At 57.4% G+C, this 47,796-nt stretch carries 47 protein-coding genes and 1 tRNA gene; 28 read left to right on the top strand and 20 right to left on the bottom strand.

Annotation, left to right across the window (positions count from 1 at the left end; all coding sequences use genetic code 11):
- Nucleotides 1-27: 27 nt before the first annotated feature.
- Together spbR and tig are read right to left on the bottom strand one after the other, a co-directional pair.
- Complete coding sequence (gene spbR / locus HOC_RS16495) at nt 28-1,188, bottom strand: SpbR family protein (RefSeq protein ID WP_035540615.1); 1,161 nt, start codon at nt 1,186-1,188, stop codon at nt 28-30.
- A gap of 153 nt (nt 1,189-1,341) precedes the next feature.
- On the bottom strand, nt 1,342-2,679 hold the full coding sequence (tig, locus tag HOC_RS16490; protein WP_035540612.1) for a trigger factor: 1,338 nt from the start codon (nt 2,677-2,679) through the stop codon (nt 1,342-1,344).
- Nucleotides 2,680-3,012: 333 nt separating this feature from the next.
- Between tig and HOC_RS16485 the strand changes: the two genes are divergently transcribed.
- Nucleotides 3,013-3,753 (top strand): DJ-1/PfpI family protein, encoded by a 741-nt coding sequence (locus tag HOC_RS16485; RefSeq protein WP_084146409.1) that lies wholly within the window; start codon nt 3,013-3,015, stop codon nt 3,751-3,753.
- 74 nt (nt 3,754-3,827) lie between these two features.
- Here the strand turns inward: HOC_RS16485 and HOC_RS16480 are convergent.
- The 4 genes from HOC_RS16480 to HOC_RS16465 all read right to left on the bottom strand — a co-directional run bounded on the left by HOC_RS16480 (nt 3,828) and on the right by HOC_RS16465 (nt 6,686).
- Nucleotides 3,828-3,912: transfer RNA gene (locus HOC_RS16480), tRNA-Leu, on the bottom strand.
- Nucleotides 3,913-3,975: 63 nt separating this feature from the next.
- Nucleotides 3,976-5,418: a bifunctional ADP-dependent NAD(P)H-hydrate dehydratase/NAD(P)H-hydrate epimerase gene (locus HOC_RS16475; RefSeq protein ID WP_035540610.1), complete on the bottom strand. Its 1,443-nt coding sequence runs from the start codon at nt 5,416-5,418 to the stop codon at nt 3,976-3,978.
- 9 nt (nt 5,419-5,427) lie between these two features.
- Nucleotides 5,428-5,967, bottom strand: a complete 540-nt coding sequence (locus tag HOC_RS16470; RefSeq protein WP_035540608.1) for a histidine phosphatase family protein — start codon at nt 5,965-5,967, stop codon at nt 5,428-5,430.
- Nucleotides 5,964-6,686: a Coq4 family protein gene (locus HOC_RS16465; protein ID WP_241767065.1), complete on the bottom strand. Its 723-nt coding sequence runs from the start codon at nt 6,684-6,686 to the stop codon at nt 5,964-5,966. Before HOC_RS16465 ends, HOC_RS16470 begins: the two co-directional genes overlap by 4 nt.
- Before the next feature lie 314 nt (nt 6,687-7,000).
- Between HOC_RS16465 and HOC_RS16460 the strand changes: the two genes are divergently transcribed.
- Together HOC_RS16460 and glnA are read left to right on the top strand one after the other, a co-directional pair.
- Nucleotides 7,001-7,339 (top strand): P-II family nitrogen regulator, encoded by a 339-nt coding sequence (locus HOC_RS16460; protein WP_034743224.1) that lies wholly within the window; start codon nt 7,001-7,003, stop codon nt 7,337-7,339.
- 56 nt (nt 7,340-7,395) lie between these two features.
- Nucleotides 7,396-8,799 (top strand): type I glutamate--ammonia ligase, encoded by a 1,404-nt coding sequence (gene glnA / locus HOC_RS16455; RefSeq protein WP_035540604.1) that lies wholly within the window; start codon nt 7,396-7,398, stop codon nt 8,797-8,799.
- Nucleotides 8,800-8,936: 137 nt separating this feature from the next.
- On the opposite strand, the gene clpX is transcribed toward glnA, so the two are convergent.
- From clpX to HOC_RS16435, 4 genes are all read right to left on the bottom strand, one after another.
- A complete protein-coding gene (clpX, locus tag HOC_RS16450) occupies nt 8,937-10,199 on the bottom strand; it encodes an ATP-dependent Clp protease ATP-binding subunit ClpX (protein WP_035540602.1) in 1,263 nt (420 codons plus the stop codon).
- Nucleotides 10,200-10,327: 128 nt separating this feature from the next.
- On the bottom strand, nt 10,328-10,951 hold the full coding sequence (locus HOC_RS16445; protein WP_035540601.1) for an ATP-dependent Clp protease proteolytic subunit: 624 nt from the start codon (nt 10,949-10,951) through the stop codon (nt 10,328-10,330).
- 118 nt (nt 10,952-11,069) lie between these two features.
- Nucleotides 11,070-11,981: an alpha/beta fold hydrolase gene (locus tag HOC_RS16440; protein ID WP_241767064.1), complete on the bottom strand. Its 912-nt coding sequence runs from the start codon at nt 11,979-11,981 to the stop codon at nt 11,070-11,072.
- A gap of 71 nt (nt 11,982-12,052) precedes the next feature.
- Nucleotides 12,053-12,640, bottom strand: coding sequence for a uracil-DNA glycosylase family protein (locus HOC_RS16435; RefSeq protein ID WP_035540597.1), 588 nt, complete (start codon nt 12,638-12,640; stop codon nt 12,053-12,055).
- Between the two features lie 47 nt (nt 12,641-12,687).
- Between HOC_RS16435 and HOC_RS16430 the strand changes: the two genes are divergently transcribed.
- From HOC_RS16430 to HOC_RS16410, 5 genes are all read left to right on the top strand, one after another.
- Nucleotides 12,688-13,584, top strand: coding sequence for a pirin family protein (locus HOC_RS16430; protein WP_035540595.1), 897 nt, complete (start codon nt 12,688-12,690; stop codon nt 13,582-13,584).
- Between the two features lie 95 nt (nt 13,585-13,679).
- Entirely contained in the window at nt 13,680-14,084 is a 405-nt protein-coding gene (locus HOC_RS16425) for a hypothetical protein (protein ID WP_035540593.1), read from the top strand.
- Nucleotides 14,085-14,238: 154 nt separating this feature from the next.
- The gene (locus HOC_RS16420; protein WP_035540592.1) at nt 14,239-15,984 is read left to right on the top strand and encodes a M28 family metallopeptidase; all 1,746 of its coding nucleotides are present in this window, start codon (nt 14,239-14,241) and stop codon (nt 15,982-15,984) included.
- A gap of 85 nt (nt 15,985-16,069) precedes the next feature.
- A complete protein-coding gene (gene rlmJ, locus HOC_RS16415; protein ID WP_051625015.1) occupies nt 16,070-16,867 on the top strand; it encodes a 23S rRNA (adenine(2030)-N(6))-methyltransferase RlmJ in 798 nt (265 codons plus the stop codon).
- Nucleotides 16,867-17,967, top strand: coding sequence for an FAD-dependent oxidoreductase (locus HOC_RS16410; protein WP_051625014.1), 1,101 nt, complete (start codon nt 16,867-16,869; stop codon nt 17,965-17,967). The genes rlmJ and HOC_RS16410 overlap by 1 nt, the downstream gene beginning before the upstream one ends.
- 56 nt (nt 17,968-18,023) lie before the next feature.
- Here HOC_RS16410 and HOC_RS21900 read toward each other — a convergent pair whose 3' ends face one another.
- Nucleotides 18,024-18,176, bottom strand: coding sequence for an entericidin A/B family lipoprotein (locus HOC_RS21900; RefSeq protein ID WP_084146405.1), 153 nt, complete (start codon nt 18,174-18,176; stop codon nt 18,024-18,026).
- Between the two features lie 154 nt (nt 18,177-18,330).
- On the opposite strand from HOC_RS21900, the gene purQ reads away from it, so the two are divergent.
- From purQ to purL, 3 genes are all read left to right on the top strand, one after another.
- Nucleotides 18,331-18,999, top strand: a complete 669-nt coding sequence (gene purQ, locus HOC_RS16405) for a phosphoribosylformylglycinamidine synthase subunit PurQ (RefSeq protein ID WP_035540590.1) — start codon at nt 18,331-18,333, stop codon at nt 18,997-18,999.
- Between the two features lie 75 nt (nt 19,000-19,074).
- Nucleotides 19,075-20,085, top strand: coding sequence for an adenosine deaminase (locus HOC_RS16400; RefSeq protein ID WP_199285888.1), 1,011 nt, complete (start codon nt 19,075-19,077; stop codon nt 20,083-20,085).
- A gap of 47 nt (nt 20,086-20,132) precedes the next feature.
- On the top strand, nt 20,133-22,436 hold the full coding sequence (gene purL / locus HOC_RS16395; RefSeq protein WP_035540589.1) for a phosphoribosylformylglycinamidine synthase subunit PurL: 2,304 nt from the start codon (nt 20,133-20,135) through the stop codon (nt 22,434-22,436).
- Here purL and HOC_RS16390 read toward each other — a convergent pair.
- Nucleotides 22,433-23,428, bottom strand: a complete 996-nt coding sequence (locus HOC_RS16390; RefSeq protein ID WP_051625013.1) for a M28 family peptidase — start codon at nt 23,426-23,428, stop codon at nt 22,433-22,435. The two genes, purL and HOC_RS16390, sit on opposite strands and share 4 nt — an antisense overlap.
- A gap of 80 nt (nt 23,429-23,508) precedes the next feature.
- Here HOC_RS16390 and HOC_RS16385 point away from each other — a divergent pair, with 80 nt between their 5' ends.
- Nucleotides 23,509-23,739, top strand: a complete 231-nt coding sequence (locus HOC_RS16385) for a BolA/IbaG family iron-sulfur metabolism protein (protein WP_035540588.1) — start codon at nt 23,509-23,511, stop codon at nt 23,737-23,739.
- A gap of 2 nt (nt 23,740-23,741) precedes the next feature.
- Here the strand turns inward: HOC_RS16385 and HOC_RS16380 are convergent, their stop codons facing one another.
- Entirely contained in the window at nt 23,742-24,248 is a 507-nt protein-coding gene (locus tag HOC_RS16380; protein WP_051625012.1) for a DUF1993 domain-containing protein, read from the bottom strand.
- A gap of 141 nt (nt 24,249-24,389) precedes the next feature.
- Here HOC_RS16380 and HOC_RS16375 point away from each other — a divergent pair, with 141 nt between their 5' ends.
- Both HOC_RS16375 and grxD read left to right on the top strand, forming a co-directional pair.
- Nucleotides 24,390-26,255, top strand: coding sequence for a M2 family metallopeptidase (locus HOC_RS16375; RefSeq protein ID WP_035540587.1), 1,866 nt, complete (start codon nt 24,390-24,392; stop codon nt 26,253-26,255).
- Between the two features lie 86 nt (nt 26,256-26,341).
- Nucleotides 26,342-26,683 carry a Grx4 family monothiol glutaredoxin gene (gene grxD, locus HOC_RS16370; protein WP_035540586.1) on the top strand — a complete coding sequence of 114 codons (342 nt, stop codon included), beginning with the start codon at nt 26,342-26,344 and terminating at the stop codon, nt 26,681-26,683.
- 29 nt (nt 26,684-26,712) lie between these two features.
- On the opposite strand, the gene HOC_RS22215 is transcribed toward grxD, so the two are convergent.
- Nucleotides 26,713-26,973, bottom strand: coding sequence for a hypothetical protein (locus HOC_RS22215; protein WP_156950517.1), 261 nt, complete (start codon nt 26,971-26,973; stop codon nt 26,713-26,715).
- 164 nt (nt 26,974-27,137) lie between these two features.
- Between HOC_RS22215 and rimO the strand changes: the two genes are divergently transcribed.
- The gene (gene rimO / locus HOC_RS16365; protein ID WP_035540585.1) at nt 27,138-28,475 is read left to right on the top strand and encodes a 30S ribosomal protein S12 methylthiotransferase RimO; all 1,338 of its coding nucleotides are present in this window, start codon (nt 27,138-27,140) and stop codon (nt 28,473-28,475) included.
- Here rimO and HOC_RS16360 read toward each other — a convergent pair.
- A complete protein-coding gene (locus HOC_RS16360; protein ID WP_035540583.1) occupies nt 28,457-29,161 on the bottom strand; it encodes a DJ-1/PfpI family protein in 705 nt (234 codons plus the stop codon). The genes rimO and HOC_RS16360 overlap by 19 nt on opposite strands.
- Nucleotides 29,162-29,227: 66 nt before the next feature.
- Here HOC_RS16360 and HOC_RS16355 point away from each other — a divergent pair, with 66 nt between their 5' ends.
- The 3 genes from HOC_RS16355 (at nt 29,228) to HOC_RS16345 (ending at nt 31,878) form a co-directional block, all read left to right on the top strand.
- On the top strand, nt 29,228-30,193 hold the full coding sequence (locus HOC_RS16355) for a GlxA family transcriptional regulator (protein ID WP_035540626.1): 966 nt from the start codon (nt 29,228-29,230) through the stop codon (nt 30,191-30,193).
- A 100-nt stretch (nt 30,194-30,293) separates the two neighbouring features.
- Nucleotides 30,294-31,223, top strand: coding sequence for a GIN domain-containing protein (locus tag HOC_RS21485; RefSeq protein WP_051625011.1), 930 nt, complete (start codon nt 30,294-30,296; stop codon nt 31,221-31,223).
- A gap of 19 nt (nt 31,224-31,242) precedes the next feature.
- Nucleotides 31,243-31,878: a GIN domain-containing protein gene (locus HOC_RS16345; protein ID WP_035540582.1), complete on the top strand. Its 636-nt coding sequence runs from the start codon at nt 31,243-31,245 to the stop codon at nt 31,876-31,878.
- On the opposite strand, the gene HOC_RS16340 is transcribed toward HOC_RS16345, so the two are convergent.
- Complete coding sequence (locus HOC_RS16340) at nt 31,875-32,702, bottom strand: polyphosphate kinase 2 family protein (protein ID WP_035540579.1); 828 nt, start codon at nt 32,700-32,702, stop codon at nt 31,875-31,877. The genes HOC_RS16345 and HOC_RS16340 overlap by 4 nt on opposite strands.
- A 75-nt stretch (nt 32,703-32,777) precedes the next feature.
- Nucleotides 32,778-33,395 (bottom strand): 30S ribosomal protein S4, encoded by a 618-nt coding sequence (gene rpsD / locus HOC_RS16335; RefSeq protein WP_034739547.1) that lies wholly within the window; start codon nt 33,393-33,395, stop codon nt 32,778-32,780.
- Nucleotides 33,396-33,578: 183 nt separating this feature from the next.
- Between rpsD and HOC_RS16330 the strand changes: the two genes are divergently transcribed.
- Together HOC_RS16330 and HOC_RS16325 are read left to right on the top strand one after the other, a co-directional pair.
- The gene (locus HOC_RS16330) at nt 33,579-34,400 is read left to right on the top strand and encodes an SDR family NAD(P)-dependent oxidoreductase (protein WP_035540577.1); all 822 of its coding nucleotides are present in this window, start codon (nt 33,579-33,581) and stop codon (nt 34,398-34,400) included.
- A gap of 84 nt (nt 34,401-34,484) precedes the next feature.
- Nucleotides 34,485-35,483 (top strand): glycosyltransferase family 2 protein, encoded by a 999-nt coding sequence (locus tag HOC_RS16325; RefSeq protein WP_051625010.1) that lies wholly within the window; start codon nt 34,485-34,487, stop codon nt 35,481-35,483.
- A 15-nt stretch (nt 35,484-35,498) separates the two neighbouring features.
- On the opposite strand, the gene HOC_RS16320 is transcribed toward HOC_RS16325, so the two are convergent.
- Both HOC_RS16320 and HOC_RS16315 read right to left on the bottom strand, forming a co-directional pair.
- Nucleotides 35,499-36,908 (bottom strand): lipopolysaccharide biosynthesis protein, encoded by a 1,410-nt coding sequence (locus HOC_RS16320; RefSeq protein WP_241767066.1) that lies wholly within the window; start codon nt 36,906-36,908, stop codon nt 35,499-35,501.
- A 77-nt stretch (nt 36,909-36,985) separates the two neighbouring features.
- Entirely contained in the window at nt 36,986-38,197 is a 1,212-nt protein-coding gene (locus tag HOC_RS16315; protein ID WP_051625009.1) for a glycosyltransferase, read from the bottom strand.
- 163 nt (nt 38,198-38,360) lie between these two features.
- Between HOC_RS16315 and HOC_RS16310 the strand changes: the two genes are divergently transcribed.
- From HOC_RS16310 to HOC_RS16275, 8 genes are all read left to right on the top strand, one after another.
- Nucleotides 38,361-39,593 (top strand): glycosyltransferase, encoded by a 1,233-nt coding sequence (locus tag HOC_RS16310; protein ID WP_035540573.1) that lies wholly within the window; start codon nt 38,361-38,363, stop codon nt 39,591-39,593.
- Nucleotides 39,594-39,644: 51 nt separating this feature from the next.
- Nucleotides 39,645-40,703 (top strand): glycosyltransferase family 2 protein, encoded by a 1,059-nt coding sequence (locus HOC_RS16305; protein ID WP_051625008.1) that lies wholly within the window; start codon nt 39,645-39,647, stop codon nt 40,701-40,703.
- A gap of 159 nt (nt 40,704-40,862) precedes the next feature.
- Nucleotides 40,863-41,339, top strand: a complete 477-nt coding sequence (locus HOC_RS16300) for an acyltransferase (RefSeq protein WP_035540571.1) — start codon at nt 40,863-40,865, stop codon at nt 41,337-41,339.
- 58 nt (nt 41,340-41,397) lie between these two features.
- Nucleotides 41,398-42,453, top strand: coding sequence for a Gfo/Idh/MocA family protein (locus tag HOC_RS16295; RefSeq protein WP_035540569.1), 1,056 nt, complete (start codon nt 41,398-41,400; stop codon nt 42,451-42,453).
- Entirely contained in the window at nt 42,450-43,541 is a 1,092-nt protein-coding gene (locus tag HOC_RS16290) for a DegT/DnrJ/EryC1/StrS family aminotransferase (protein ID WP_035540568.1), read from the top strand. The genes HOC_RS16295 and HOC_RS16290 overlap by 4 nt, the downstream gene beginning before the upstream one ends.
- Before the next feature lie 78 nt (nt 43,542-43,619).
- Nucleotides 43,620-44,597 carry an NAD-dependent epimerase/dehydratase family protein gene (locus tag HOC_RS16285; protein ID WP_035540567.1) on the top strand — a complete coding sequence of 326 codons (978 nt, stop codon included), beginning with the start codon at nt 43,620-43,622 and terminating at the stop codon, nt 44,595-44,597.
- Entirely contained in the window at nt 44,594-45,733 is a 1,140-nt protein-coding gene (locus HOC_RS16280) for a DegT/DnrJ/EryC1/StrS family aminotransferase (RefSeq protein WP_035540565.1), read from the top strand. The genes HOC_RS16285 and HOC_RS16280 overlap by 4 nt, the downstream gene beginning before the upstream one ends.
- A 29-nt stretch (nt 45,734-45,762) precedes the next feature.
- Complete coding sequence (locus HOC_RS16275) at nt 45,763-46,818, top strand: glycosyltransferase family 2 protein (RefSeq protein WP_051625007.1); 1,056 nt, start codon at nt 45,763-45,765, stop codon at nt 46,816-46,818.
- 58 nt (nt 46,819-46,876) lie between these two features.
- Here HOC_RS16275 and HOC_RS16270 read toward each other — a convergent pair.
- Nucleotides 46,877-47,796: polysaccharide pyruvyl transferase family protein (locus tag HOC_RS16270; RefSeq protein WP_035540563.1), on the bottom strand; the 920-nt coding region annotated here is incomplete at its 5' end.

The raw sequence follows: 47,796 nt of genomic DNA, 5'->3' as shown, positions 1-47,796 counted from the left end.
CGTGGACAACCTGTTGAGACTCCACACCTAGGCCGCGTCGAACTCGCTCTCTTCTTTCTCGCTCTCGGCCATGGCTGAATAATAGTCGAGCTTGTCGAGAAGATATTCCAGATCGTCTTTCGGAATGGCCTGAAACTGGGTCAGCACCCGCTCGATCATCCGCGCCCTGAAGCGTGCCCGATCATTCGGGCCACCATCATGGGACGTCTCATGAAACACGTTCACGGCAGCCCGGAAAGCTGGCAGCATCTTTCGGGGCAGACCCGCCCGGTCAAACACAGCCTGCAGCCCCAGCGGACCGGCATCATGGATCATCAGCCAGACGCGTTGGTGGCCGACACCTGACAGCTCGGCAAGTGCATGCTCGACGAACGGCATCTGGCCACAGCAGAGCGCGCGCATGATCAGCGAGTGCCCCAGGCGACCATTCAGATTCAGCTGAGAGACAAAGCGCCCGAGGTCCTGCGTCCGGCCCGCCTGCTCGACCAGATCGATCGTGGCGCGTTCGCGCGCACTGCCGGCAAGGTCGATGGCCATCTGGGCGGGTAACTCATGCTTGTTGACCAGCATGTCAAACATCTGGCCGGATACCAGCGACACCATTTTCTCGGCGATATGGGTCGGGATGAAATCCCGCTTGATGAGTCCGGCCTGTACAACTTCGTCCTGCCCAAAGCGGCGAAGCGTATCGTCATAGGCCTTGTCGCTATATTCCGCGCCTTCATTGCGCGACATGACCCGAACGGCTTCGACAGCGCCATGCTCCGAAATGACTTCCGTCAGCGTGATGGACAGGGAATCGCGATTGGCGATTGCCGCCTGCTTTGCGGCCGTCACGGCTAGAACCAGTTCAATCAGGTCCTCATCCGTGAAGACGGGCGAATCCTGAAGCACAGGAATGGCGACGGCCTCGATATCGCGCGCCAGCTTCAGCGCGATCTCGCGCGGCAGGATGGGTGAATTGCGCAATGTAACGGCGAGCGTGCGGCGCACGAGATCGGCAGCGTCATCCGCAAGGATGGCCATGATCTCTTCTGCGAAGGCTTTTTCGCGGTCGCTCAGGACATCAAGCGCAATCCGGCGGCAAACCCGGTGCGCCACCGAGGCGCGCTGCTCGGGCGTTTCGCCCCGCATCAGGCGCTCGATATCCTGCTCGGTCAGTTGCGGTCGGATGCTCTGAACGCTCATGGGCCCCTATTCCTTCAGAATCGATGTCGTTGAACTTCGCTGAAGGCGGTTAACACAGCGTTTACTATCGTGTCAGGGGCTGCGCTGAACGCAAAACGCCGGACTTCTGAAATGAAGCCCGGCGCCTTTGAATTCTGAAGGAATTTGGGAAGACTAGTCTTCGTCTTCCTTGAACAGATCTTCGCGGGAGACGGTTTCATCGTTCACCGTGGCCGTGGCCAGGATGTGGTCAACAACCTTGTCCTCATAGATCGGTGCGCGCAGCTGAGCCATCGCGTTCGGGTTCTTCTGGAAGAACTCGACCACCTGACGCTCCTGGCCCGGATACTGGCGAGCTTCGGCGATCAGGGCCTGCTGGACTTCCTGCTCGGTGATGCGGACATCAGCCACACGGCCGATTTCAGCCAGCACGAGACCAAGGCGCACGCGGCGCTCGGAAATCTTGCGGTACTCGTCTTTCAGATCGTCTTCCGACTTGGCCTTGTCCTCATCGGACACGCGGCCGGCGTCCATTTCGGTTTGCAGCTGCTGCCAGATCTGGTTGAACTCCTGCTCAACCATGTTTGGCGGCAGGTCGAAGTCGTGGGCTTCGTCGAGCTTGTCGAGCAGGTCACGCTTCGCCTTGGCGCGCGAGGCACCGTCATGCTCGGCCTTGATCTGGTCTTTCACGAGGCCCTTCAGCTGGGCGAGGTCTTCAAGGCCGAGGCCTTTTGCGAAGTCGTCGTCGAGTTCCGGCGTCTTGGGAGCGCGCACTTCGTGAACGGTCACTTCGAACACGGCTTCCTTGCCGGCGAGATCAGCGGAAGGGTAGTCTTCCGGGAAAGTGACGTTCAGTTCTTTTTCTTCGCCCGTCTTCACGCCGAGAAGCTGTTCTTCAAAGCCCGGTATGAAGCGGTTCGCGCCCAGAACGACGGATTGCTGCTCTGCCGCGCCGCCTTCAAAGGCAACGCCGTCGACCTTGCCGACGAAGTCGATGACGACAGCATCGCCATCCTTGGCTTTCGCCGTCTTGGCACGGGGTTCGAACTGGGTGTTTTGCTCGGCGATACGGCCAAGGGCCTCATCGATCTGCTCGTCGGACACTTCAGCAACAGGGCGCGTGATCGTCAGGCTGGTAATGTCGGCTGGCGTGAACTCGGGCATCACGTCGATATGCATGTGGTAGGCAAGGTCAGCCTCGCCCTTCACAATGGCTTCCATGTCGCCATCGAGATGAACGTCAGGCTGGCCGGCAGGGCGCAGTTCGTTCTCTTCGAGCGCCTTCTGGTTGGTGTCTTCGACCAGTTTGTTGATCAGTTCGCCCATAAGGTCGCGACCGAACATCTTGCGCACATGGGCCGCAGGCACCTTGCCTGGACGGAAGCCCTTGAGGCGCATGCTTGGGCGGATTTCTTCAATCCGCTCATCAAGCTTTGTCTTGAGTTCGCTCGCCGGAACCTTCACTTCGAATGTGCGGCTAAGACCTTCTGCCTTGGTCTGGGTAACTTGCATGGGTTTATTCATCCGTTTTTATTGGCGTCGCGAGGCAAAAAGCACGCTGGAAGCTGTGAGAAACCTGTCTGAAGGCGCGGCTTATGTCATACGCGAAAGCGCCTGTCCACGCAGACTCTGCTGGATCGCCTGCATGGGCTGGGGAACGGGGCGAATGATATGTCACTCTCGTGTTATCTATGTGAACCAATTCCGAAAATGACGGGGGCGTGCAGGTGTTGCCGATTGTGCCACAATTGCGGTCAAACCGGCGCCTTGGCGCTATTGCTGGCTGCTTGTCCTTGGGTTTGGAATTCCTCAGGCGCAGGGTCTTTTGGCAAGTGGAGATCCCAGATGAGACGAGTTACCCTATTCGCCGCCGTTCAGGTCGCTGCGACACTTCTATTTGTCGGCGCGCCTCAGGCTCTTGCGCAGTCGGTTGAGACGCCGGCCAGCGCTGTACCCGCACCCGCAAAAGCCCAGAAGACCAAGAAACTCGCTATTGTGCTTTTCCCCCGCTACGAAACGCTCGATGTATTCGGGCCTGTGGAAATGTGGGGGCGGCTGGACGACTATGAAGTCGTTACGGTCTCCGAGCATGGTGGCTCCGTCACTTCGGCGCAGGGCATCGAGACCGTGACCAATTATTCGTTCGAGGACGCACCCCAGTTCGAGATCATCATGATACCCGGCGGCATGGGCACGCGCACGGAAGTGAATAACCCCGCCATGCTCGAATTCCTGCGCAATCAGGACAAAGGCACCGAGTACACCACATCGGTATGCACGGGATCTGCTGTTCTGGCCAAAGCCGGACTGCTGGACGGCCACAAGGCGACCTCGAACAAGATGGCGTGGAAATTCGCCACCAGCCAGGATGACGACGTGCTCTGGCAGAGCCGCGCGCGCTGGGTTGAGGACGGCAAGTACATCACATCGTCCGGCATTTCGGCCGGGACCGACATGGCTCTAGGGCTTGTCTCCAAGATTGATGGTCGCGAGAAGGCCGACTACGTCGCCAAGACGGCAGAGTATATCTGGAATGACGACCCATCGAACGATCCATTCGCTGTGGACGAGGCCAGTGCGAATTAAGCCCGGAGGCCATCGTTCAAACCGGCGTCTCACTGACGACCGGAATGGACGATGCCATCAATTTTTGAAGGTAGTGGTGCGGATAAGAGGACTCGAACCTCCACGCCTTGCGGCGCTGGAACCTAAATCCAGTGCGTCTACCAATTCCGCCATATCCGCGTAGCGCGCTTCCTACGCGAGGCAGGCCGCTCTATCAACCGTAAAGACCATTCAGGTGTATTTTCAGGCGATCTCGCCGTGGAGCGCACTCAGGATGTCCGGCACATGACGCTCCAGGTCTTCTGAGATCAGGCCGGCGCCGACGCGCCTGCCCGCTTCGCCGTGCACCCAGGCGCCCATCGCGGCCGCTTCAAGCGTCGGCATGCCCTGCGCCATGAAGCCCGCAATCAGGCCCGCGAGCACATCGCCTGCGCCTGCTGTCGCAAGCCAGGGCGTTGCGTGCGTATTCACGATGGCACGCCCGTCTGGCGCGGCAATGACCGTGTCGGCTCCCTTGAGCAAAACGACACAGCCGGCATCACGCGCCGCCTTGCGGGCGACCTCGATCTTGTTGACGCCAGTTTCGGCGAGATCGCCGAACAGCCGTTTGAACTCGCCCATATGCGGGGTCATGATATCGTGCGGGCGCAGGCGCTTGAAGAGCGAGGCTGGCGCGCTGTCGAACACGGTGAGCGCGTCCGCATCCAGCAAGACACGCGACTGCGATTTGAGGAGTGCCTCGACATTGGCGCGTGTGGCTGGGGTGATCCCCGCCGCAGGCCCGATAACCATGACCTGCGCCTGCTTTGCAGCCGCCTCAAGGTCGCTTGCACCATCAAAGACCTGCAACATGACGGCCGTAAGGTGGCTGGCATTCACCGTCATCGCTCCCGGAGGCGACATGACGGTCACAAGTCCGGCGCCGGCGCGAAGGCCGGCCGTGGCGGAGAGCCGCGCAGCCCCCGTCGCTGAGGCGGGACCGCTCACCACTTTGAGGTGGCCACGCTGGTGCTTGTATCCGTCCTGCCCTGGCCGCGGCATGACGCCCGCCCACAGCATGGGGCTGTTCTCAAAAGCCTGGCTCTGAACGGGAATACCGATGTCAGCCGCTGCTACGAGCCCGCAATAGGCTGCGCCTGGCTGGAGCAAATGGGCCGGACGCAAGCCGGCAAACGTGATCGTGCCTTCTGCCCGGAAGCAAGGGCCAAGCGGTTTGGCTGTCAGGCCGTCGATGCCCGAAGGCACGTCAACCGACACGACCCGGCCGCCTCGCTCGGCAAGCGCAGCTGCTGCGCCCTCCAGCGGCCGTGACAGGCCACCGCCAAACAGAGCATCCAGAACAATGTCATGAGGCGCTTCAAGCGCCTGCTCCAATGGCCGGACATCGCCCTCCCACAGCGCCGCAGCTTTTGCGGCATCTCCCGTTAGCGCGTTCTTTTCGACGAGACAGAAGACTTCGACATCGCGCCACAGTTTTGCGAGACGCGCGGCCGCAATAAAGCCGTCGCCCCCGTTGCCGCCGGGGCCGCAGAGGACCTGCACTTTTCCCTCTGGCCAGCGCGCATGAAGGAATTCCGCAACTGCCGTCCCGGCGCGCATCATTACGTCAAAGCTGCTGGTGCCTGCCTTGAATACCGCCTGTTCGGCGGCAACCATTTCCTGCGGAGTAATAATCGGTCTGCCCATGGGGCGACCTCATAACACGCGTGTTGCGGATTCGCTTCCATATTCAGCAACTGAAAGCACGCCATTTTGACGCTTTAGTCGCGTCACCGAGCAATGCCCCGGACGGAAAACAACAACGCGCGAATCCTGATCAATCAAGCCAACCAAGGCGTTGATCGCAACGAAATGCGAAAAGACGACTGTCTCGTCAGGAAGACCTGACACGAAGGCGAGCATGGCTTTCCGCCACGCGGTGAAGTCGTGCGACCCAGCATCCCAATCGCCCGACATGAGCGTTCGCAGCCACGTCACGCGATCGCCGACATCGTCAGGCGTATCGATCTCAGAGACTTCCGGCGCGACCTGCGCAACAAGGCCCATCCGGCGCTCGAACGGCAAGGCCGTTTCACGACACCTTAACATGGGGCTGCAGACCGCCGTGCTGGCACCTGCTTCAATCAGGATGTCGGCGACAGCCTCAGCCTGTTTCTGCCCAAGCTCGCTCAGGCCGGGATCGGGATGATCGCCCCAAGTGGCGGCGGCCTCTCCGTGACGCACAAGGTAAATCACGCGGCAGCCTGAAATTCATTTGGCGCAAGGCCGATCTGGTCAATCACCAATCCCTCGGCCTGGCATACGTCCAGCGCGCGAAGGTAGGCAGTCGGTTTAGCAATATTGAGGCGCTTACGCGCAGCGTTCAGCGGTTCGTGCATGAGAGCGAATATGTCCTCGCGTATAATTTTTGATGCGGCAGCGCCGTTGCGCTTGCCTTCCCGGAAGCAATCCATGACCCGCGCCTCTTTTGGCACGGATTTCATGATCTGGCGCGTTCCGACGAACGAAATGAAGATCACACCCAATCCGGGAGTCTGACTGTAAGTGAAAGCCAGCAGGCTGGCCTCGCCCAGCGCATCCCGGCCATAACCGGACAGTACGTGAAACAGGTCGTGGGTATCGCGCAGGCGATTGCCATACCAGAGCATATCGTCATCGAAATCGCGTACGGCGCCGCGGAATTTCTCGCTCTCCTCGACAAGCCCCTTGGCCGAGAGGCCTTCGCGCTCCATGAAGTCCATATAGGCGCGCCCGACTGTGCCTTCAGGCAATTCACGAATCCACACGTGATCATCAAGCAGCGGCGGAAGGAATTCGCGCTTGTCCAGCAGCGCCTTCCCCTCAGGACTTTCCACGAATTTATAGAAGTTCTTTTCGAACGAGCGCCCGTTGAGCGCCTCGATGATGTGGAATACCTGTTCGGTATCCTCCTTGTCGGCTATCAGCCGCTGCATGTGTTTCCATGCTTTCAAAGGCCGAAACTTCGCGGGTCGACGATCAGGATGAACAAAAATCTGGGTCATTTATTTCAGTGCTCGCTCAACGTAGGCCTGCAAATAGCATGATCGCCCGAATATTAAAAGTGACGCCCGCGTCACGTTTATGGCGGAGATCACGCCATTCGGTGACCAATTCGCAGGCAGCGACGTCCATTTTTTGACCACCCGCTTTGATCCCCCCCACCTTTCCGTATGTTGTACTCGCCTAGAAGCGCGAGTGAGCCTACCCAAAAATGAATACCAATTCAGCGGCTGGGAGAACATGGGCCATGAAAAAAATCGAAGCAATTATCAAGCCGTTCAAACTGGACGACGTGAAAGAAGCGCTACAGGAGATCGGTCTGCAGGGGATGACCGTGATCGAGGCCAAGGGTTTTGGTCGTCAGCGCGGCCATACTGAGCTTTACCGCGGTGCCGAATATGTCGTCGACTTCCTGCCCAAGTTGAAAATCGAAATCGTTCTTGCAGACAGCGCCGTCGAAGGCGCGGTGGAAGCAATCAAGAAGGCCGCCCACACTGACAAGATTGGTGATGGCAAGATCTTCGTTTCCGCCGTACTGGAAGCTGTTCGCATCCGGACCGGCGAAACGGGCGACGCCGCGCTCTAATCCTGCAATAACCGTTCGAAGACACATTCAGACCACTAACCTGGAGGGCAAATCCAATGGCTGACAAACTAATCAAGATGATGAAGGACGAAGACGTTCAGTACGTCGACCTTCGTTTCACCGATCCGCGCGGCAAAATGCAGCACGTGACGTTTCACAAAAACATGGTCGAGGATGATTTCTTCTCCGAGGGCCAGATGTTTGACGGTTCGTCGGTTGCTGGCTGGAAGGCCATCAACGAGTCTGACATGCTTCTCATGCCTGATCAGGACAGCGCCATCATCGACCCATTCTTCCAGCAAACGACGCTGGCAGTGATGTGCGACGTGCTCGACCCTGTCTCCGGCCAGCCGTACAACCGCGACCCGCGCACGACGGCCAAGAAGGCAGAAGCCTATGTCAAAGCCGCTGGCGTTGGCGACACTGTGTTCTTCGGCCCTGAAGCCGAATTCTTCGTGTTCGACGATGTCCGCTGGTCGGTCGAGCCCCATAACACGGGCTACAGCTTCGATTCGACGGAACTGCCGATCAATACCGGCAAGGAATACCCGATGGGCAACATGGGCCACCGCCCTGGACCCAAGGGCGGTTACTTCCCTGTTCCTCCAATCGACTCCGAGCAGGACATGCGTGGCGAGATGCTCTCCGTCATGTTCGACATCGGCCTGGACCCTGAAAAGCATCACCACGAAGTGGCACCTGCCCAACACGAACTGGGCCTGAAATTCTCGACCCTCACCGTGATGGCGGACCGCCTGCAGCTCTATAAGTACGTCATCCACAACGTGGCTGCGTCCTATGGCAAGACGGCGACCTTCATGCCCAAGCCAATGTTCAAGGACAATGGCTCCGGCATGCACGTGCACCAGTCCATCTGGGGTGGCGGCAAGCCACTCTTCGCTGGCGACGGCTATGCTGGTCTTTCCGAAATGTGCCTCTACTACATTGGCGGGATCATCAAGCACGCCAAGGCTCTCAACGCGATCACCAACCCGTCGACAAACAGCTACAAGCGCCTTGTCCCGGGCTATGAAGCACCCGTCATGCTGGCCTATTCGGCCCGTAACCGTTCGGCTTCGATCCGTATTCCTTTCGGCTCCAACCCGAAAGCGAAGCGTATCGAAACGCGCTTCCCGGATCCTGCGGCCAACCCGTATCTCGCCTTCGCAGCTCTGCTCATGGCTGGCCTCGACGGCATCGAGAACAAGATCCACCCGGGCGATGCCATGGACAAGGATCTCTACGATCTGCCACCAGCTGAAGCCAATGCGATCCCACAGGTTTGCGGCTCACTTCGCGAAGCCCTTGCGGCCCTCGATGCTGACCGCAAGTTCCTGACCAAGGGCGGCGTGTTCGACGACGATCAGATCGATGCCTATATCGAACTGAAGATGGAAGAGAACATGCGCTACGAACTTCACCCTCACCCGGTGGAATTCGAAATGTACTACAAAGTTTAAGAGCTTGATCCCTCTTAACGACCCGGGCCGGCATCTCAGGATGCCGGCCTTTCTTTATGTCCTGACGGGAATTTCGGTGAATAAAAAGCCCGGACCATCGGTCCGGGCTTTTCTTAATCTCGTATATGTCTCAAGGATCAGCCAGCTTCAGGCTGGCTCTTCTTGGCGTGGACGTAAAGCGGCTCGGCATTGCCTTCGACCACTTCGCCATTGATGACCACTTCTTCGACGCCGCGCAGGTTTGGCAGTTCGAACATCGTGTCCAGCAGGATCGATTCCATGATCGAGCGAAGGCCACGCGCGCCTGTCTTCCGGCCGATGGCCCGGCGCGCAACGCTCGTCAGGGCTTCCGGCGTGAAGGTCAGCGCCACATTCTCCATATCGAACAGTTTCTGATATTGCTTCAGAAGGGCGTTCTTCGGTTGTGTGAGGATCTCGATCAGGGCTTTCTCATCAAGATCTTCCAGGGTCGCAATGACCGGAAGGCGCCCGATGAATTCCGGGATCAGACCGAAGCGCTGAAGGTCTTCAGGCTCGGTGCTGCGCAGGATTTCACCCACACCCCGTGCTTCTGGATCCTTCAGCGATGCGCCAAAGCCGATCGAGGCATTGTCGCCGCGCGACGAGATGATCTTGTCGAGGCCAGCAAATGCGCCGCCAACGATGAACAGGATGTTTGTCGTGTCGACCTGCAGGAACTCCTGCTGCGGATGCTTGCGACCGCCCTGTGGCGGCACAGCGGCAACCGTGCCTTCCATGATCTTCAGAAGCGCTTGCTGCACGCCCTCACCCGACACATCACGCGTGATGGACGGATTATCGGACTTGCGCGAAATCTTGTCGATTTCATCGATGTAAACGATGCCGCGCTGGGCGCGTTCAACATTGTAATCAGCCGACTGCAGCAGCTTCAGCACAATGTTCTCGACATCCTCGCCGACATAGCCAGCTTCTGTCAGCGTCGTCGCATCAGCCATCGTGAATGGCACATCCAGGATGCGCGCCAGCGTCTGAGCCAGCAGCGTCTTGCCGCAACCCGTAGGGCCTACGAGCAGGATGTTCGATTTCGACAGTTCGACACCATCGGCTTTGCCAGCGTGGGACAACCGCTTGTAGTGGTTGTGCACGGCAACCGACAGGATGCGCTTGGCGTGGCGCTGCCCGATGACATAGTCATCAAGCACGTCACAGATTTCCTGTGGCGTCGGCACACCCTCGCGGGAGCGCACCATCGCCGTCTTATTTTCCTCGCGGATGATGTCCATGCACAGTTCGACGCACTCGTCGCAGATGAACACCGTAGGGCCAGCAATAAGTTTCTTAACTTCATGCTGGCTCTTTCCACAGAAAGAACAGTAGAGCGTATTCTTTGAATCGCCTGAGCCGTTTTGCTTGGTCATGCCGTCCTCAATGCCGGGTAAGGTTTAACGGGGCCTTTAAGCGCCCTCACCCGGTTTCTTAATATGACAATAAGGGTCATGGCCCACCCTGCAAGAGGCGGGCCGTAATTGGTGGGGGGCGTCTACGCCTATTTTTCGTCCTCGCGGTCGCGCGGTTCGAACACCTTGTCCACAATACCGAATTCAACGGCCTCTTCTGCCGTAAGGAACGTATCCCGATCGAGCTTGCGCTCGATCACATCGTATTCCTGGCCGGTATGCTTCACGTAGATATTGTTGAGACGCTTCTTGAGGTCGATAATATCCTGTGCGTGGCGCTCGATATCTGTAGCAACGCCTGAGTATCCGCCCGATGGCTGGTGCAGCATAACACGTGCGTTCGGCAAGCATGTACGCATGCCGTGTTCGCCGGCTGCAAGGAGCAGCGAACCCATGCTGGCCGCCTGGCCGAAGCAAACAGTCGAGATCGGGCAGCGGATGTATTGCATCGTGTCATAGATCGCGAGGCCCGACGTAACGTATCCGCCCGGGCTGTTAATATACATCGCGACGTCTTTTTTCGGGTTTTCCGACTCAAGAAACAGCAGCTGCGAGGTGATCAGCGCCGCCATTCCGTCATCAATGCCGCCAGTTACGAAGATGATTCGCTCTTTCAGCAGGCGAGAGAAGATATCAAATGCCCGCTCCCCGCGGCTGGTCTGCTCCACCACCATGGGAACAAGGTTGAGGGCAGTCTGGTAAGAACTCGTCATGAAATATCGCCTCGGGGCTGGCTATCTGGAATCTGTATTCTGCCAGAACTGGCAGAACACCTTATATTTGTCCACGCGTGACTGACCGCAAGGGGCTTTGGGCTGTGGAATGCCCGCTTCAACGCCATGGCCAATCCGGCGACCCACTGGGCAGGGCTGCCCCAGGATCCTTCATGAAGGCAAGGTAATCGGCATGGACCGTTTCCGCCTGCAGGTCGCGCATAAGCATATGGTACCCTTTCGGATAATATACAGTCTGAATACTGGCCGGCAGCTTTTTCGCCGTGCGTTTCACGCCAGGCGGCGTGATCACGAGGTCATTGGCGCCGTAGGACATCAAAATGGGTACCTTATCGCTTAAATTCGCAACGCGCTGATACGCCGTCTCCATAAGGCTGACGACACCGTAGACCTGATCAATCCGGTTTTCGGGCATCATCAGCGGATCAGCCCATGTCCGGCGGAGCATCTCGATATTGTCTGAGGGCTCGATCTTGACGAGGCCGCGCGGCGGTCGAACGATCCAGCCAGGCCGTATACGCGCCGAAGACCAGAGGCTCGCCTTGTACAGCGGGTTGATAGCGCCCCAGCCTCGCAGGCCCGGGCCTGAAGCGATCAGACGGTCGGCCTCGGGCGGCCTTTCCGATCCGAATGCGCTAAGAGCGACCGAGCCGCCCATGGAGATGCCGACGACCGTGATGGTAGCCCCAGGGTGCCGGCTGCGCGCCACAGCGACCGCCGTGCGCAGGTCCTCACGCATCAACTCCTCATCCGGCCATATGCCCCGGCCCGGCGACCGGCCAAAGCCCCGCTGGTCATAAGCATAAGTCGTCACGCCGTGTGCGGCCCAATAAGGCGCCGCCATGTGGAAAGCGTTGGCATAGTCGTTCATGCCGTGAACACCCACGACAACATATTTCGGCTCGCCCACATCATCAGCTGCCCAAACCGTAAGCCCCAGATGCGCCCCGTCTGCCGCCACGAACACCTGATCTTCTATTTCGAAATGAGGTTCGACCACCTCAGACATCGATAGCGCTCCCTGTGTGACCGGATGGGCACAGCTGGTGATTATCAAGCTCGCGAAAATCATTGTTGCACTTACAAGGCCGCCCGCACGGCGAGGCGAAGTTCGGGTAGCACGTCCGCCTCGAACCATGGATTGCGTTTCAGCCATGCTGTGTTTCTCCAACTGGGGTGAGGAACAGTGAACGTTCGATCACTTGCATAGTCTTGCCACTTGCTGACGGTCTCCGTCAATGTCTTCCCTGCACGCGGCCCAAGGTGCCATTTCTGCGCAATCGCGCCGACCAGGATCGTTACGCTTATTGCCGGTAGTCGATCCAGCAGGCCCGCGCGCCAAGTCTCTGCGCACCGCACCATTGGCGGCCTGTCTGCCCCTCTTGAATCATATCCGGGAAAGCAAAAACCCATCGGCACAATGGCGACGCGAGATCGGTCGTAGAATTCTTCATCCGTCACCCCCATCCAATCGCGCAGGCGGGTGCCCGAAGGATCATTGAACGGAATACCGGTAACATCAGCCAGGTTTCCCGGCGCCTGCCCCGCCACAAGAATGCGGGCGCTTGCACTGGCTTGCAGCACCGGATGCGGCGGCCGGCTCATCTCACCAGCGCACAATCGGCAAGTGCGAATTTGATCTAGATATGGCTGGAGATCGTCACTCATGATGTCATATGTGAAGTCTATGATTTCGCAGGAAAGGCCAAAAGCACATGACGAATGCAATTGTCAGAACAATCGAGCCACGCGCCAAGGACCTTGGCGGGGGGTTCCGTGTACGCCGCGTGCTGCCCTTCCATGCGCAGAAAATGGTCGGCCCTTTCATCTTCTTCGACCATTTTGGGCCCGTGGACTATGCCCCCGGCGAAAGCTTTGACGTGCGGCCACATCCTCATATCGGCCTCTCCACAGTTACATACCTTTTCGAGGGCGCCATTCGCCATCAGGACAGCCTCGGCACAGACCTCGTGATCCGCCCCGGCGCGGTCAACTGGATGACCGCCGGGCACGGCATCGTCCACTCCGAGCGCACCCCGGCGCCTGAACGCGAAGCGGGCCAGCGTATGCACGGGCTGCAAACATGGGTGGCGTTGCCGATCACGGAGGAAGACTGTGCCCCCGCCTTCACCCACCACTCGGCCGACTCGCTGCCATCTTTCCAGAAAAATGGCGCAAGCATTCGGGTGCTAGCAGGGGAGGCCTGGGGATATAGCTCGCCGGTGGAGTTCCCATGGGACATTCTCTACATCGCAATCGAAGCCCCTGACGGCGCAAGCATGATCCTGCCAGCCAGCCTCGCCGAGGAACGCGCCCTCTACATCGTCTCGGGAAGCGCGCGCATTGACGACGAAACGGCTGAGGAAGGCCACATGCTTGTCATCGCACCGGGCGAGGACATTGCGGTCGAATTCCTGCCCGGCACCAAGGCCGTCGTGTGCGGTGGCGCCACGATGGACGGTCCCAGGAAGATTGAATGGAACTTCGTCGCGTCCGACACGGACAAGATCGAAAAAGCCAAGCAGGACTGGGAAGAATCCACGAAATTGCATGGAACGGACCGCTTCCCCCTTGTGCCGGGTGACGAAGCGGAATGGATACCCCTGCCCTGAAATCGCCACATTTGGTTGAGACGCCCGCAACAGGCGAATTTCGGGAAACGGGGTCGCCGTAAACAAAACAATAAAGTCAAAGTGAGGGTGAATATATGAACTTCAAACTAATTGCTGGTGCTGCCGCATCAATGGCCATGCTAGCCGCTTGCGCCACACCTACAACGGCCGAATCGTCGGCTGCAGCCAGCCTCGACGCCGCTTCGGCCGAAGTGTCTGCCGAAGCCGCAGCAGACGCCGTTGACGTATCCGAAGAAGCCGCGCCCGCCTCAGAAGCCGCGCAGGGCGCCGCTGTCGAAGCCGCCGTCGCCGCTGAAACCGCCGATGCAACAAACGACCCTGAAGTCGCTGCCGCTGCTGCCGACATGGCGGAAGATGCCGCTGAGGATGCGGCCGATGCTGCTGCTGTCGCAACAGCTGTCGCTGCCGAGGATGCTGCAGAAGCAGCTGAAGAAGCTGCGGATGAAGCAGAAGTCGCAGCCGAAGCGGCCAAGGAATAGTTCAAGGTCGAATTGACCTTTTTAAGGCGGGTTCCAGCAATGGAACCCGCCTTTTTGCTATGCGCCCTGCACAGCCGTGCCTTGAAGCCTGACGCGGCCCATGCCAGACCCTGTCCCAAGCAAGCCGAAATGCCCATTGGAGGGGCACTCAAATATGAAACATTATGTACTCGCTGCGTCTCTGATGGCGCTCGCTGCATGTGGCAGCCCGAAGCCGGAGTCCACTCCCGCCGCGGCGCCCGTTGCGGAGACGCCGCCCGCCCCGACTTTGCTGATGCCACTCCCGACAGACACGACAGCCGCTATCACGGCGAGTGACCTCGCCGAGCGCGTCAAGACGCTGGCAGACGATACATTCGAAGGACGCGGTCCCGGCACGCCGATCGGCGAAGAAGCTGCCGCATGGATTGGCGCTGAAATGGCCCGTATCGGCCTTCAGCCTGGCGGCGATGACGGCACGTATTTCCAGAAAGTCGCAATGGTCAATCAGACCATTGAACCGGACCAATCCTTCCTGACCTTCACCGCTCCCGACGGCACCGAAATGCCAACCGTCCTGAAACAGGACTCCGTCATCTGGACCAAGCATCAGGACTCCACGACTATCTCGTTCGAGCCGTCCGATGTTGTCTTCGTCGGTTACGGCGTCGACGCGCCGGAGTATGGCTGGGACGACTATGGTGATCAGGATTACGCCGGCAAAACGGTCGTGATCCTCGTCAACGATCCCGGTTTTGCGACTGGCGATCCGGAGCTCTTCAAGGGTAAGTCCATGACCTATTACGGTCGCTGGACCTACAAGTATGAAGAAGCGGCCCGTAAAGGCGCCACCGCAGCCATCATCGTCCACGAAACAGAACCAGCCTCCTACGGCTGGGATGTCGTGAAGAACTCATGGTCCGGCGCGCAGTCCGATCTTGTTCGCGAAGATGGCGGCGCTGACCGTGCCGAACTGGAAGGCTGGGTCACCCGCGCAATGGCCGAGAAGCTTTTTGCGTCTGCCGGCCTCGACTTCGAAGCCATGAAGACAGCCGCGAAAAGCCGCGGCTTCAAGCCGGTCTCCCTGACCGGGCTGAAGGCGACTGGTGAAATCGTCCAGACCATCGACAAGCTGGATAGCCGCAACGTGATCGGCGTCCTGCCAGGAACCACCACGCCGGACGAATACATGCTCTACACGGCGCACTGGGATCACCTCGGCAAGAAAACCGGGAAGAAGACCGGTGCCCCAGGCGAGGATTTCTATGAAGACCAGATCTATAATGGCGCCGTAGACAATGCGACCGGCGTGGCAGCCCTCCTGGAACTCGCTGAAGCCTTCGCGGCAGAGCCCCACGAACGGTCCCTTCTTTTCGTCTCGGTCACACTGGAAGAATCCGGTCTGCTTGGCTCGGAATACTTCGCTGAGCATCCAACTGTGCCCCTCAACGAGATCGTCGCCGGCATCAACATGGATGGTGCCCTGCCCGTAGGCCGCACGCATGACATGGTCATAATCGGCTATGGCGCTTCGGAACTGGAAGACCGCCTAACGGACATCCTGAAAGCTGATGACCGCGTCATCAAGCCAGACGGCAAACCGGAAGCCGGCTACTTCTACCGGTCTGACCACATCTCGCTCGCCAAGCGCGGCGTGCCAATGCTCTACGCTGACGGCGGCGAAGACAAGCTTGAAGGCGGCATCGCGGCCGGCAAGGCAGCGGCAGCGGCCTATACAGCAGAACGCTACCACAAGCCGATGGACGAGTACTCTGACGATTGGGACCTCTCCGGTTTCGCCGAAGATATTCAGGCCCTGTACGAAGTGGGTGAAGGCATTGTCGATTCTACCGACTGGCCGACATGGTATCCCGGCAATGAGTTCGAAGCGGCCCGTAAGGAATCGCTCGGCGCCCAATAGACGCCCGCACCTAAACGTCATAGTCCCGGATGGCCCCGAAGGTCGTTCGGGACTATTTCATTCTGAAACCTCGAAAGACCACGCAATGCTCTCCTACCAACATGGCTATCACGCAGGAAACCGGGCCGACGTGCTCAAGCATGCGGTGCTGCACGCCCTGTTGAAGGAAATCGCGGCCGTAGGGAAACCGGTTCTATATGTCGAAACCCATTCCGGACGTGGCCGATATGACCTGACGGGCGAGCAGGCCCGCAAGGGCGGCGAATGCGATACTGGCATCCTCGCCCTGCACAATGGCAAGCCTCCCCGCCCTCTGAAGCCCTGGGTGTCAGATGTCGAGGCACGCGGCATGAAGGACTATCCGGGCTCGCCCGCGCTCGCGCAATCATTGCTGCCGCCGTCCGCCCGCATGATCTTCTTCGAGAAACATCCCGCTGAGCATGCCGCGCTTGTCAAATCCGTCGGCGAAGATGAGCGCGTACAGGTGAAGCACTCGGACGGCTATTCAGGCGCACTGAAGCTGGCGCCACGCGGGGCCGAGCAAATGGTCTGCTTCGTGGATCCGAGTTACGAGACGAGCCGCGACATTGATGCCCTCGCCCTGTGGACACCCCGCGCCCTCAAGCGTTGGCCAAATGGCATCCTCATCCTCTGGCTGCCCCTCTTCCGCGATGGTCGCGAGACAGAGTTCGGTGAATACTTGGCCAGCCTTGATGACTGTATCATTGCGGGTGCGCGCTGGCCTGTGGATGTGGATGACGAAAGCGCACTCGAAGGCTCGGCCATTGTCGCCTTCCGGGCGCCGCCATCGGCCAGCGCGCCTAGCCACGCCATCGCCTCATCCCTCCAGTCCTGGTGGTCGGCCGAAGCGGCGCGGACCTAGTGCGCATCCTCCTGATCGGTGGAGGACATACGCACGTCGTTGCGCTGAGGCATCTCGCTCGCAAACCACAAGCGGGGCTTGACCTCCATCTGGTAAGCCCGGACTCTACGACATCCTATAGCGGCCTGCTGCCGGGGCATGTTGCCGGGCATTGGCCACGGAACGCCCTCGAAATACCCCTTGAACCCCTGTGCAAGGCCGCCGGCGCGACCTTCCATATCGCCAAAGCAACCCATCTGGACCCGAGCAAACGCGAGGCGATCTTCTCTGATGGCCGTCAATTCGGGTTTGACCATGCCTCGCTCGATATCGGCGCCATCGCGGCCATCGACGCGCCCGAAAGCCTTAAAGCCCGGGGCGTACCTGTGAAGCCTCTGGGCATCTTCGCAGATCGATGGATGGAGTTCGTGGCTGATGTCCGATCACAAACCCGCCCGCCACACGTCGCGATCGTCGGCGCAGGAACAGCGGGTATAGAACTTGCCCTCTCCATGAAATATCACCTCGATAATATCGCGGCAGTACAATCGGTTTGCGTCTCTCTGCTCGAGCGTTCCGATTGCATCTTGCCCGGAGCTTCAGACAGCCTCCGACGGCAGCTTGCGCGGGCCCTTGCTAAAGCCGGAATCGTTATAAAGACGAGCGCTTCCGTAACAGATGCGACAGATGACACCCTGCTTCTGAACTCAGGAGAGACAGTACCCTCGCGCTTCACGGTGCTCGCATCGGGTGCGCGCCCCTACCCCTGGCTGGCAGAGACAGGGCTGGAAACACATGTGGGATTCATTGTTGTAGATGAGACCCTGAGATCGGTCAGTCATCCCGCTATATTCGCATGCGGCGACACCGCTCATCTCGGCTTTGCGCCAAAGCCCAAGGCCGGGGTCTACGCGGTGAGGCAGGGCCCGGTGCTCGCAGAGCAAATCATACGGCTTATCAAAGGCGAGGCGCTCACGACGTATCGACCGCAATTGGATTACTTGAAACTTGTCAGTCTCGGGCATCGCCGCGCCTTGGCTGAAAAATGGGGACTGACCCTCAACCTGCCAGGTCTCTGGTCTCTCAAGCGACATATCGACTTGAAATTCATGGAGAATTAGCAGGGGCAGTCCAGCAAGATGCCCCCCTCCCTCGTGAGGAAGGGGAGCCTTGGAGACTATTCCGTGATCTCTTCTTTGACATCTTTAGCGGCGTCCTGGACGACTTCTCCACCCGCTTCAACGTCTTTGCCGACGCCTTCAACCGTGTTGCAGGCCGTGACGAATGGCATGTAGGAAACGGCCATAAGGGCAATGAGGAACTTTTTCATTAGGTGCTCTCCTTCTTGACTGAGCAAGTCATGATGGGCCTGTATTTTTGAACCGGCAAGCGGTCATTTCGGTCGCCGGAAAGAGTCCGCATTGACCGCATAAACCGCTGAAATTCTATTCCCATTTCCTGCGACTCCCTGCTAAAGGGGCCGCATGAAAACCGCCGTCATTGTATTTCCCGCCTCCAACTGCGACCGTGACGCGCAAGACGCGCTTGCCCAAGTCACCGGCAAAGCTCCGGCGATGGTCTGGCACAAAGACGGCATCATCCCCGAAGATACGGATCTCGTGGTGATTCCGGGCGGCTTCTCATACGGCGACTATTTGCGCTGCGGCGCCATGGCGGCCAACTCGCCAGTCGTCAAGCAACTCAAGGCGCATGCCGAACGCGGCGGTTATGTGTTGGGCATCTGCAATGGCTTCCAGATCCTTTGCGAAACGCGCCTGCTGCCGGGCGTTCTCATTCGGAATGCGTCCCTGCACTTTGTGTGTCGTCCGCAGCGCCTGTCGGTGGAAAGCGCAAATACCGCCTTTACGAGTGCCTATTCCGGCAGCTCGACCGTCACGATCCCCATCGCACACCATGACGGCAACTATTTCGCGGACGATGCGACGCTCGACCGGCTCGAAGGCGAAGGCCGCGTTGTGTTCCGCTATGCCGCGGGTGAAAACCCCAACGGCGCATCGCGGGATATTGCCGGCATCCTCAGCGACAACGGCCGCGTCATGGGCATGATGCCCCACCCGGAACGCGCAATGGGTGGCAATGAAGGCGGCGCAGACGGACTAGGCGTTTTCCTGAGCCTCCTGAACGCCGCTTAAGCTGCCACGACCTTGGAGCGCACACCGGCTCGTGTATAAGCGGGTTCTAACGCCTGTGTCTGCTGGAGGCCCTGAATGATTGACCGCGCCGCACTCATCGCCAAATTACCAAAAGCCGAACTGCACCTCCACATCGAAGGCAGCTTCGAGCCTGAGCTGATGATGCAGATCGCCGAGCGCAACGGTATTCAGACGGCCTTTAAGACGCTCGAAGAGGCCAAGGCGGCCTACGCCTTCTCGAACCTGCAGGAATTCCTCGATATCTATTACCAGGGCATGGCCGTGCTGCTGCACAAGCAGGACTTTTACGATCTGACATGGGCCTACCTGGAGCGCGCGGCGGCAGACAATGTCCGCCATGTGGAAATCTTCTTTGACCCGCAGGCGCATACCGAGCGCGGGGTCGCATTCGCGACGGTCGCAGATGGTATTCTCGAAGCGCTGGCCGATGGCGAGACAAAGCTGGGCATCACGTCTCATGTCATCATGAGCTTCCTGCGCCACCTGAGTGAAGAAGACGGGTTCGCCCTGCTCGAAGAGTCCAAGTCTTATCACGCACGATTTATCGGCGTCGGGCTCGACAGCTCCGAGATCGGCCACCCGCCGTCCAAGTTCGCACGCCTCTTTGCTAAATGCCGGGAGCTGGGTTTCAAGCTGTGCCTGCACGCTGGCGAGGAAGGCCCGCCGCAATATGTACAGGAAGCCCTTATCGACATCGGCGCTGACCGGATCGACCATGGGAACCGATCCATGGAAGACGAGGGCCTGATTCAGGTTCTGCGAGACACCCAGACCCCGCTGACGAACTGCCCGCTTTCCAACCTGTCACTCTGCGTGATCGACGATCTGAAGCAGAGCCCGCTAAAAGCGCAGCTGGAAGCCGGCCTTCTTGTAACCGTGAATTCCGACGACCCGGCCTATTTCGGCGGTTACGTAAACCAGAACTATCAGGCGATCGCTGATGCGCTCGATCTTAGCAATGACCAGCTCATCCAGCTGGCACGAAACAGCTTTACCGCAGCCTTCATGAGCGAGGCGGACAAAGCCAAACACCTCTCCGAAATCGAACGCGCTATGGCCGCATAGGCACAAACGCTCTGGCGACTCGCGCACTTTGCGGTTAAAGCGCCCAAATGCCTGATACATCCGCGATCCTCGCCCATCTCACCGCCACCCAGGAAGAGGCCCAGGGCCTCGAGCACGGCATCAAAGCCGATGAATGGGAACGACTTGTCACCCGTCTTGAACGCAAGCCGAACCTTGTCGAACTCGGCATCTATTCGGTGATGTGGTCCGAGCACTGCTCATACAAATCCTCGCGGCGCCACCTGTCGAAATTCCCGACCAAGAATGCCCGCGTCATTCAGGGCCCGGGCGAGAATGCCGGCGTTATCGATATCGGCGACGGCCAGGCCGCCATCTTCAAAATGGAGAGCCACAATCACCCGTCCTATATCGAGCCTTACCAAGGTGCGGCAACGGGTGTTGGCGGCATCCTGCGCGACGTCTTCACGATGGGCGCGCGCCCCATCGCGCTGGTCAACGCCCTCCGCTTTGGTGACCCGAGCCACCCCAAGACCCGCAGCCTCGTGGCGGGCGTCGTCGCGGGCATCGGCGGCTATGGCAACTGTGTCGGTGTGCCGACCGTGGCTGGCGAAACCCAATTCGACGCGGGCTACAATGGCAATATCCTCGTAAATGCGATGGCCGTTGGCCTCGCGGATCAGGACAAGATTTTCTATGCGCGCGGAGCGACACCGGGCAATCCGATCTTCTATGTCGGCTCCAAGACCGGCCGCGACGGCATTCACGGCGCGACCATGGCATCCGCTGAATTCTCCGAAGGCGACGAAGAAAAGCGCCCAACCGTTCAGGTTGGCGACCCGTTTACCGAAAAGCTGCTCATCGAGGCCTGCCTTGAGCTGATGGCCACGGACGCCATCCAGGCAATCCAGGACATGGGCGCAGCTGGCCTGACATCTTCCTCTGTCGAGATGGCTGCCAGCGGCGGCGCCAATGGCGAAGGCATTGGTGTTGTCATGGATCTCGACAAGGTGCCCCAGCGCGAAGAGGGCATGACGGCTTACGAGATCATGCTGTCGGAAAGCCAGGAGCGTATGCTCATTGTGCTCTATCCGGACAAGATCGATATGGCGAAGGCCATCTTCGACAAATACGACCTGTCGGCAGAAGTCATTGGCGAAACGACTGATACTGGCCACCTCGTGCTGACGCAGTTTGGCGAAGTCGTGTGCGATATCCCGGTTGCACCACTCGCCGAAGATGCACCGAACTATGACCGGCCTTGGAACGAACCACCGAAGCGTACGCCGCTCGACTCGGCCGCTTTCGATGTACCCGCTGACCTTGCCGGCACGCTCCTCAAACTCATGGGCACACCAGACATGGCGTCCAAGCGCTGGGTCTGGGAACAGTATGATCGCCATGTCATGGGCGACACAATTGACTCCTCTCAGTCCGGCGGTGATGCGGCCATCGTACGCATCCACAAGACCAACAAAGCCTTGGCGATCTGCTCGGACTGCAACCCGCATTATGTCTCGGCCGACCCCTATGAGGGCGGCAAGCAGGCGGTTGCAGAAGCCTATCGCAACCTGTCGGCCGTAGGCGCCACGCCTATCGCGATCACCGACAACCTGAATTTCGGCAATCCTGAAAAACCGAACACGATGGGCTATATCGTTAAGGCCATTGAAGGCATGGCTGAGGCCTGTCGCGAACTCGACTTCCCCGTCGTGTCGGGCAACGTGTCCCTTTATAACGAGACGGACGGCACCGCCATTCCGCCGACGCCCGTAGTTGGTGGTGTTGGCTTGCTTGAGGACATTTCCAAATCCGCCACCCTCAAGGGCGCCAAGCCCGGCGACCTTCTGGTGATGGTTGGCGGTATCGGCACCCATCTTGGCGCCACCCAATATGCCCGCAGCGTGCTTGGGCTTAAGGGCGAAGCCCTCGGCACACCGCCAGCTGTCGATCTTGCGGTCGAGAAGCGCAATGCCAGCTTTATCCGCGATCTCATTGGCGCAGGGCTCGCGACCGCCGTGCATGATATTAGCGATGGCGGTCTTGCCTGCAGCGTGGCGGAAGTGGCGCTCGCATCCAATTGCGGCGCAATTATCAATGTCAGCCCGGAGCTGCAAGGCTTCCCCGCCTCACACCTTCATGCGGCCCTCTTTGGTGAAGACCAGGCGCGTTACATCTTCACCGTCGCTGGCGACGCTGAGAACGCGCTGGCTCAGTTTGCTGAAGCGCGCCCGGACGTACCGATGTTGATGCTGGGCTCGATCACGGATGCATCCGACGGCCTCACCTTCGCTGTAGATGTCCGCAAGGACCAGACATTCTCGGTTGGCCTGGATGCCCTTCGCAGCGCGAATGAAGACTGGCTGCCCGGCTACATGAACACGGTCGACTAATCGGCTGCTTTCTCGCCGCCGATTATGTCCAGCTCTTCATCTGCCGCCATTGCCGCCATCACCAGCGTGTCCCCTGCGCGCGCGAAGAAGTCAGGCGTAATGTTGGCATAGTCATCTGATGGCGTGTGATAGCCGGGATGGTCTTCGACCCCGAAATAGAGGAACGCAATTCCCGCATCGTGGAAGACCGAATGATCGGACTGGCTGGTCCAGTCGTCCGCCGCACCCAAAGCCGGATCATCGTGACCAGCAATCAGCTTCACCGGCGCCTCGGATGCGACGCGCTCCACGAGCGGCAGCAGGTCCGGATTGTGGAACGTGCCCGCCACATAAAGCTCTCCGATCTCTGAGCGGCTGACCATGTCATAATTCATGTTCAGCACCACACGTTGCATCGGCACGGACGCATCTTCCATCAGCGCATGCGCCCCCAGAAGACCGATCTCTTCGCCATCAAGCGCAGCGAAAACAATGTCGTGGACCGGCTTGTGCCGTGTGAAATACTGCGCGACGTCGATCAATGCAGCGGTGCCTGACGCATTGTCGTCGGCGCCGTTGTATATCTCGCCATCAATGACACCGAGATGATCATAATGCGCCGTGATCAGCAGTACGGGCCCGTCTGTCGTGCCCTTAATCATGCCCACAACATTGGCGCCGTTGACCGAAGAATCGCCCTCCGTGTCAGGTGTCGCTGTAAACGGATGGACAAAAGCACCGCCGAGCATCTGTATGCCCAAAGTCTCGAAACGCTTCTGGATGAAATCACGCGCCGCTTGATTGCCCCGCGTGCCTGTTGCCCGGCCCTCCAGCGCGTCACTGGAGAGCGTCTCGGTAAATCTCAACATGGCGCCGGCATCGATGTATTTCGGCTGGTATTGAACGAGACTGGGTGCTTCTTCCTCATTACCGAGCGACAGGAGAACACCGCAAATCACCAGTGCGATCACACCTAATAGACCTGCTGTGATCCACGTTTTACGATTGCCCATGGCTGCGTTCTCTCCGTGCCTGACCTTGACCCGTGGCGGGCCCACGTCCATGTGCCTATCGCAATTGAGGACACGCTGCCATGGCCATGAACCGCGACACACTGCTCGGCTACCTGACCGACGCCTTCCCGGATGCCGAGATCACGCTCACAGATCTCGCCGGTGACGACAATCACTGGCAAGCCGAGATCATCAGCGCGCAATTCGCTGGGCTATCCCGTGTGAAACAGCACCAGCTTGTCTATTCTGCCCTCAAGGGAACGATGGGCGGCGAACTGCACGCCCTCGCCCTCAAGACCAAAGCGCCCTGAGCCTATTGGCCGGTCAGGAAATCGCGCTTGCCAAGCGCCACACCCTGATGGCGCAGCAAGGCGTACGTCATCGTTACATGGAAAATCATGTTCGTCAGGACGAACGTGGTGAGATACTGACGCCCCTGCATCGGCACGGTCTGCGGCCCCAAAGGAATTTGCAGCGTCTCATGCTCGCTCGCGTCCACTTTCGTGTCATCGACGGAATTGACAAAGGCGAGCGCCGTATCGCACCGCGTCATCAATTCGGCAAAGGTCGTTTCCACGTCCGGAAAGCTCGGGATCTCGGTGCCAGAGAGGCGCGCAGCACCGCGAGCGGCATTGTCGCAAGCGATCTGAACCTGGCGGCTTAGTGGCAGCATATCCGGATAGAGCCGCGCCGACAGAAACACGGAATCTTCAACGTCAGTCGCCCGCGCCTGTGCCTCTCCCTTCCTAAGGGACGCGCGCATCGACGCCAGCATTTGATTGGCGGATGTTTTGAGAACGTAGGACATTGTGTCGGACATGAGGGGCGCTCCATTTGTGCTTCTGCTAGATAAGGTGAGCCCTGAAAGTAACAATCAATATTTTATCCGCGCTGAGATTGACCCCGGCGCCTCAATCTTGTCACCTCTGGGTAAATTTCACTCAGGGAGTTGTCTTTCACCATGCGTTTATCACTCGCTACCAGCGCTATTGCGCTAACTGTTGCCCTCGCCAGCTGTACAGCGCCAAAAGAAACCCTTCGGGAAACAACGCCTGTTGCGGCTGAGACCACGACTGAGTCACCGACCGTTACCGAAGCGCGCGCATTCATGGCTCGCGCAGAGTCGGAACTGTCAGACATGTCGGATGAAGCCAGCCTCGTTTTCTGGGCCCAGGCAACGAACATCACGGACGAGACCAACGCCGCCGCGGCCGAAATCGGCGCCCGCGCGACCAAGCTTTCCGTTTCGCTCGCCAATGAGTCCAAGAAATTCAACATTGACGACCTGCCGCCGGATCTCGCCCGCAAGATGACCAAGCTGCGCGGCGGCATCACCATCCCTGCCCCGTCAACAGAAGGCGCGGCCGAAGAACTCTCCAAGATCACCACAGATCTGGATGCGAAATACGGCACCGGCACCTTCAATTACAAAGGCAAGGACATGACGCTCGACGAGTTGTCGACAATCATTGAAACCTCGCGCGACCCGGAAGAGCTGAAAGCTGTTTGGGAAGGCTGGCGCACCGTTTCGCCTGCCATGAAGGACGAGTATGCACGCATGGTCGAAATCGCCAATGAAGGCGCTCAGGAACTCGGCTACCCGAGCCTCGACCAGATGTGGCTGTCCAATTACGACATGGCGCCGGAAGAGATGGAAGCCGAAGTCGACCGCCTCTGGACCCAGGTTGAGCCGCTCTACAAGGAGCTTCATTGCTACGCGCGTACGCGCCTCAACGCCCAATATGGCGATGATGTTCAGCCAAAGACCGGCCCGATCCGCGCTGACCTGCTCGGCAACATGTGGGCGCAGGACTGGTCGGGCATCTATGACGTGGTCAAGACCGACACGCCGGGACCAAGCTACAACGTCACGCAGCGTCTTCTGGAGAAGGGCTATGATCCGATCAAGATGGTGAAGACAGGCGAAGCGTTCTTTACCTCGCTCGGTTTCGAGCCTCTGCCCGAAACCTTTTGGGAGCGCTCCATGATCACGCGCCCTGAAGGCAAGGAAGTCATTTGCCATGCTTCGGCGTGGGATCTCGACAACAAGGAAGATGTGCGCATCAAGATGTGTACAGAGGTCAACGAGGAAGACTTCGATACGGTCCACCACGAGCTTGGGCACAATTTCTACCAGCGCGCCTACAAGGACCAGGACCTCCTTTACAAAGACGGCGCCAATGACGGCTTCCATGAAGCCATTGGTGACTTCATCGGGCTGTCCATCACGCCGGAATACCTGAAGCAGATCGGCCTGATCGATGAGAGTGAAATGCCGCCAGCGGATGCTGATACGGCCTTGCTACTGAATATTGCCCTGAAGAAGATTGCCTTCCTGCCCTTTGCCCTCACAGTGGACAGCTGGCGCTGGGACGTCCTCTCCGGCAAGACAGCGCCTGCAGACTACAACGACGCTTGGTGGTCCCAGCGCCTCGAAATGCAGGGTATCGTGCCACCGGGGCCACGCCCGGCAGATGCATTTGACCCAGGCGCGAAGTACCACATCCCGGGCAACACGCCCTACCTGCGTTACTTCCTGTCCTACATCCTGCAGTTTCAGTTCCACAAAGCAGCCTGTGAGCAGGCTGGTTGGGAAGGCCCGCTTCACCGCTGCTCGATCTATGACAACAAGGAAGTTGGTGAGCGCTTCAACGCGATGCTGGAAATGGGGGCCTCCAAGCCCTGGCCGGACGCGCTCGAAGCCTTCACTGGGACTCGCGACATCGACGGCAGCGCCATTGTCGAGTATTTCGATCCGCTGATGGTCTATCTGAAGGAACAGAATGAAGGCCAGAGCTGCGGCTGGGACGAGCCCGCAAGCGAATAGGCAAACCACTTGTGCGCGGTGGCCCGCTTGACGTAAGCCGCCGCGCACCACACATCAGGGCTGAACACGTACTGCAGGAACATGCCATGACCGACCAGACCACGCTCGATGCCATCGAAAAGGCCGTAAAGGCCAATGACGTTGTCCTTTTCATGAAGGGCACGCCAACCTTCCCGCAATGCGGGTTCTCATCTGTTGTGGTTCAGGTGCTCGACTATCTCGGCGTTGAATATGTCTCGACCAACGTGCTCGAAGACGCAGCCGTCCGGGAAGGCATCAAGGCCTATTCGCAATGGCCAACCATCCCGCAACTCTATGTAAAAGGCGAATTCGTCGGCGGATGCGACATCGTCAAGGAAATGTTCGAAAGCGGCGAATTGCGCGACTTCTTTCAGGACAAGGGCGTCGAAGTCGAGGCTGCAGCCTAAGCTCAGGCTTGTCTGATAATACAGCGTGGCTAGTTGCTGACCATGTCAGCGACCATACCTGTGGCTGTAACCACCATGCAGCCAGCACAATTATCCGGGCGCAGGATGAGCGGAAGCAATGTTACGGTGAAGGCAAATAGCAATCCGAAAAGATACCCTTTACGCCGACGGAACGGCATCGGATAGCACGCGCGTGCCGACTTTCGCCAACGTATCAGCACATATCCAATCAGGAATAGGCCGACACCGGACGCTAGCCAGTAAAGGGTGCCTACAGCAAAAGCTGCCATTAAAATCTCCGTTTCACTACGAAGACCAAACTAGCCTCAACACATTTGCATCCAAGAAAATGTAGCATCCAAATTCGCGAAACATCCTTAACGCGGGATTTACGCTGTTTCGTCGCTGAGACATTCGGCTCGCAAACGCCCGGCGATGTGCTAAAGCGCGCGCCATGACAGTAACGACCATCACACCGAGCGCCCCGAAAGTGGGTATCGTTTCCCTTGGCTGCCCAAAGGCGCTGGTGGATTCAGAGCGCATCATCACCCGCCTGCGGGCCGAGGGATATCAGATCGCGCCGGACTATGCCGGAGCAGATCTCGTGCTCGTGAACACATGCGGATTCCTCGACAGCGCGCGCGACGAAAGCCTTGAGGCCATTGGTGAAGCAATTGAAGCCAATGGCAAAGTCATCGTGACCGGCTGTCTCGGCGCCGAGCCCGACGTGATCGAAAGGGCCCACCCGAAGGTGCTCGCGATCACAGGCCCGCATCAGTATGAAGACGTCATGGCGGCGGTGCATACCCACCTGACGCCTCCTCACAACCCGCATCTGGATCTGGTGCCCGAGGCAGGTCTGCGCCTCACACCACGCCATTACGCCTACTTGAAGATCTCCGAGGGCTGTAACAACCGCTGCAGCTTCTGCATCATCCCGAAATTGCGCGGCGATCTCGCGTCCCGGCCGATCCACCACGTCCTGACCGAAGCCGAACAGCTGGTCCGCGCGGGCGTCAAAGAACTCCTCGTCATCAGCCAGGACACGTCAGCTTATGGGCTTGATGTGGGCTACAAGCCTGAGACGTGGCGTGGGACGGAATACCAGACGCGCTTCCTGGATCTCGCCAAGGGGCTTGGCAGCCTCGGCGTGTGGACGCGGATGCACTATGTCTATCCCTACCCCCATGTCGATCAGGTCATCCCGCTAATGGCCGAAGGGCTGATCACGCCTTATCTCGACATTCCCTTCCAGCACGCCTCCGCAAATGTTCTGAAGGCGATGAAGCGGCCCGCCAAGCAGGACCGCGTCCTTGAGCGCATCCAGCAATGGCGCCGCGATGTGCCCGAACTGGCCATCCGCTCGACCTTCATTGTCGGCTTTCCAGGCGAGACGGAAGAAGATTTCGAAATCCTTCTAGACTTCGTTCGCGAAGCCAAGATTGATCGTGCCGGCTGCTTCAAATACGAAAACGTCGCTCATGCCGACAGCCGCACCCTTCCCGGCCACGTCGATGAAGCGGTGAAGGAAGAGCGTTGGCACCGCTTCATGCAGGTTCAGGCTGAGGTCTCCGCCGCGCGCGCCGAAGCGCAGATTGGCTCAGTGCAGGATGTCATCATCGACGGCGCCGGCGATGAGGCAGGGATCATGATTGGTCGCACGAAAGCTGATGCACCGGAAGTCGACGCCGTTGTGTATCTCGAAAACGCAATGCACCTGAAACCGGGTGATATTGTGCCAGTGGAGATCGACGGCGCCGACGATTACGACCTCTACGGACGCCCAGCCTGAGCAAGCATTCGCTGGCCAGCTTCATGGGCTTCGGCGCGTCGCTGATCCATCAACTTGCCCATATGCGCTGAATAGGCCGAGAGCGTTTCAGCCTCAGCGAGTTCCGGCCGACCACCCGGGAATGGCGGCGAGGGCGCGTATTCGTATCCCAATGTCAGCGCTTTGGCGTAGGCTTCACCGGTGATCTCCGCCACCATGGTCAGCGCGAAGTCGATCCCTGCGGTGACGCCGCCACCCGTTATGGTGTTTCCGTCGCGAACCACCCGAGCTTCATCCACGATCGCGCCAAACTCGGGCAGCAATTCCCGCCAGGCCCAGTGACAGGCCGCGCGCTTGCCCTGCAGCAAGCCGGCCGCCCCAAGGATCAGCGACCCGGTGCATACGGAGGTGACATATCGCGCGCCGAGACCGAGACGCCGGACCTCCGAAACGAAAGCCTCATCCAGCGCCACCTGCGTCGCAGTCATGCCGCCTGGAACACAGAGTAGATCGCAATGCTCGATATCTGAGAGTTTCTTCGTTCGACCGATTACGAGATTGCCCTCTGCCGTCACCTCACCGCCATCCCGGCTGGCGATCATTGTGGAAGCATTCGGCAAGCGGCAAAGCACTTGGTGGGGTCCGGTAAAGTCGAGATGGGTCATGTTGTCGTAGATTGCGAAGACGGTGGTGAAGGGCTGGCTCATGTGGATCTCCTTGCTGACATCCTGAATTTGGCCTAGATGCCGTTTGGCAGAAAGGACGTTGTTCCCATGAATTCCGCCATTCTCACCACGCGCGACATAGGCGTCCTCATCTTTGAGGGCTTCCAGCTGCTTGACGCGGCTGGGCCGATCACAGTTTTCGAGATGCCGGTGCGAGGCATGAACCCGAGCCCCTATCGGCTGACCATCTACTCGCTCAAGGGTGGTCCGGTGAGATCGTCCAGCGGCGTATCGATGTACTCCGAATCTTTACCAACCGGCTTGACGCTGGACACACTTGTCGTATCCGGCGGTGAAGGCACGCGCAGCGCGATGCACGACGATTCCATGCTAAGCGCGATCCGGGACATGTCTTTGCGGACAAGGCGCACAACGTCCGTTTGTTCGGGCGCGTTCCTTCTCGCGGCGGCAGGCCTGCTGGATGGCCGCAAAGCAACCACGCACTGGCGCCGGTGCCCTGATATGACCCGCAACTTTCCGGCCGTTAAGGTCGAACAAGACCGCATCTTCGTGCGCGACGGAAAATTCTGGACATCTGCCGGCATTTCCGCCGGGATCGATCTGGCGTTGGCCCTTGTCGAGGAAGATCTTGGAGAAGATGTTGCCCGGGAATCTGCCCGGGAGTTGGTCGTCCATCAACGGCGGCATGGTGGCCAATCCCAATTTTCGGTGATGCAGGACGTGAAGCTAGCGTCCGGACGCTTCGACACACTGATCGACTGGCTCCGCGCGAACTTGGGAAGCGAACTGAAAGTCGAACAAATGGCTGAACATGCGGGGATGAGTCCCCGGAACTTTGCGCGCGTCTTTCGTACCGAAACGGGTACGACCCCTGCCCGCCTTGTCGAAAAGCTCAGGCTCGAAGCGGCGCGGGAACGTGTGGAGATGACTAGCATCTCGCTCCAGGAAATCGCGCAGCAGACCGGATTTGGCGAAGCCGAGCGTATGCGGGTGACCTTTATGCGGGCTTACGGGCAGCCCCCGATGGTTCTGCGCCGTCACCGCAGGGGATGAGAGGAAAAAGCTGCGATTGCCGAAAATTATCGAAAAACAACGATTGACTTATCGTATTTCGATATACAATAGTCTGACGAAATCAATATGGAGACGCCTCATGACACGCATCGCCCTGCCCCTTATCGTCCTGGCTGCCGCATTGGCGCCGATTGCCAGCGCAGAATCGAAATCCTTCCCGGCCGGCGACTTCACCGCGATTGATACGCGTGGCGCCGTGGACGTGATTTTCGAAACAGGCCCGGATGCCTCGATTTCAGTCGAACAGGATGACGGTGACTTCAGCGACATCTTCATCGAACAGAATGGCCAGACACTTCTGGTCAGTCGCAACAGCCTCCGCAACAAAGCCGGTTGGGCCCGCAATGTCTCTCTGTCCACCAAGAACGGACACAAAGTGGTCAAGGTAAACGGCAAGCGCGTACCTTCCTACACCATACGCGTCACCGCCCCGGCCCTTGAAGAGGTCTCCGTTGCAAACTCGTCGAGCCTCTCGGCATCAGGCCTCAACGTGTCCACATTCTCAGGGTCTGTGTCATCGAGTGCTGACCTGACGCTTTCGGGCACAGTGGAGCAGGCTAAGCTTCGCGCATCCTCAAGCGGTGATCTCAATGCAAAGCAGCTGGCGGCCACAAACCTCGACCTGGATGTTTCATCCAGTGCAGATGCCACAGCAAAAGTGCTCGGCGGCAAGCTCACCCTGGAAGCCTCCTCCAGTGCTGACGCTTCCATTGAGGCAACGGGTACTGAACTTGTTGGAATCGACGCCTCTTCCAGCGCCGACGTGGAAATCTCCGGAACCTGCCAGATGCTCAATGCCGCTGCATCTTCCAGCGCGAACGTATCTGCTGACGATATGCAGTGCGTAAACGGCGATATCCAGGCCAGCAGTGGCGCGGATGTGGATGCTTATATCAGCGGAAAGCTTGAGGCGCGCGCCTCCAGCGGAAGCGACGTTACCGTACGCGGCAATCCGGCAACCCGTGACGTGCGCGAATCCAGCGGCGGTGATATCGAGATCAAAGGCTAAGACCAGAGGAGCACGACATATGCGCAAGATGTTACTGGCAACGATTTGCCTCACCCTATCCACCTTTTCAGCAGCCCACGCCGACACGTCGCAATCCTATGACTTCACCGGATTCGACGAACTCGACATATCGGCGGGTGTGGACGTCTCTTTTGAAACCTCCTCGGAATACTCAGTCATAATCGACTTCGAGAAAGGCGGACCTGACGACATGAAACTGCGTCAGGATGGCTCGCGCCTCTACATCGCGCGGAAGGTCATATCGAACTGGGGAGATGACAAGGTGCGCGCAAAGGTACGCGTAACCAGCCCGGCCATGTCGGAAATCGAAGCGAGTTCAGGTTCCAGCATCCGCGCCAGCGGGCTGAGCGCTGATGTCCTCGTTCTCGACGCATCCAGCGGCGCGTCCATCAAGGCGGACGGGAAATGTGGCTCGCTGAAGATTGTTGCCAATTCAGGCGGCAATGCAAATGGCCGTAATGTATCGTGCGAGAAAGTTGCCGCGAATGCGTCCAGTGGCGGCTCCGTCTCTGCCACCGCTTCGCTCGAAGCCCATAGCCACACCTCAAGCGGCGGCAGCGTCGATATTTACGGCGACCCGCAGAAACGCGAACAGAACAAATCGATGTCTGGCGGCTCAACCAGCTTCCACTAACCGATATCGAAGTCGCCCGGCTTGTATTCAGAAACGGGCCATTCGAGCTTCATGTCTTCTAGAGCGCCGCGTACGAGCCGCGCTATCATGGCATTGCGGCGGGTTCGGCTATCCGACGGAATGACGTACCATGGCGCATGACGCGTGGAACAGCGCGTGACGGCTGTTTGATAGGCATCCATATATTGCGGCCAGAGCTTACGATCCTCGAGGTCGCCAGGATTGAACTTCCAGAGCTTGTGAGGCTCCTCAAGTCGCTCCGCGAGGCGAACACCCTGCTCTTCATAGCCGACATTCAGCATGCATTTAACGATGGTCACCCCATTTTCGGTGAGGTGTTTTTCAAATGCATTGATCTGTGCATAGCGCTGCTCGATCTCTTCCGCAGGCGCGAAACCGCGAACTTTTACGACAAGCACATCTTCATAATGAGATCGGTCAAAAATGCCTATATTGCCCTTCTTGGGAACAGCATTGTGAATGCGCCAGAGATAATCCCGCGCCAGTTCGTTTGAGCTTGGTGCCTTGAAGGCCTTCACTTCCATGCCGAGCGGGGTCGTATCCGAGAAGACGCCTTTGATTGTGCCAGACTTGCCTGATGTATCCATGCCCTGAAGTATGACGAGCAATGAGCGCTTGCCTTCAGCATACATCATGTCTTTCAGCTCGTTGATGGTAGCTGCGTCCTTCTTCAAGCTGGTTTCGGCATTCTCCTTATCCTCAAACAGCGACTTGTCGCCCGTGTCGCGCGATGACAGGTCGAATGTCTTGCCGGGCGCCGCGATAAGCGCCTGACGGGTAGCAGCGATACTTGGCGTGGACATTGATGTAGCTCCAAAACGACAAAGGCCGCACCAGTCTGGCGCGGCCTTTGCAAAAATTCAAGAAATTCAATCCTCTTACGAGGAGTAGAATTCCACGACCTGAGCAGGTTCCATCTGAACCGGATATGGCACGTCAGCCAGGCCCGGCACGCGAACATAGGTTGCCGACATGGCTTTAGGGTCGACATCGACATATTCCGGGATGTCGCGCTCAGGGCTACCCAGAGCTTCGAGGACGAGTGCGATATTACGTGATTTCTCACGGATCTGCACCACATCACCTGGCTTCAGACGAGCCGAACCGATGTTGCAGCGGCGACCATTGATCATGACATGACCGTGGTTGACGAACTGACGAGCGGCAAAGATCGTTGGAACGAACTTAGCGCGGTAAACGAAAGCTTCGAGGCGTGACTCAAGCAGGCCGATCAGGTTTTCTGCGGCGTTGCCCTTCATGCGGCTCGCTTCTTCATAGACGCGTGCGAACTGCTTTTCGGTGATGTCGCCGTAGTAGCCTTTGAGCTTTTGCTTGGCCATAAGCTGCATACCAAAGTCAGAGACCTTGCCGCGGCGGTTTTGGCCGTGCTGTCCTGGCTTGTAGTTACGCTTGTTGACGGGGGACTTTGCGCGGCCCCAGATATTTTCGCCGACCCGACGGTCGATCTTGTACTTCGCGCTGTGGCGACGTGACATGGTAGTACCTCATTTCGACGCGGGCCGGTGGGCGGCGCTCATTCGCACCCACGATTTCAACGGCGGCTCCGCACCAGCCCGTAGATAAGGAACGGCTAGAACACCAAAATCGCTGGCGCGTCAAGCCGCGCTCCTGCTACTGAAACAGCACAAAAAGCAGAATAATCATCTGGGAGGAATAAGATGAAGCGCATGGATGGACGAGTGGCAATCGTGACCGGCGGAGGCAGCGGCATTGGCAGAGCTTCCTGCCAAGCGCTTGCGCGTGAAGGTGCAGCCGTACTGGTTACCGATATCGACGAGGCCGGAGCTGCTGAAACCACGTCACTTATCACTCAGGACGGCGGCCAAGCGCTGGCTGCTAAGCATGATGTAGTGGATGAGGCCCGCTGGTACGAGATCATGACGCTCTGCGAGGAAAAGCTCGGTCAACCTTCAGTCATGGTCAATAATGCAGGCGTGGCCATTGGCGGCGCCATTCTAGAGTACAGCCTCGCTGACTGGCAAAAACAGATGGCGATCAACATGGATAGCGTGTTCTTGGGGACGCGGGCAGCCATGCAGGCGATGAAAGAGACTGGCGGCTCAATCATAAACATCTCGTCCGTTGCTGGCCTGCGGGGCGCATCCGGGGTCAGCGCGTATTGCGCGAGCAAAGGCGGCGTACGGCTGTTTACCAAGGCAGCCGCTGTTGAATGCGGTCAGCTCGGCTACCCTATTCGTGTTAACTCTGTGCATCCCGGCATTATCGACACCCCAATCTGGCAAAAAGGCATCACCCGCATGGTGGAGACCATGAGCGATGATCAGCGCGCCGCAATGGCGGCTCAAGCTGGCGCGAATGCGTTTGATGTTGATGCGATTGGGGCTCAATCAGCGCCCATGGGACGCGCTGGCCGTCCGGATGAAGTCGCCGCCTTGGTAGTTTTCCTGGCGAGCGACGCATCCAGCTATATCACCGGACAGGAACATGTCGTTGATGGTGGCATGACAGCCAAGTCCTAATGATGGATTCGAGCATACTCCGGCGCGAATATTGCATTTATACCGCTCTAAATTCGTATTCGCGCCATATGCAGGAGCGCCCCCTTGAGTGACATCACGGTTGTTATCCCTAGCTACAACAGCATCGCCACCATTGAGGCTGCGGTAGAGAGTGCGCTCTCCCAGACCATTCCGGTCAATATTATTGTGGTCGATGACGGCTCGAAGGATGAAACCGTCACCAAGGTTCAGCAACTCGTAAATCAGAATGCCAATCTGACGCTTATCGTGCAGCCACAGAACAGGGGCCCATCCGCAGCGCGAAACCGCGCAATATCAGAGGTCAAAAGCGGCTGGATAGCTATCCTTGATGCAGACGACTACATGTACCCGGACCGACTACGGAAAATGTTGGATGTCGGTGTAAACGAACAGCTCGACATCGTCGCAGACGACCTTGTTCGAGTGCCTGCCATTCCCCAGCCGGCCAGCGGCACGCGTCTCTGGGCAGATCAACCTATTGGCCTGGTTCGCATGGATGCAGGCATGTTTGCGCTCGAGAATCTCAATGCACGCACGGGCAGCCGCCGCGAGCTGGGCTATTTGAAACCGATCATCCGGACCGAGTTTCTTACAGCGAATGCGATCAGCTATAATGAGGATATGCGCCTGTCGGAGGACTACGACATTTATATGCGCTGCCTTCTGGCTGGCGCCCGTTTCGGTCTCATCGACCCATGCGGATATTTCTCGGTCGACTACCCGAACTCATTGTCAAAGGAATTCGCCTCCGCAGATCTACGGCGGGTGCTTGATCGGGATCGTGAGTACCTTACGCATTCCGGCCTAACGGCTGAAGCGAGACAATCAATATCCCGCCACAAGATGCAGGCCTACAAGCATTGGTCATGGATGCATCTGATCGAACGAGTCCGGGAACGCGATCTTGTGGGGGCGCTCGCGACGTTCGCGGCACCTCCTGAGATTGGAGCAACCCTTGTCACTCGCATCGTGCGTCATGCGCTTGGCAAGGAGCCTGTGCCACAGTCAGTTGAACGAGAGGCCAAGGTCCAGCCTATCGAAAAGATACTGGCTGCATCGTAGTTTACGGCAGACTTACTAAACAGCGCCCTTGGCAATTGTGATCGCCTCTTCCCGGCGTCCCTGCGCGACCATGATCAATGCCTGAACGATGCGCTTCGCAAGCGTTGGCGAGAGAAGCGACAAGGCCCCGACATATGACACAACGCCAACACTGACCAGAATGACCATTTCCAGCAAGGCATGTATGGAATCCTGGATCATCTGCATGCTGACCCAGACAATGACACCCATAATCACCGACGCCAAGAAAGCTGATGAACCAGCAATGACCTGGCGCTTCATCGGAAAACCGATCGAGGATTTGACCGCATAGGCACCAAGCGCCCATGTCACAAGCGTCTGGGCAAACATGGCCAAGGCGACAGCCTCAAGGCCGATGTGAATGGTTGCCCCAACAGCCAGCACCGTAAGAACCAGCCCCACCAGAGAGATTTTGAACGTCCAGTCGACACGTCCCACCCCATTCAGGACGCCTGAATTGAAAGCGGTCGTTGGTGTGCGAAGTCCCATAAGCAGGAAAACCTGTATGGTCGGAACGGCCGGCACCCACTGATCGCCGAACACAACGGGGATCGCGACAGGCGCCAAAACACAGGCCCCGATGAAGGTCGGATAAGCAATCAAAGCCGCGAGTTTCATTGCGCCTTCGATCGCACGATAGAGCGTGGGAAGGTCATGCTGTGTTTGTGCGGCAACCGGCAGCGACACGGCCGCAAAAGGCGTCACGAATGCAGCCTTCGCCTGATCAAGCAGTCGCACCGCCATGTTGAACATGCCGAGTGCGGCCGGGCCGAGGATGGCGCCTACCAAGCCTCGCGAAACCGTCCCGTCGGCCGCTACGACCACTTTCGTTGCCATGTTGAACGAGTTGAAACGCGAAAGTTCCCGTGTTTCGGCCCAACTTGACTTAAACGAAGGCTTCCATTTGGCCATCGCAGTAAATGCGATGAGCCGGACCACTCGACGGGCGAGTTCCATGTAGATTAGCGCCCAGGCGCTCTGAAGCGTGAATGCCAGCACGATACCCACGACTGCCGCAACAATCGTACCCATAACGTCAACAAGTGTAATTTCGCTATATCTCAGATCACGCTGCAGGAGCGCTGCCGGAACGGAGGTTAGTGCCCCGATGAACAAAGATATGGAGAATAACCGTATCATTGGGACAAGTTCAGCGTGATCGAACGCATGCGCGATCAATGGTGCCGCGAAATTTATTCCAAGCCAGAAGACCGCTGCCAGTACAAGCGACTGCATGAAAACCGAACTAATGTGGCCCGCCTGAAGATCACGGCGCTGTATCAATGCATCATTCAGGCTGCCCGACGCGAAAATCTCTGGAATAGAGAAAATGACCAATGTCATGCCAAAAATACCGAAATCCATCGGCGACAACAGGCGCGCGATGAATACCAGCGACAGCATGCTGCCTGCCATGCCAAACCAGTTGCCAAGCGCATTCAGGGCAACCGCTTTGCCGGCGCGTCGAAGCAGACTCTGTGTCATTTGGAGCGATCGACTTTCTGAAACAGCCTCATCGAAGCAGCTGCTTCGTGCTGGTAGCGCTTTGAAAATATGGACGATGCTTTGCCAAGCTTGTTCATTAGCAGGAAATATCTAACAGAATTCCAACGGTTTTCACTAAATAGTGCTGAGCGAACGCGCCATCTCAGGCCACGCGCAAGCGAGGCGACAATTTGCGAGCCTATCTCGGAAGACATGGCCAACTTGCACAGTTCGTCCACCAGTTTGGGGTCCTTCAAGACCTCGTCACAGCCATATTTAGATGCGAGAGCCCGCCTCAATGCCGTGATTTCCGAGGGTGTAAGAGGTTCGTCACTGGTGGCTGCCGCTTCTCTGAGATCATCCATGGTATGCGACCAGAGTTTTTTGCGGGCCATCACCGCACTCCGCCTGATCAGCGCATGGCGTTTGGAAGCCTGGTTATGGACTTTCTTGCCTTTGCCCAGGTATTCGCTGAGCTTGAGCTGGGGGTGAATGCTACGAAAAATGATCTTGTCAAATTGCGCCCAAGACGATGACATCGCCTCAAAATCCACCTGATTTTCCTTAGTTCCCCTGACACCATCGTGAATGCGCTGCCGGAATATGTAGTCTTCCGTGGACACGGGCGTCGCGACCCGCGCAAGACGGATCAGCATGTCATAGTCCTGTGAGCGCACGAGGTTCTCATCGAACGGTCCGACCATGTCGTAGAGTTCCTTGCGAACAATCATGCCTGGTTGATGCGCAAACATATCTTCGAGTGTCGCGGCCAGAAACTCGTCGGATTCACAGTCGCGCCAGTAACCGTCTCCAAGTATGCGCACGGCACCCATAGTATCGACCGTGAAGCGCTCATGACGGCCATAAGCCATATTGGCGTCAGGCGCGTTCAACAGGACCTTCATCAAGGTCGCGAGTCCATCAGGAAGCGCCAAGTCGTCGTCGTCAAAAATCCAGACCAATCCGTCCGAGACCAATTCCAGGGCCATATTTAACGCGGCGGCTTTACCGCCGTTGGGCTTCGAGATGACGTCTACACGTCCTTCATAAGCTTTGAGTACCTCAAGCGTATCGTCATTGGATCCGTCGTTAATGACGATGATTTTGTGAATAGGCCAAGTTTGAGCCAAGAGGGACTCTATGCTCTCTACCAGAAAGCCCGACCTGTTGAAGGTCGGAATGAGGACCGTAACATTGTTACTCGTCATATTTTGTTCCGACATTACTACAGATGCTCGCTTCTGACCCCAAATTGGTACGCCAAGTCATGGCACCGAACTTGCTCTGACAGCTGTAGCAAATTGTGCGCCAACCCGTCATGCTAACAGCAGTTCACGAGTTCCGGTTCCGGCGAAAATGGAGGCTCAGCGAATGAAAATCGCTTTTTTTGTCAATGCTTTCCCGATGATGTCGGAAGCGTTCATCGCCAACAGCGCCGCGGCTTTGATTGATCATGGACATAGCGTGGACATTTACGGGATCGGAAATGTCGAGCCAACTGGTCTTTCGGTCAAAGCGCTTGTGGGCCATGGGTTGGACAAGCACACTGTGAATATGAGGTGGCCCAATTCCGGAACGGCAAGATTTGCCGGTCTGCCGGCCGCTCTGGGCACAATCGCACGGAAAAACGGGATTGTGTCGCTGACGCGGCTTCGCCCCGACATCTATCGCCGCTCACTGGTCGATCTGTCGGCGTTTTACCAAGCGAGTGGTTTTGAGGGAGGCGGCGAGTATGACATTCTTCACTGCCAATTTGCGACACTCGCCGAGAGTGTCATCAAACACCGCAAGGCCGGTTTCTTGAGCGGCAATATTGTCGTTAATTTCAGGGGATATGACATTACTGAAACCGTCGAAGCGGTCGGCCCCCATGTCTTCGATCATGTATGGCCAGAAGCAGGCAGCTATATTGCAAATTGCGACTATTTCCGTCGAAAAGCGATCGCGCTCGGCTGCCCGGAGGACCGCATTGGCGTTATAGGGTCGGGCATACGGCTGGAGAACTTTCCCTTTTCGTCACCTCGCCTGACCAAAGGTGAACCACTCAAATTCCTGATGGTCGGACGGCTGATTGAACGGAAAGGCTTTCACATCGCGATGCGAGCGATTGCTCAGTTCCAGAAACAGTCTTCACAACGGATCAAAGTGGATATCGTCGGCAATGGACCGATGCGAGAAGACCTAACAAGCTTAGCGTCCGGCCTAGGCATCGCCAATGCCGTGAATTTCCATGGCGCTTGCGATCACTCGGAAATTGCGAGCCTGATAGGCCAGACCGACATCTTTCTGGCGCCTTCCATGACCAGCGCAATTGGTGGCCAGGATGCCCCCGTCAATACGCTTAAAGAGGCCATGGCCATTGGCCGACCCGTAATCGGCACGCATCATGGCGGCATACCTGAACTCGTCATCGAAGGCGAAACGGGCGCCTTGGCCAAGGAAGGCGACGTCGCCAGTCTTTGCGAAGCCATCGAGCGGCTCGTATTGAATCGCGCGGACTGGCCCGCACTGACACATCGGGCACGCAAAAAGGTCGAGTCGATGTACGCTCTCGATACCTGTACCGATCAATTGATCCGCCATTATGAGAAAAACCTCCATTGAGCCTCCTCGCGCCCACTCCCGCAAATCGTGACAAGTTGAAAGTCTAATCCCATGACGAATTTAAAGAACAATCAGGCCGATGTGACGGTAGTGGTAACAGCGCGCGACCGATTCAGTCTCGCTGTCAGGTCGCTTGAAAACCTGGTAGCTGTCACGCGGCATCCCTACAAACTCATCTATATTGATGCGGGGAGCCCGCCCTACGTTGCGAAGAACCTGAAACAAATTTGCGAGAAAAATGCCTTTGAATATGTGCGCTTTGACCATTTTCTTAGCCCCTGCCAGTCCCGCAATCGTGGGCATCACATGTCCAGCACAAAGTATGTGGCGTATATTGAAAATGATGTCATGGCGTCTGAAGGCTGGCTCGAAGCGCTGATCAAGTGTGGCGAGGAAACCGGCGCGGAGGTCGTCCAGCCTCTGATATGCCAAGGCATGCCGCTGCACACGGAAATTCACCAGGCTGGCGGAAACTTCACTGAAGATATGGATGCCTTCTTCAATGGCCCCACCCAATCGCGCCGTCTTACGGACAAGCACCTCAACCACCAAGGCAAGCGTGTCGACGAGGTCGAACTGGAACGTACGGAAACCCAAGTCTGCGAAGTCCACTGCATTCTGGTCAGGCGGGACACATTCGAGCGGTTCGGCGATTTCGACGAGAACATGCCTTGCTCCAAGGACCATATCGACTTCAGCATAACAATCTGGGCCAATGGCGGAAGGATCATGCTGGAACCCTCTTCAGTGGTCACATTCTGCCATCCTGATCGCCACAATCCGGTCGAGGTAATGGACCGACCCATCTTCATTTTGCGCTGGTCGCCCAATTGGCAGCGCAAAAGCCTCAACCACTTCCGCAAGAAGTGGGGTCTCGAATCTGACCCTTATTTCGAGAAGTATCAAAAACTGACCAAATGGCGTTATCATGATGGCGTCGTTCGACCCATGATCCGCAAACTACCCATGATCGGTCACAGCTACAAAGTTCAGGCAATTGCCTCCAAAGCCATGCTGCCCCTCATCAGTGCGGTAGGAACCCACCTAGGAAACAAGCAAGCCTCGCAAACGGCCAACTGGAACAGTCGAGAAGTCCCCACTTCCCGCTGAAGTCCTAACCTTGCAAATTCGGCCTGTGGTGCGCCCATACAGGCCGGATTTTCAAGCTTTGCCTGTATCCACGAGCTTTTTCCCTTGCGTCAAAACATTGCACAGAACTTGGTTTGACACTTGCATACCGCTGGGCCATCAAGCTTTCGGGGACCGCAAATGCCTATTTCGGATACAGTCAGATTAATCGGTGATGTAACCATTCATCATCCGGCGCTCGTCAACCTGTACGGATGTCAGGTCGGCGACGGCAGCCGTATTGGCGCCTTTGTCGAGATCCAGAAGGGCGCGACAATTGGCGAAAAGTGCAAGATTTCATCTCACACTTTCATCTGCGAAGGCGTGACAATTGAAGATGAAGTGTTCGTGGGCCACGGCGTCATGTTTACCAATGACCGCTTCCCACGCGCAACAAATCCTGATGGTTCAGCTCAGTCTGATGAAGATTGGACGCTTGAATTCACACAAGTTAAACGCCGGGCCTCTATAGGATCCAACGCAACGATCATGTGTGGCATCACGATCGGTGAAGGGGCGCTCATTGCCGCAGGTGCGGTCGTGACCAAAAACGTCCCGGATCACGCTATTGTAGCTGGAGTGCCAGCAAAGGTAGTTGGTGATGTCCGTAACAGCTAAGAACACCACCGGCAAAACCGTCCGCGGCCCTGCCACTAAACCACATAAAGGGCCGAGAATGAGCGCCGGAACTGAAGAAACGAAATTGGTCAATATTGGCGTGGTTGGATACGGCTATTGGGGGCCGAACCTCGTCCGTAACTTTTCCGAGCTGCAGCAGGCACGCGTTCACACAGTCGCAGACCTGAATCCAAAGGTTCTTGAGATCGTTGCGCGTCGCTTCCCTGCAACCAAAACGACGACCGACTTCCAGGAAATGATCCGGGATCCGGAGATTGATGCGGTTGCCATTGCAACACCCGTAAACACCCACTTCTCCCTTGCCATGGCCGCCCTCAAGGCCGGCAAGCATGTGTGGCTTGAGAAGCCGATGGCTGAAACATCGTTGCAGGCCCGCGCATTGGTCGAAGAGGCGGAAAAGCGCGGTCTGATCCTCCATGTCGACCACACATTCATCTACACCGGCACTGTCCGGAAGATGAAAGAGCTTATCGACGCCGGCGACCTCGGGAAAATTCTCTACTACGATTCAATTCGCGTGAACCTCGGCCTGTTCCAACGCGACGTGAATGTGATTTCCGACCTTGGTGTCCACGATTTCTCGATCCTCGATTACCTCTTCGATGAGCACCCGGTGGCCGTGTCGGCAGCAGGTATCAACCACTTCCCGGGCACCCCGGAAAATCTCGCGTACATCACATTGTTCTACGAAAGCGGCCTGATTGCTCACGCCAATGTGTCATGGCTGGCCCCTGTAAAGGTGCGCCAGATCCTGATTGGCGGCGCCAACAAGATGATCACCTATGATGATCTCGAGCCGTCCGAAAAACTGAAGATCTACGACAAGGGCGTCAGCTTCACGGATGACCCGAAGCAGATCCACGAAATGCGTGTGGGCTATCGGACGGGCGACATGTGGGCGCCGAAAGTCGATGGCGCTGAAGCGCTCCGCGTTGAAGGCGAACATTTCGTTGATTGTATCGTCAATGGCACCAAGCCAATCACCGATGGCCATCTGGGTCTTCGTGTTGTCGAAGTCATCGAAGCCGCAACCAGCTCCATGCGGGGCCGCGGTGAAACCGTCCATCTCCCACGTCAAGGAAAGTCCGCATGATCCCGTTTGTTGACCTGAAGGCCCAGTATCACTCGATCAAGCCTGAAATCGATGCGGCCATCCAGGGTGTGCTTGAAAGTTGCGCCTTCACGTTGGGGCCAGACGTCGTAGAGCTTGAAAAAGAATATGCGGCCTATTGCAACAATACGTACGCTGCAGGCGTGAACAATGGCACTAGCGCTCTCCACCTTGCCCTGCTCGCCGCCGGCGTGGGGCCGGGCGATGAGGTTATCACCATTCCGCACACCTTCGTGGCCTCAGCAGCAGCCATCTATTATACAGGCGCTGCCATCAAGCTGTGTGACATTGACCCCATCACTTACACTATGGACCCTGTCGCTCTTGAAGCCGCCATCACATCACGCACCAAGGCAATTATCCCCGTCCACCTCTACGGCCAAATGGCCGACATGGACCCCATCATGGCCCTCGCAAAGAAGCATGGCCTAATTGTCCTTGAAGATGCAGCGCAGGCACATGGTGCAGAATACAAAGGCAAGCGCGCCGGCTCTATAGGTGATCTCGCTGGTTTTTCATTTTACCCCGGCAAAAATCTCGGCGCAGCGGGTGAAGGTGGCATGGTCGTCACGGGCAATGCCGAGTTCAATCGCAAGGTCCGTATGCTGCGCGACTGGGGCGCAGAAAAGAAGTATCATCACGAACTGAAAGGCTTCAACATGCGCCTTGAGGGAATCCAGGGTGCCGTGCTTCGTGTAAAGATGAAGTATATCGAGAAGTGGACCGAGATGCGCCGGGACGCCGCTGGCAGGTATGATGAAATGTTCGCTGGCAGCGGCATCGAAACGCCTGTCCAGATGGACAACCGTCGGCACGTCTATCATCTCTACGTGATCCGCACAGCCGAGCGCGAACGGTGGATCAAAGAGCTAAACGGCAAGGGAATACAGACAGGCATCCACTACCCCTTCCCCGTACACTTGCTGCCGGCCTATGCCGACCTCGGTTACAAACAGGGCCAGTTCCCCCATTCAGAGAAGGCGGCCAATGAAGTGTTGTCCCTTCCGATGTATCCGGAGCTAACAGGCGACATGCAGGCCGAAGTCGTTGAGGCGGTGAAGGCGCTCTAGAGACCCCTAATCCCAGTGAGAAATTCAGCGTCGTTTCATCACGACCCAAAAGCATAGAGTAAGACAAAGGCGACTAAAATGAATCTCGACGGCGCGAACATCCTGGTCACGGGCGGGTGTGGCCTGATTGGCTCCACGACCATCGACCAGATTTTGTCAACGAGCAGCCCGAAGAAGATCGTGATCTTTGACAATCTTGTTCGCGGCTCCATGCGTAACGTGAATGAGATCATGCAAGATTCCCGCGTTGAGCTTGTCAAAGGTGATATCCGTGACGTGAAAGCCGTTATGGATGTGACCGCTGGCGCGGATGCCGTGATTCACATGGCCGCCATACGCATCACTGCCTGTGCGGCTGATCCGCGCGAAGCGATGGAAGTCATGTGTGACGGCACATATAACGTGATTGAAGCGGCACAGAAGTGTGGCGTACAGAAAGTTCTCGCGGCGTCGTCTGCGTCCATCTATGGAATGGCGGATACATTCCCCACCACAGAGGATCACCACCCCTACAACAACCGCACATGGTATGGCGCGTCCAAGATCATGCTTGAGGGGCTGCTACGCTCGTTCAATGACATGTACGGCCTGAACTATGTCTCGACCCGCTACTTCAATGTGTATGGACCGCGCATGGACATCCACGGCAAGTATACGGAAGTTCTTGTTCGCTGGATGCAGCGTATTGAAGAAGGCACCCCGCCCCTTATTCTCGGCGATGGCAAAACTTCGATGGACTTCATCAACATAGAAGATCTCGCGCGCGCCAACGTTCTGGCGCTGAAATCGGACGTGTCCGACGAAGTCTTCAATATCGCTTCTGGCGTAGAAACTAATCTGAACGAACTAGCGGCAGCATTGATGAAGGTGATGGGGGCTGATCCGTCCATGATACCGGAATATGGCCCCGAGCGTTCCGTCAACCCGGTGGCCCGGCGACTGGCCGACACATCGAAGGCGGAGAAGCTCCTGGGCTTCAAGGCGGAGATTGATCTTGAAGAAGGCCTTGAGCGCCTGGTCTCCTGGTGGCGAGCCAACAAGGACATGTTCGAATGATACCGATTATCAGACCTGTCATGGACCAGGCCGAGGCCGACGCCGCTGCGCGGGTCATCCTGTCAGGCTGGATAACCCAAGGCCCTGAAGTAGCTGCTTTCGAGAAGGAATTTGCGGCGTATATGGGCGCCGAGCATGCCGTGGCCGTATCGAACTGCACAACCGGCCTTCACCTTGCGCTCCTCGCTGCAGGCGTCGTTGCAGGTGATGAGGTCATTACAGTCAGCCACTCCTACATCGCCACGGCAAATGTAGTGCGCTATTGCGGCGCCGAGCCGGTATTCGTTGATATTGACCCGGCAACCTTCAACATGGATCCGACGCTGATTGAGGCAGCCATAACTGCCAAAACGCGCGCAATCTTGCTGGTACATCAAATGGGTATGCCAGCAGATCTCGCAGCAATCGTTACCATAGCGCGCAAGCACGGCCTGAAAGTCATTGAGGACGCGGCCTGCGCAGCTGGATCCGAGATAAAATGGCAAGATGAATGGGAAAAGGTCGGTCGTGTCCGCGGAGACGCAGCCGTCTTTTCATTCCATCCACGCAAGATCATGTCGACGGGTGATGGCGGCATGATAACTACACCGCACGATGATTGGGCCGCAGAGTTTCGACTTCTGCGTCAGCACGGCATGAGTGTTCCAGACACTGTTCGGCACAAAGCCAATACAGTCATCTTCGAAACCCATCCAGTGATGGGTTACAACTACCGTATGACAGATATTCAGGCCGCTGTTGGCCGCGAGCAACTGAAGCGCCTGCCCGGCATTACCGCCCGCCGTCGTGAGATTGCTCAAGAGTATAAAACCCAACTCGCCCCAGCTCAGTGGATTGGCCTACCCGAAGAACCGACATGGGCACGATCAAATTGGCAGAGCTTTTCGGTAAAAATACCTTCCACGAGCGATCAACGAGAAGTCATGCAGAAAATGCTCGATGCAGGCGTGTCTACACGCCGCGGAATTATGTGTGCCCACAGAGAAGAAGTTTATAGCAATATGCCTCTCAATGCTCCGCTTACCCATTCCGAATTCGCTCAAGACAATCGCATCATATTGCCGCTCTATCCTCAGATGAATAACGACGATATTGTTTTTGTAAGCGATATGTTGAAAAAAGCGACGCGCAAGTAAGCGTCAATCTGAGCTGGGGCGGGAGCAAATTGGCCGAGATTCTGAATACGCCTCGTGTAGATGTGGTAATTCCCTGCTACAACTACGCTAAATATCTCGAATATTGTGTTGAGACTGTTCTTTCGCAACGCGACGTTGAAGTCAGGGTACTCATCCTTGATGACTGCTCACCTGACAATACCCCAGAAGTAGGCCAGCGCCTAGCAGCATCCGATAACCGCGTGACCTATTCCCGCAACGCAAGCAACCTCGGCTTAGTTGGCACCGCCAATCGTGGTGTAATCGAATGGGCCACAGCGCCGTATACGTTACTTTTGTCCGCAGACGACGCACTTACACCTGGCGCTTTGGCCCGTTCGACCGAAGTCATGGAGCGCAATCCCGAAATTGGGATGACCTATGGCATGGCGGTTGTTGTCAACGAAATTAATGATGAGTATCCCGCCGAGGATCAGGACGAATTCGACTTTCGCAAGGTGTCAGGCAAGCGGTTTATCGAACGGTTTTGCCGAAACAAAAACCCCGTAGCTTCGCCAACGGCACTTGTACGGACTAGCACACAGAAGGCGATAGGCGGCTACAATCCTGACTTTCCACACACGTGCGACGTAGAAATGTGGATGAGGTTTGCCACCCAAAGCGACATCGGGGTGGTGAATGCGCCTCAAGCCTATTACCGGTGGCATGATAATAACATGTCTTCAAAATACATTAGCCAGCCCATGGGTGATTTACGTGAGCAATTTGAGACGTGTGTGTATTCCTGCCGGGTTTGGGGAGGCCATATCGTTGAGTTCCCGATATGGATAAACGAGATGCGCACGCGTTTTGCTTCAGAGGCATTTTGGCTGGCTGGAATTGCACTACAAAAAAAAGACAAAAATGCCGCTAAGGAGTGCCTCAAGTTCGCGCTAGACTTGCGCCCAGACTATTGGAAACTGAGAAGCTGGTGGGTATATCAAGCTAAGCGTTTGCTTGGCGCTCGCAGTTATGCCCAGATCCAGCTATGGAGCGGGAGAAGCAATACGCAATACCAACCGTTTACGCACGGCGCGCAATTTGGGTGGTGGCCCGACAGCGAGTAATATTCAAATGAATTTTTTTCGGAGACGAACAATATCTATTCATAAAAGATAGATAGACCTAACATGCGCGTCGACGCTCCGTAACCTGCGGGTATGCGAGAGCATAAGCGACCTCCAGCGCCTCCTCGGGCTCGTCCGCCCAATGAAGCGTATTATAAGTATGACTCGAATACTCCCATACGCTGCGGTTCTTGCCAAAGCGGTCGGGCAGAAGAACGCAGGGCTGACCACGCAATACGGCGAGAACGTGCGGATGCAGTCGGTCCGTGACAAGCACGCTCCCCTGATCAAGCAAACGATTTCCATTAGAAAGAACGTGCTGCGATATCGCACGGTATGACGCGCCGACAATCCTATTTGTGAATGACAGCACATTTGGCACTTTACGGCCGAGCTTCGACCCGACACGCCCCGCCATCACGTTGACCACTCTACGCTCCAGTGATGGCCAGTCAAATTTCATTACATCATCGGGCACTTTGAAGCCCGCACTCTCCATGTCGTTTCGTGCGAGCCAGATCACATCATGCTGGATGAGATCAGTGATGCGCGGCTGGGGAGGTAAGAGGAAAGCCGAGTCGTGGATGGTGACGACCGATATATGATCGGGAAACACATCTCGCGCCGATGCTGCGCTCACAGGATCGCGTGCCATCATGATAACGTCTCGATGCTCGCCAAAAATCGTGCTCGCCTCCCGCCGATCGTCTTCGTCAACAAACAGCATTGTCGACGGTAGAGAGATGAGGCGATTGTCAGGGCATGCTGCAGCCACCGCGCGCTTAATCGCTGCGTGCTCGGGCCACAGTCGCGATACCGAAACGCCACCAATGAACAAGATTGTACCATCACCAACCGTCTCAATCATATCGGACATATTGAAGTCCCAATCGCTTGCCAGGTAGGCTATGCGAATACCTCTATTCTCAAGGTACTCGGTAATAGCCAGCCACATCATGTGATTGCCGACATTGTCAT

Source organism: Hyphomonas oceanitis SCH89 (genome assembly GCF_000685295.1).
GTDB classification, from domain to species: domain Bacteria; phylum Pseudomonadota; class Alphaproteobacteria; order Caulobacterales; family Hyphomonadaceae; genus Hyphomonas; species Hyphomonas oceanitis.
This window is presented reverse-complemented; position numbering and strand designations above follow the sequence as displayed.

Coding starts and splice junctions, on each gene's coding strand:
- HOC_RS16465 (WP_241767065.1), bottom strand. CDS start 6,686: ATGCAGCGGCTGATAGCCGACAAGGAGGATACCGAACAGGTATTCCAC.
- HOC_RS21485 (WP_051625011.1), top strand. CDS start 30,294: ATGACACGCATCGCCCTGCCCCTTATCGTCCTGGCTGCCGCATTGGCG.
- HOC_RS16390 (WP_051625013.1), bottom strand. CDS start 23,428: ATGGGCAATCGTAAAACGTGGATCACAGCAGGTCTATTAGGTGTGATC.
- HOC_RS16315 (WP_051625009.1), bottom strand. CDS start 38,197: ATGACGAGTAACAATGTTACGGTCCTCATTCCGACCTTCAACAGGTCG.
- HOC_RS16475 (WP_035540610.1), bottom strand. CDS start 5,418: ATGGGCAGACCGATTATTACTCCGCAGGAAATGGTTGCCGCCGAACAG.
- HOC_RS16430 (WP_035540595.1), top strand. CDS start 12,688: ATGACGAATGCAATTGTCAGAACAATCGAGCCACGCGCCAAGGACCTT.
- HOC_RS16305 (WP_051625008.1), top strand. CDS start 39,645: ATGACGAATTTAAAGAACAATCAGGCCGATGTGACGGTAGTGGTAACA.
- HOC_RS16385 (WP_035540588.1), top strand. CDS start 23,509: ATGGCCATGAACCGCGACACACTGCTCGGCTACCTGACCGACGCCTTC.
- HOC_RS16440 (WP_241767064.1), bottom strand. CDS start 11,981: ATGTCTGAGGTGGTCGAACCTCATTTCGAAATAGAAGATCAGGTGTTC.
- HOC_RS21900 (WP_084146405.1), bottom strand. CDS start 18,176: ATGAAAAAGTTCCTCATTGCCCTTATGGCCGTTTCCTACATGCCATTC.
- HOC_RS16340 (WP_035540579.1), bottom strand. CDS start 32,702: ATGTCCACGCCAAGTATCGCTGCTACCCGTCAGGCGCTTATCGCGGCG.
- HOC_RS16400 (WP_199285888.1), top strand. CDS start 19,075: ATGATTGACCGCGCCGCACTCATCGCCAAATTACCAAAAGCCGAACTG.
- glnA (WP_035540604.1), top strand. CDS start 7,396: ATGGCTGACAAACTAATCAAGATGATGAAGGACGAAGACGTTCAGTAC.
- spbR (WP_035540615.1), bottom strand. CDS start 1,188: ATGAGCGTTCAGAGCATCCGACCGCAACTGACCGAGCAGGATATCGAG.
- purQ (WP_035540590.1), top strand. CDS start 18,331: ATGAAAACCGCCGTCATTGTATTTCCCGCCTCCAACTGCGACCGTGAC.
- HOC_RS16425 (WP_035540593.1), top strand. CDS start 13,680: ATGAACTTCAAACTAATTGCTGGTGCTGCCGCATCAATGGCCATGCTA.
- HOC_RS16320 (WP_241767066.1), bottom strand. CDS start 36,908: ATGCTGTCGCTGGTATTCATCGCGCGCCTGTTGTCGCCGATGGATTTC.
- HOC_RS16420 (WP_035540592.1), top strand. CDS start 14,239: ATGAAACATTATGTACTCGCTGCGTCTCTGATGGCGCTCGCTGCATGT.
- HOC_RS16330 (WP_035540577.1), top strand. CDS start 33,579: ATGAAGCGCATGGATGGACGAGTGGCAATCGTGACCGGCGGAGGCAGC.
- rimO (WP_035540585.1), top strand. CDS start 27,138: ATGACAGTAACGACCATCACACCGAGCGCCCCGAAAGTGGGTATCGTT.
- grxD (WP_035540586.1), top strand. CDS start 26,342: ATGACCGACCAGACCACGCTCGATGCCATCGAAAAGGCCGTAAAGGCC.
- purL (WP_035540589.1), top strand. CDS start 20,133: ATGCCTGATACATCCGCGATCCTCGCCCATCTCACCGCCACCCAGGAA.
- HOC_RS22215 (WP_156950517.1), bottom strand. CDS start 26,973: ATGGCAGCTTTTGCTGTAGGCACCCTTTACTGGCTAGCGTCCGGTGTC.
- HOC_RS16295 (WP_035540569.1), top strand. CDS start 41,398: ATGAGCGCCGGAACTGAAGAAACGAAATTGGTCAATATTGGCGTGGTT.
- HOC_RS16445 (WP_035540601.1), bottom strand. CDS start 10,951: ATGACGAGTTCTTACCAGACTGCCCTCAACCTTGTTCCCATGGTGGTG.
- HOC_RS16345 (WP_035540582.1), top strand. CDS start 31,243: ATGCGCAAGATGTTACTGGCAACGATTTGCCTCACCCTATCCACCTTT.
- HOC_RS16285 (WP_035540567.1), top strand. CDS start 43,620: ATGAATCTCGACGGCGCGAACATCCTGGTCACGGGCGGGTGTGGCCTG.
- HOC_RS16375 (WP_035540587.1), top strand. CDS start 24,390: ATGCGTTTATCACTCGCTACCAGCGCTATTGCGCTAACTGTTGCCCTC.
- HOC_RS16280 (WP_035540565.1), top strand. CDS start 44,594: ATGATACCGATTATCAGACCTGTCATGGACCAGGCCGAGGCCGACGCC.
- HOC_RS16360 (WP_035540583.1), bottom strand. CDS start 29,161: ATGAGCCAGCCCTTCACCACCGTCTTCGCAATCTACGACAACATGACC.
- clpX (WP_035540602.1), bottom strand. CDS start 10,199: ATGACCAAGCAAAACGGCTCAGGCGATTCAAAGAATACGCTCTACTGT.
- tig (WP_035540612.1), bottom strand. CDS start 2,679: ATGCAAGTTACCCAGACCAAGGCAGAAGGTCTTAGCCGCACATTCGAA.
- HOC_RS16435 (WP_035540597.1), bottom strand. CDS start 12,640: ATGAGTGACGATCTCCAGCCATATCTAGATCAAATTCGCACTTGCCGA.
- rlmJ (WP_051625015.1), top strand. CDS start 16,070: ATGCTCTCCTACCAACATGGCTATCACGCAGGAAACCGGGCCGACGTG.
- HOC_RS16380 (WP_051625012.1), bottom strand. CDS start 24,248: ATGTCCGACACAATGTCCTACGTTCTCAAAACATCCGCCAATCAAATG.
- HOC_RS16310 (WP_035540573.1), top strand. CDS start 38,361: ATGAAAATCGCTTTTTTTGTCAATGCTTTCCCGATGATGTCGGAAGCG.
- HOC_RS16485 (WP_084146409.1), top strand. CDS start 3,013: ATGAGACGAGTTACCCTATTCGCCGCCGTTCAGGTCGCTGCGACACTT.
- HOC_RS16290 (WP_035540568.1), top strand. CDS start 42,450: ATGATCCCGTTTGTTGACCTGAAGGCCCAGTATCACTCGATCAAGCCT.
- rpsD (WP_034739547.1), bottom strand. CDS start 33,395: ATGTCACGTCGCCACAGCGCGAAGTACAAGATCGACCGTCGGGTCGGC.
- HOC_RS16355 (WP_035540626.1), top strand. CDS start 29,228: ATGAATTCCGCCATTCTCACCACGCGCGACATAGGCGTCCTCATCTTT.
- HOC_RS16460 (WP_034743224.1), top strand. CDS start 7,001: ATGAAAAAAATCGAAGCAATTATCAAGCCGTTCAAACTGGACGACGTG.
- HOC_RS16300 (WP_035540571.1), top strand. CDS start 40,863: ATGCCTATTTCGGATACAGTCAGATTAATCGGTGATGTAACCATTCAT.